At 65.9% G+C, this 50,040-nt stretch carries 47 protein-coding genes; 15 read left to right on the forward strand and 32 right to left on the reverse strand.

Annotation, left to right across the window (positions count from 1 at the left end; genetic code table 11):
- Nucleotides 1–349: hypothetical protein (locus C8261_RS15235; RefSeq protein ID WP_146161693.1), on the reverse strand; the 349-nt coding region annotated here is incomplete at its 3' end.
- Between the two features lie 212 nt (nt 350–561).
- Here C8261_RS15235 and C8261_RS15240 point away from each other — a divergent pair.
- On the forward strand, nt 562–3,090 hold the full coding sequence (locus tag C8261_RS15240; protein ID WP_107494591.1) for an EAL domain-containing protein: 2,529 nt from the start codon (nt 562–564) through the stop codon (nt 3,088–3,090).
- Here the strand turns inward: C8261_RS15240 and C8261_RS15245 are convergent.
- Both C8261_RS15245 and C8261_RS15250 read right to left on the reverse strand, forming a co-directional pair.
- Entirely contained in the window at nt 3,087–3,923 is an 837-nt protein-coding gene (locus C8261_RS15245; protein ID WP_219905223.1) for a DUF3014 domain-containing protein, read from the reverse strand. The two genes, C8261_RS15240 and C8261_RS15245, sit on opposite strands and share 4 nt — an antisense overlap.
- Before the next feature lie 394 nt (nt 3,924–4,317).
- Nucleotides 4,318–4,542: an oxidoreductase-like domain-containing protein gene (locus tag C8261_RS15250; RefSeq protein WP_107494592.1), complete on the reverse strand. Its 225-nt coding sequence runs from the start codon at nt 4,540–4,542 to the stop codon at nt 4,318–4,320.
- 112 nt (nt 4,543–4,654) lie between these two features.
- Between C8261_RS15250 and C8261_RS15255 the strand changes: the two genes are divergently transcribed.
- Entirely contained in the window at nt 4,655–5,659 is a 1,005-nt protein-coding gene (locus tag C8261_RS15255; protein ID WP_107494593.1) for an MBL fold metallo-hydrolase, read from the forward strand.
- 94 nt (nt 5,660–5,753) lie between these two features.
- Here the strand turns inward: C8261_RS15255 and C8261_RS15260 are convergent, their stop codons facing one another.
- From C8261_RS15260 to C8261_RS15290, 7 genes are all read right to left on the reverse strand, one after another.
- Nucleotides 5,754–6,089 (reverse strand): M48 metallopeptidase family protein, encoded by a 336-nt coding sequence (locus C8261_RS15260; protein ID WP_107494594.1) that lies wholly within the window; start codon nt 6,087–6,089, stop codon nt 5,754–5,756.
- Nucleotides 6,090–6,093: 4 nt separating this feature from the next.
- Complete coding sequence (locus C8261_RS15265) at nt 6,094–8,106, reverse strand: type I restriction enzyme subunit R domain-containing protein (protein WP_268987190.1); 2,013 nt, start codon at nt 8,104–8,106, stop codon at nt 6,094–6,096.
- Nucleotides 8,107–8,140: 34 nt separating this feature from the next.
- Nucleotides 8,141–11,941 carry an anti-phage defense-associated sirtuin Dsr1 gene (dsr1, locus tag C8261_RS15270; protein ID WP_107494595.1) on the reverse strand — a complete coding sequence of 1,267 codons (3,801 nt, stop codon included), beginning with the start codon at nt 11,939–11,941 and terminating at the stop codon, nt 8,141–8,143.
- A gap of 57 nt (nt 11,942–11,998) precedes the next feature.
- Nucleotides 11,999–13,054 carry a virulence RhuM family protein gene (locus C8261_RS15275; RefSeq protein WP_107494596.1) on the reverse strand — a complete coding sequence of 352 codons (1,056 nt, stop codon included), beginning with the start codon at nt 13,052–13,054 and terminating at the stop codon, nt 11,999–12,001.
- On the reverse strand, nt 13,051–14,619 hold the full coding sequence (locus C8261_RS15280; protein WP_107494597.1) for an ATP-binding protein: 1,569 nt from the start codon (nt 14,617–14,619) through the stop codon (nt 13,051–13,053). Before C8261_RS15280 ends, C8261_RS15275 begins: the two co-directional genes overlap by 4 nt.
- Nucleotides 14,616–16,181, reverse strand: a complete 1,566-nt coding sequence (locus C8261_RS15285; RefSeq protein ID WP_107494629.1) for a type I restriction-modification system subunit M — start codon at nt 16,179–16,181, stop codon at nt 14,616–14,618. Before C8261_RS15285 ends, C8261_RS15280 begins: the two co-directional genes overlap by 4 nt.
- Nucleotides 16,182–16,441: 260 nt before the next feature.
- Nucleotides 16,442–19,039: a bifunctional aconitate hydratase 2/2-methylisocitrate dehydratase gene (locus C8261_RS15290; RefSeq protein WP_107494598.1), complete on the reverse strand. Its 2,598-nt coding sequence runs from the start codon at nt 19,037–19,039 to the stop codon at nt 16,442–16,444.
- A gap of 334 nt (nt 19,040–19,373) precedes the next feature.
- On the opposite strand from C8261_RS15290, the gene acnA reads away from it, so the two are divergent.
- Nucleotides 19,374–22,082: an aconitate hydratase AcnA gene (gene acnA / locus C8261_RS15295; protein WP_107494599.1), complete on the forward strand. Its 2,709-nt coding sequence runs from the start codon at nt 19,374–19,376 to the stop codon at nt 22,080–22,082.
- 49 nt (nt 22,083–22,131) lie between these two features.
- On the opposite strand, the gene C8261_RS15300 is transcribed toward acnA, so the two are convergent.
- Nucleotides 22,132–22,875: a DUF502 domain-containing protein gene (locus C8261_RS15300; RefSeq protein WP_107494600.1), complete on the reverse strand. Its 744-nt coding sequence runs from the start codon at nt 22,873–22,875 to the stop codon at nt 22,132–22,134.
- Between the two features lie 111 nt (nt 22,876–22,986).
- On the opposite strand from C8261_RS15300, the gene C8261_RS15305 reads away from it, so the two are divergent.
- Genes C8261_RS15305 through C8261_RS15315 form a run of 3 tightly spaced genes read left to right on the forward strand, consistent with a single transcriptional unit; the run spans nt 22,987 to nt 25,579 of the window.
- Nucleotides 22,987–23,391: a YchJ family protein gene (locus C8261_RS15305; RefSeq protein ID WP_408003227.1), complete on the forward strand. Its 405-nt coding sequence runs from the start codon at nt 22,987–22,989 to the stop codon at nt 23,389–23,391.
- A gap of 45 nt (nt 23,392–23,436) precedes the next feature.
- Nucleotides 23,437–23,820: a DUF6394 family protein gene (locus C8261_RS15310; protein WP_107494601.1), complete on the forward strand. Its 384-nt coding sequence runs from the start codon at nt 23,437–23,439 to the stop codon at nt 23,818–23,820.
- 19 nt (nt 23,821–23,839) lie between these two features.
- Nucleotides 23,840–25,579 carry a potassium channel family protein gene (locus C8261_RS15315; protein WP_107494602.1) on the forward strand — a complete coding sequence of 580 codons (1,740 nt, stop codon included), beginning with the start codon at nt 23,840–23,842 and terminating at the stop codon, nt 25,577–25,579.
- An 18-nt stretch (nt 25,580–25,597) separates the two neighbouring features.
- Here the strand turns inward: C8261_RS15315 and C8261_RS15320 are convergent, their stop codons facing one another.
- On the reverse strand, nt 25,598–25,810 hold the full coding sequence (locus C8261_RS15320) for an RNA-binding S4 domain-containing protein (RefSeq protein WP_107494631.1): 213 nt from the start codon (nt 25,808–25,810) through the stop codon (nt 25,598–25,600).
- An 86-nt stretch (nt 25,811–25,896) separates the two neighbouring features.
- On the opposite strand from C8261_RS15320, the gene C8261_RS15325 reads away from it, so the two are divergent.
- Entirely contained in the window at nt 25,897–26,757 is an 861-nt protein-coding gene (locus C8261_RS15325; RefSeq protein ID WP_107494632.1) for an ATP adenylyltransferase family protein, read from the forward strand.
- Between the two features lie 100 nt (nt 26,758–26,857).
- Here the strand turns inward: C8261_RS15325 and C8261_RS15330 are convergent, their stop codons facing one another.
- The 5 genes from C8261_RS15330 to C8261_RS15350 form a co-directional block, all read right to left on the reverse strand.
- Complete coding sequence (locus tag C8261_RS15330; protein ID WP_107494603.1) at nt 26,858–27,247, reverse strand: YkgJ family cysteine cluster protein; 390 nt, start codon at nt 27,245–27,247, stop codon at nt 26,858–26,860.
- Nucleotides 27,248–27,479: 232 nt separating this feature from the next.
- Nucleotides 27,480–27,821 carry a YkgJ family cysteine cluster protein gene (locus C8261_RS15335; RefSeq protein ID WP_235864945.1) on the reverse strand — a complete coding sequence of 114 codons (342 nt, stop codon included), beginning with the start codon at nt 27,819–27,821 and terminating at the stop codon, nt 27,480–27,482.
- Nucleotides 27,818–28,525 carry a UPF0149 family protein gene (locus C8261_RS15340; RefSeq protein ID WP_181358966.1) on the reverse strand — a complete coding sequence of 236 codons (708 nt, stop codon included), beginning with the start codon at nt 28,523–28,525 and terminating at the stop codon, nt 27,818–27,820. The genes C8261_RS15335 and C8261_RS15340 overlap by 4 nt, the downstream gene beginning before the upstream one ends.
- The gene (trmB, locus tag C8261_RS15345; protein WP_107494606.1) at nt 28,518–29,255 is read right to left on the reverse strand and encodes a tRNA (guanine(46)-N(7))-methyltransferase TrmB; all 738 of its coding nucleotides are present in this window, start codon (nt 29,253–29,255) and stop codon (nt 28,518–28,520) included. Before trmB ends, C8261_RS15340 begins: the two co-directional genes overlap by 8 nt.
- Nucleotides 29,256–29,271: 16 nt before the next feature.
- A complete protein-coding gene (locus C8261_RS15350) occupies nt 29,272–30,264 on the reverse strand; it encodes a tRNA dihydrouridine synthase (RefSeq protein ID WP_181358967.1) in 993 nt (330 codons plus the stop codon).
- Nucleotides 30,265–30,425: 161 nt separating this feature from the next.
- On the opposite strand from C8261_RS15350, the gene rpmE reads away from it, so the two are divergent.
- Both rpmE and C8261_RS15360 read left to right on the forward strand, forming a co-directional pair.
- Nucleotides 30,426–30,644 carry a 50S ribosomal protein L31 gene (gene rpmE / locus C8261_RS15355; RefSeq protein WP_107494608.1) on the forward strand — a complete coding sequence of 73 codons (219 nt, stop codon included), beginning with the start codon at nt 30,426–30,428 and terminating at the stop codon, nt 30,642–30,644.
- 137 nt (nt 30,645–30,781) lie between these two features.
- The gene (locus tag C8261_RS15360) at nt 30,782–32,422 is read left to right on the forward strand and encodes a hypothetical protein (RefSeq protein WP_107494609.1); all 1,641 of its coding nucleotides are present in this window, start codon (nt 30,782–30,784) and stop codon (nt 32,420–32,422) included.
- Here the strand turns inward: C8261_RS15360 and C8261_RS17360 are convergent.
- On the reverse strand, nt 32,413–32,574 hold the full coding sequence (locus C8261_RS17360; RefSeq protein ID WP_181358968.1) for a hypothetical protein: 162 nt from the start codon (nt 32,572–32,574) through the stop codon (nt 32,413–32,415). The two genes, C8261_RS15360 and C8261_RS17360, sit on opposite strands and share 10 nt — an antisense overlap.
- Before the next feature lies 1 nt (nt 32,575).
- Complete coding sequence (gene orn / locus C8261_RS15365; protein WP_107494610.1) at nt 32,576–33,124, reverse strand: oligoribonuclease; 549 nt, start codon at nt 33,122–33,124, stop codon at nt 32,576–32,578.
- Nucleotides 33,125–33,206: 82 nt separating this feature from the next.
- Between orn and C8261_RS15370 the strand changes: the two genes are divergently transcribed.
- The 3 genes from C8261_RS15370 to rsgA are packed head-to-tail and all read left to right on the forward strand — an operon-like array spanning nt 33,207 to nt 35,724.
- Nucleotides 33,207–34,457: a M48 family metallopeptidase gene (locus C8261_RS15370; protein ID WP_107494611.1), complete on the forward strand. Its 1,251-nt coding sequence runs from the start codon at nt 33,207–33,209 to the stop codon at nt 34,455–34,457.
- A 32-nt stretch (nt 34,458–34,489) separates the two neighbouring features.
- Nucleotides 34,490–34,813 carry a hypothetical protein gene (locus C8261_RS15375; protein ID WP_107494612.1) on the forward strand — a complete coding sequence of 108 codons (324 nt, stop codon included), beginning with the start codon at nt 34,490–34,492 and terminating at the stop codon, nt 34,811–34,813.
- Nucleotides 34,814–34,836: 23 nt separating this feature from the next.
- Nucleotides 34,837–35,724 (forward strand): ribosome small subunit-dependent GTPase A, encoded by an 888-nt coding sequence (gene rsgA / locus C8261_RS15380; protein ID WP_181358969.1) that lies wholly within the window; start codon nt 34,837–34,839, stop codon nt 35,722–35,724.
- 6 nt (nt 35,725–35,730) lie between these two features.
- On the opposite strand, the gene C8261_RS15385 is transcribed toward rsgA, so the two are convergent.
- From C8261_RS15385 to C8261_RS15400, 4 genes are all read right to left on the reverse strand, one after another.
- Complete coding sequence (locus tag C8261_RS15385; RefSeq protein WP_107494613.1) at nt 35,731–36,675, reverse strand: alpha-E domain-containing protein; 945 nt, start codon at nt 36,673–36,675, stop codon at nt 35,731–35,733.
- Between the two features lie 34 nt (nt 36,676–36,709).
- Nucleotides 36,710–38,128, reverse strand: a complete 1,419-nt coding sequence (locus tag C8261_RS15390; protein ID WP_107494614.1) for a circularly permuted type 2 ATP-grasp protein — start codon at nt 38,126–38,128, stop codon at nt 36,710–36,712.
- Nucleotides 38,129–38,543: 415 nt separating this feature from the next.
- A complete protein-coding gene (locus C8261_RS15395; RefSeq protein ID WP_107494615.1) occupies nt 38,544–39,725 on the reverse strand; it encodes an acetyl-CoA C-acyltransferase family protein in 1,182 nt (393 codons plus the stop codon).
- Between the two features lie 26 nt (nt 39,726–39,751).
- On the reverse strand, nt 39,752–40,678 hold the full coding sequence (locus C8261_RS15400) for a CobD/CbiB family protein (RefSeq protein WP_107494616.1): 927 nt from the start codon (nt 40,676–40,678) through the stop codon (nt 39,752–39,754).
- A gap of 288 nt (nt 40,679–40,966) precedes the next feature.
- Between C8261_RS15400 and C8261_RS15405 the strand changes: the two genes are divergently transcribed.
- Together C8261_RS15405 and C8261_RS15410 are read left to right on the forward strand one after the other, a co-directional pair.
- Complete coding sequence (locus tag C8261_RS15405) at nt 40,967–41,992, forward strand: diiron oxygenase (RefSeq protein ID WP_107494617.1); 1,026 nt, start codon at nt 40,967–40,969, stop codon at nt 41,990–41,992.
- 89 nt (nt 41,993–42,081) lie between these two features.
- Nucleotides 42,082–43,131 carry a 2Fe-2S iron-sulfur cluster-binding protein gene (locus C8261_RS15410; RefSeq protein WP_107494618.1) on the forward strand — a complete coding sequence of 350 codons (1,050 nt, stop codon included), beginning with the start codon at nt 42,082–42,084 and terminating at the stop codon, nt 43,129–43,131.
- Nucleotides 43,132–43,182: 51 nt separating this feature from the next.
- Here the strand turns inward: C8261_RS15410 and C8261_RS15415 are convergent, their stop codons facing one another.
- The 6 genes from C8261_RS15415 to C8261_RS15440 form a co-directional block, all read right to left on the reverse strand.
- Nucleotides 43,183–43,668, reverse strand: coding sequence for a YajQ family cyclic di-GMP-binding protein (locus C8261_RS15415; RefSeq protein WP_107494619.1), 486 nt, complete (start codon nt 43,666–43,668; stop codon nt 43,183–43,185).
- Between the two features lie 18 nt (nt 43,669–43,686).
- Nucleotides 43,687–44,010, reverse strand: a complete 324-nt coding sequence (ppnP, locus tag C8261_RS15420) for a pyrimidine/purine nucleoside phosphorylase (RefSeq protein ID WP_107494620.1) — start codon at nt 44,008–44,010, stop codon at nt 43,687–43,689.
- A gap of 14 nt (nt 44,011–44,024) precedes the next feature.
- Nucleotides 44,025–44,255, reverse strand: coding sequence for a DUF2788 domain-containing protein (locus C8261_RS15425; protein WP_107494621.1), 231 nt, complete (start codon nt 44,253–44,255; stop codon nt 44,025–44,027).
- Nucleotides 44,256–44,265: 10 nt separating this feature from the next.
- Nucleotides 44,266–45,495, reverse strand: a complete 1,230-nt coding sequence (locus C8261_RS15430; protein WP_107494622.1) for an argininosuccinate synthase — start codon at nt 45,493–45,495, stop codon at nt 44,266–44,268.
- A gap of 113 nt (nt 45,496–45,608) precedes the next feature.
- Nucleotides 45,609–46,535 (reverse strand): ornithine carbamoyltransferase, encoded by a 927-nt coding sequence (gene argF / locus C8261_RS15435; RefSeq protein WP_107494623.1) that lies wholly within the window; start codon nt 46,533–46,535, stop codon nt 45,609–45,611.
- Nucleotides 46,536–46,551: 16 nt separating this feature from the next.
- Complete coding sequence (locus C8261_RS15440) at nt 46,552–47,724, reverse strand: aspartate aminotransferase family protein (protein ID WP_107494624.1); 1,173 nt, start codon at nt 47,722–47,724, stop codon at nt 46,552–46,554.
- A 271-nt stretch (nt 47,725–47,995) separates the two neighbouring features.
- On the opposite strand from C8261_RS15440, the gene C8261_RS15445 reads away from it, so the two are divergent.
- Nucleotides 47,996–48,292, forward strand: a complete 297-nt coding sequence (locus C8261_RS15445) for a DUF3579 domain-containing protein (RefSeq protein WP_107494625.1) — start codon at nt 47,996–47,998, stop codon at nt 48,290–48,292.
- Nucleotides 48,293–48,379: 87 nt separating this feature from the next.
- Here the strand turns inward: C8261_RS15445 and rpsT are convergent, their stop codons facing one another.
- From rpsT to C8261_RS17365, 3 genes are all read right to left on the reverse strand, one after another.
- Complete coding sequence (rpsT, locus tag C8261_RS15450) at nt 48,380–48,646, reverse strand: 30S ribosomal protein S20 (RefSeq protein ID WP_107494626.1); 267 nt, start codon at nt 48,644–48,646, stop codon at nt 48,380–48,382.
- Nucleotides 48,647–48,920: 274 nt separating this feature from the next.
- A complete protein-coding gene (locus C8261_RS15455) occupies nt 48,921–49,220 on the reverse strand; it encodes a DUF2345 domain-containing protein (protein ID WP_235864946.1) in 300 nt (99 codons plus the stop codon).
- Between the two features lie 5 nt (nt 49,221–49,225).
- On the reverse strand, nt 49,226–50,040 hold an 815-nt coding region (locus C8261_RS17365; RefSeq protein WP_181358970.1), incomplete at its 5' end, for an SEL1-like repeat protein.

Below are 50,040 nucleotides of genomic sequence, written 5' to 3' on the forward strand. Positions count from 1 at the left end.
CAGGCTTGGCCGCTGCAGGCTTGCGCGCCGCCGCTGTACCAGCGTCGGCGCGCGGCTTGTCCACGGACACGGGCGCCTTGCTCACCGCCTCCGCCTCGACCTGCAGCCAGGGCAGGAAGAACTCGATCGCCGGCGGCTGGTCGCTGCGGTTTTCCGCCAGCGCAGGCAGCCAAGGCGTGGGCGTGCGCGCGAGCAGTTGCAGCCACTGCTCCCACTGCCCGCCAACCACCCGGTTCCACTCCTGCCAGGCCGACAGGGGGCGCAGGCAGGCCGCAAACCAGGCCTCGGAAAACTCACGCATGGGCAGGCCCAGCGTGCTCGGTCCGTCGGTGGAATCCTTCGCTTTCATCGCAGTGCTCCTCGACACGCTTCAAGAAATATGCCTCGGCGATAACGCCAGCGGCTTTCCAGCATACCCCAGCGACGCCCCGCTTGCCATCCCGCGCGCAAGACAATGCCTATATCCAAAAGCATAGCGTCTGGCGAGCTTTCCGAAGCGGTGCTAAGGTAGGCACCTGACTGCGCATGCCCCGCGCGCCGTCGCCTCAGTAGAGTCCGCAGATGACCCCCCTTTTTCCCATCGCCGATGATGCGCTGCTGCATACCCTCAGCTCGCACGCCATCACGGTCGGCGAAGTCGTCCACCCGAGCATACTCGAATGCCCGCCTCACACCCCGCTGAGCGAAGCGGCGCGGCTGATGAGCGAGCTGCGGGTAAGTTCCATCCTCGTCGTCGACGGCGATGCGGTGCTCGGCATCTGGACCGAACGCGACGCCCTGGCGGTGGACTTCGACGACCCCGAGTCCTTCAACCGCCCGGTGGCAACGGTGATGAGCGCGCCGGTGCGCACCGTCACCCGCGACATCAACCTGCACCAGCTGGCGATCCGCTTCCGCGACGAACGCATGCGCCACTATCTGGTGGTGGACGCCAGCGGCCAGCGTTGCGGCATCGTCTCGCAGACCGACGTGGTGCTCAACCAGGGCATCGAGCACTATCTCAAGCTGCGCACGCTCGACACCGTGGTCAAGAGCCGCCTCCACGCCCTGCCCGCCGACGCCACGCTCGGCGATGCCGCGCGCTACATGCGCCAGGCGGGCACCGATGCCGCGGTGGTGCGCTTTGCCGACGGTGACTACGGCATCATCACCGAACGCGACCTGACCCGCCTGGTGGCCAGCCGCAGCGCCAACCTGCAGGTTGGCGAGGTGGCCAGCCGGCCGCTGATCACGGTCACCGAGAACGCCAGCCTCTACCACGCCCGCTGCCTGCTCGCCGAACGCCGGGTGCGCCACATCGGCGTGCTCCGCGACGACGGCAGCCTTGCCGATCTGGTCAGCTTCTCCGACATCCTCTCCGGCATGGAGCTGGCCTACGTCCATGAGCTGCAGCATGCCCTGCACGAGCGCGACCAGGCCCTCAACACCTCGCAGCGCAACCTCCACCTCGCCGAGCGGGTCATCGAGACCTCGCTGGAAGGGATCGTCATCACCGACGCCGAGGCCCGCATCGTCTCGGTCAACCCCGCCTTCACCCGCCTCACCGGCTACAGCGCCGCCGAAGTGCTCGGGCGCAACCCCTCGCTGCTCAATTCCGGCCGCCAGGACAAGGCCTTCTACGCAGAAATGTGGCAACGCCTGAAAACCGAAGGGCAATGGCAGGGAGAAATCTGGAACCGCCGCAAGAACGGCGAGCTCTACCCCGAGCTGCTCACCATCACCGCGATCACCGACCGCAACGGCCGCCTCACCAACTACGCCGCGGTGTTCAGCGACATCAGCGAACTGAAGGCCAACGAGGCGCACATCCGCCACCTCGCCTACTACGACCCCCTCACCGGCCTGCCCAACCGCCGCCTCCTCGACGACCGCCTGCAGATGGCCATCGCCCACGCCCAGCGCGCACGCGGGCGCGGCGCGGTGCTGTTCATCGATCTCGACCGCTTCAAGCGCATCAACGACACCCTCGGCCACGAAGTCGGCGACGAGGTGCTCGCCGAAGTCGCCCGCCGCCTGTGCAAATGCCTGCGCGAGGATGACACCGTGGCGCGCATGGGCGGCGACGAGTTCATCGCCATCCTCGGCGACCTCACCGACCCCGACGACGCCGCCCACAGCGCGGCGCGCATCATCGGCGCCCTGCGCCGCCCCATCATCGCCGGCGAACACGAACTGGTGATCACCACCAGCATCGGCATCAGCATCTTCCCCGAAGACGGGCGCGACCCCGCGACCCTGATCAAGAACGCCGATGTCGCCATGTACCGCGCCAAGGACGAAGGCCGCGACAGCTTTCAGCTCTACCAGGCAACCATGAACGCGCGCTCGCTCGAACATCTGGCGCTGGAAACCGCACTCCACCGCGCCATTTCGCGCGCCGAACTGCTGCTGCACTTCCAGCCCCTGGTCGAGGTGGGCAGCGGCCAGATCATGGCCGCCGAAGCACTGCTGCGCTGGCAGCATCCTCAGCTCGGCGTCGTCGCGCCGGCCGACTTCATCCCGCTGGCCGAGGAAACCGGGCTCATCGTGCCGATCGGCGAATGGGTGCTGCGTCAGGCCTGCGAACAGCACCGCGCCTGGCGCGCCAGCGGCCACAGCCGCCTGCGCATGATGGTCAACCTGTCCGCACGCCAGTTGCGCGACGAAGGCTTCGTGGACATGGTCAGCCGCGTGCTCGCCGACACCGCCATGCCGGCCGCCCAGCTCACACTCGAACTCACCGAAAGCATGCTGATGGAAGGCAGCGGCTGCACCGTCGAAGTGCTCGAACGCCTGCGCACCCTCGGCGTGCGCCTGGCCATCGACGACTTCGGCACCGGCTACTCCTCGCTCGCCTACCTGAAGCGCTTCCCCATCGACGAACTGAAGATCGACCGCCTGTTCATCCGCGACATCGAGCGCAACAGCGGCGACGCCGCCATCGCCGAGGCCATCGTCAAGCTCGGCCACAGCCTCGGCCTGCGGGTGGTTGCCGAAGGGGTGGAAAGCGCCGCCCAGTTCGCCATCCTCTCCGCCCACGGCTGCGACTTCGCCCAGGGCTACCACTTCGGCCGCCCCGTGGCCGCGGCCGAATTCCCCTTGCCGGACTAACCCGGCCGGCCGCCGGCTGCCAGCAAGGCGCGGATCTCGCGCAAACGGGCCTTCACCCGCGTGGCGTTGTCCGTGCCCATGCGGATCATCACCTTCTGCCCCGCAGAAAGCCCCTCCAGGCGCGCATCGGCGAACAGGTAGCGCACCTTGGGCTGCACCAGCGCAACCGGACCGCTGATCTCCGGCGCCGCCAGCAGATGGTCGATCACCGCCACCAGGCGGTCGTTGAACTGCGCCGCAGGCCCGTAGCCAAGCTCCTCGTAGGCGGCCTGGAAGAGCGGATAGAAGCGCGCATAGAGAGCCACCACGCGCTCCGCCGGCAGCGCCTCGGCAAGGCGCACATAGCGCGTGTAGCGCGCCGCGTTGTCGGCGGCAATGCTCATCTCCGCGCCCTCGCCGGCGACGCGGAAACTGCCTTCCGGCGGCCGCAACGGCGAGCGCGCCTGCGGCAGGCTCTCGCCCGGCAGGTTATCCACCGCAACCACGATGCGGCGCACCAGATGGTTGATCACCACCAGGCCGCCATGCTCGCCCAGCAGGCCGGAAACCGCCTCGCCAAAGGCCGCATCGCTGTCGTCCAGCTCCGGCAGCACCTCGCCGGCAAACTCCACCGGCGGCTCCGGCGGCGGCAGGCTCACCGGCGGCTCGATGACCCCACCCGCAACATTGCCCGGCTCAACGGGCATCGCCGGCGCCACCGCCAGCGGCTGCTGCACCGCCGGCTCTGCCCCTTGCCGCAGCCACAGGTAGCCCGCAACAACCGCCGCCGCCAGCACCAAGCCCAGAACCGGCAGCCATTTCCCGCCGCTGCGGCGGAGTTCCTTCCTCGCCATGTCGCCCCCCTTGATGGTGGATGAGATACCGCGTTATCAACCCGGCAATGAAACAGGCGCCACCGTTCGCCCGGAGCCCTTCGGCTGCGCCCAGGGAGCCTCGTCGAAGGGCATTGGCGTCGACCGGGTTTCGACGGGCTCTCAAGAAACAGCTTTCGATCGTCATTGCCCGGAAGCCCCCACTCCCGTTCGGGCTGAGCCTGTCGAAGCCCGTTCGAAGGTACTGCCATCAACTGCCCTTCGACAAGCTCAGGGCGAACGGAGTACCGGTTTCTGCGTCCGCTTTGCCACGCCCGCGGCGGGGCTTGCTTCGCTCAGCCCGAACGGTACTTGATTGCCGGGCTAATAGGAGTCGTGCACGCCGCATGGTGTTCCCCCTGCCCTGGCACCCCGCTCAGGCGAGCAGCCGCGCCGCGTCCTCACGCCACCAGGACAAAGCATCGAAGTAGCCCGTCCATACGCAACCGTTACAGCCGCGCCCGCAACAACTGGTCGGCACCGGCGGCGGTGGGCGATGCGCCAGCCCGCGCGCGGCCAGCCGCAACTGCACGGCGGCGATGAGGCATTCGGCCTCGCGCAGATCAGCGGGGCGGTGGCGGAAAGGATCAACGACATCCATCTGCCGCAGCGTAGCAGAAGCACGCCCGCCCCCGCCGTCGATACTGTAAGCACGCGTGAATCATGGGATACTCGAAATCGATACCGCCCCAACAACACCAACGGAGAGCCCCATGCCAGCCAGTTACCCCCTCGCACTCCTCCGCCACCCGCTCCTTCACCTCCCGTTCCGCGCCCTCCTCGCCGCCGCCCTCCTCGTCTGCGCAGGGCTCGCCGCCGCCGCGGCGCCGCAGCAGATGACCCAGGTGCCCGGCTACTACCGCATGGCCCTCGGCAGCTACGAGATCACCGCGCTCTACGACGGCACCATCGAGCTCGACAGCGCCCTGCTGAAGAACATCGACGACAGCGAAATCCCGCCCCTGCTCGCCCGCCAGTTCCTCAAGGGCCCGGCGGTGCAGACCGCAGTCAACGCCTACCTGATCAACACCGGCGACAAGCTGGTGCTGGTCGACGCCGGCGCCGCCAGCCTCTTCGGACCCACCCTCGGCCACGTCATCGACAACCTCCGCGCCGCCGGCTACCAGCCCGAACAGGTCGACCTGGTGCTCCTCACCCACCTCCACGGCGACCACGTAAACGGCCTCGTCAGCGCAGACGGCAAGGCCGTGTTCGCCAACGCCGAAGTGTGGTCAGCCGAAGCCGACAACGAACACTGGCTGAGCGAGGCAATCGCCGCCGCCGCACCCGCCGACGCCCAGCCCTTCTTCAAGATGGCCCGCGACGCCGCCGCCCCCTACCTTGCCGCAGGCAAGTGGAAAACCTTCGCCAGCGACGGCGAAATCCTCCCCGGCATCGCCTCCGTCGCCGCCCCCGGCCACACCCCGGGCCACACCGCCTTCCTGGTCAGCGACGGCGACGCCCGGCTGCTGATCTGGGGCGACGTAGTGCACAACCACGCCGTCCAGTTCGCACGCCCCGAGGTCACCATCGAGTTCGACACAGACCCCGCAAAGGCCGTCTCCACCCGCCTGACGATGTTCACCTGGGCAGCCGAAGAACGGCTGCTGGTCGCCGGCATGCACCTGCCCTTCCCCGGCATCGGCCACGTACGGCGTGAGCGCGAAGGCTATGCCTGGGTGCCGGTGGAGTTTGCGCCCTTGCCGGCGAAGCCGTGAGGACCGCTGACCGCTTATTCGGCCGAAGCTACCGTCTGGAATTCGCGCCAGGAACGGCTGGCGCTGAATCCCAATGCCGCCAATACTCAGCGGGTCAGCGCGCCCGCTGTTGCGAAACGTCCTGCGCTATACGCTTTAGCTCGCGTTCATGTTCCTCATACTCACCCAAGTGGGCGCGCATCAGGCTTTTCCAGAGTTTTCCGTGGTTGGGAACAGAGAAATGGAGCAGCTCGTGGACGATCACGTAGTCCCAAAGATCGGGTTTCAGGGCGGGCAGTTCGTCGCTGAAATTCAAATGGCCCGATGTCGAACACGAAGCCCATTTGTTGCGCATCGGCCGCACACCCAGCCAGACAATCTTTACTTCCAGCTTGCCGGCCCAGTGCCGGACGCGCTGTTTGAACCGGTCCTTGTGATCGATGGCCGTCATCGCGCTAAATCCGGTCCGCCTTTTCCAGCAGCGTAAACAGCTCATCCACCAGCGCCGTCACCCGGTCCAGGTCCTCCGTTTCGGCGAAGATGGCGAAGGTGACTTTCTTGCGGAGTTCACGGAGTTCGTTCTCGCTGCGCTTCCAGTTCGGGAACTCGGTGAAGGCGTGGCGAATCTTGCGGCTGACCACCTCGGCGTTCTCAATCTTCGCGTCCAGCAGGCTGCGGTAGACAAAATACGTCAGGCCATCGAAAGACTTTTCGGCCTGTTCCTTCTTCCGCGTTTCGTTGCCTTCCACTTCTCGCAGCAATTCGGCCAGGGCCTCGGCCGTGCTGGTCTGGCGCTGCTCGAAGCTCTCCTGCACCGCCCGCGCGCGTTCCGCCATGGCGATGAGCCAAGGGTCACCGCTGCCTTCCTCAGCCAGCTTTTCAATGCTCTTGATCAGGTTGATGACCTTGGTGCCATCCCCGCCGGGCTTGTTCTTGATCAGCTCGATGGTATTGCCGTCGATCGCGACGATCTCGCCCAGACCGCCCACGCCATAACTGCCGACCTGCTCCTGCACCAGATGGTGGGTCTTGGCCTGGAACTCGCGGTCCACCATCACGGTGCGGGTGTAGGCCTTGCGGACGACCTGATAGATCGCCGACAAGGTGCCATAGTCATCCATGAACGGGCGCAGGAAGGCATCGGGCGAGATGATCTCGTAGAGCATCTCGATCTCTTTGTATTCCTTGAAGAACGCCTTGCGCCGCTCGGGGTCGCGGAAGTGCTCGATGAGCGTGTCCACATCCTTGTCGTTGAAGTTGCGCTCGATCAGGCCGAGGTAGTCCGGGGCCCTGGACTCCATCTTGTTCTTGAACAGCACCTTGAGCAGCTTCAGATCCTTGACGATGGCGTTGATCTCGTCGCTGTCGAAGGCCAGCGCCTTTTCCAGCTTGTCGAAGATGCCGACAAAATCCAGCACGAAGCCATGCGGCTTCACCATCTCCTGCGCCTCGTTCTCGTAGGGGCGATTCACCCGGGCGATAGCCTGCAGCAGCGTGTGGTCGCGCATCGGCTTGTCGAGATACATGGCGTAGAGCACCGGCGCATCGAAACCGGTGAGCAGCTTCTCGGTGACGATCAGGATCTTCGGCATCTGGTCGAGCTTGCCGAAGCTCTTGCGAATCTGCCGTTCCCTCTTCGGGTCGAGGTGGAATTCCTTCAAGAGCTTGGAATCGTTGTTGCTGCCGGTGTAGACCACTTCGGAATACTCCGGTGGCAAGAACTGGTCGAGCGCATGTTTGTAATGGGCGCAGGTCTCGCGGTCGACGCCGACCAGGAAGGCCTTGTAGCCCAGCGGCTCGACGTTCTGGCGGTAGTGCTCGGCGACGAATTGCGCCACTTGCTGAATCCGCTCCTTGCCCTTGAGGAAGTTCTTCAGGTTCACCGCCCGTTCGAGAATCTTGTTCAGCTCCTCGATGTCGGCCACGCCTTCGGCCTCGGCCAGCGACAGGAACTCCTTGTCCAGGGTCTCGTGCGGCACCAGCATTTCGTTGGGGGCAAGCTGGTAGTAGAGCGGCAGCGTGGTGCCGTCCTCGATGCTGTCGGCGATGGAATACTTGTGCAGGTAGCCCTGGTCGTCCTCGCAGCCGAAGGTCTTGAAGGTGCCCTTGCCGTACACCGTCTTGTCCACCGGCGTGCCGGTGAAGCCGAGGAAGCTCGCGTTCGGCAGGCCGGCCATGAGGAAGTTGCCAAGGTCGCCGCCGGTGGTGCGGTGGGCCTCGTCGATCAGCACGTAGATGTTTGCGCGCGTGTTCAAGTCGGCCGGCATGTCGCGGAACTTGTGGATCATCGTCACGATGATGCCCCGGTATCCATGGAGGTGAGAACCAACGAGGGCACGGATGCGTGAACCCGTGCCTGCACAGGCGTTTCGGCCAAATGCGAAAAAGGCCAGAGCAACGTCTGGCCTTGATGTCTTGGTGGCGGACGGTTGACCAGGTGCAGACTGGCCTCCCGAGCTTATGAGCACTGGTGCGGGTTACTGCGGGGTGCTGCAAACAACATCAAATTCCGCGTCTTCGGGAATACTCGCGCAGTCGCAAGTAACGGGCATCCTGCGCAAGGTTTGGCGCGGCCTGAACGATTTGATCCAGGCATTGCCCCAACTCCCGAGGCCCCCACTGTTGGTCGGCAATCACGGCATTCAGCAGGATCAGTGCATCCGCTGGATATCTGCTGCACAAACCCGATTCGTGTAGCAGATGTACGACATAGTGCGGGTGTTCAATCGGTTGCAGCCAGTCCTGCACCGCAGCCAAGGCAGCCGGGAATTCACCCCGGGCGGCAATTACCATACGAGTCAAAGACTCGGCGATTCGTCGGGTGGCCAAGTCGCGGGATTTTGGCCAGATCTGTTGCCAGAACGGTTGGGCGCGGTTATTCCAGTAGTCCTCACGCTGATCGGCTGCGCCTTCCAGTGCTTGGGAGAGTGCCTGCGCGGATTCCTCCAACCCTTCTTGTGGAAGCGCGCCAATTGCAGATCGGAATTCCTCTACGGAGAATCCCTCGGTCGGGCCCAATGCTGCGTAGGTGAGGAAGGTCGCGAATTGCTGGCGGTGCTCGCCAAGATCGGCATAGTGCTTTGCACTGTCCAGAAACTGTGACTTGAAGGCTGTCAGCAATGGCTGGTACAAGCGCGGCGACCAGAGGAATCCTTCCCACACGGCCTTGGCTTCAACGGGATTGCTCCAGCCGAACAACGGCAGCAGGTGCTGCTCGGTCCAAGGGCGATCCACACGGAAAAATGCGATCAGCCGAGACCCCATCAGCACCCGACCGTGGCGGAATCGATCTACCTGCACGTCGCACAGTGTGGTGAAGATGGGCTTCAATTCAGCAGGAAGCAGATCGTTGTCGTTCGGGTTCTGCTTGAACCACAAGTTGATCAGTGCCTGTGTGGCGTGTCCGATGGGATGATTGATTGCCGAGCCGACAGGGTCGTAGGTTTCGACGCCGTTTCGAATAATGCGAGAACCTGAGCCTGCCTCTAGCGGCAAGGCCAGAACACGGCGGCACAGGTTCAGCAGGATGTCCTCATGGCGGCTGATAGCCTTGGAGGCTGCCTCCATCCACCAAGTCACGGCGTGATCAATTTCCAGCAGCACAGCATCCGGCATGGTCTGTACCAGCGGTGCGGCGTACCGCCAGGATCGCAACACCATTCCTTCTTCGGCCCATGCCTGCAGAGCTTCGCGCCATCGGCCAGCGGGCCACACGCCATCTCGTGCGAGATCACCTAGCGCGGACAAGCTGTGAAAGAAACGAGTGCGGCAAACGTCGCGCCACGTGTCTTCGTAGAAAGGTCGCCGCTCCGGTGTAGGCTTGGTGAGCCATTGCACAAGCTCCTGCCGTTTGCGGGGAGCAATGTCGACATCCCGGCTGTCCTCGTAATCCGGATCACCGGTGCCGCTCATCCAGTGTGAGAACTCGTCACGCTCGTTGGTCGCCAACTGCCATTGCGGGTAGGCAGTAGATATTTCCGCCAAGCGTGCCGCCGCAGACGCACCCAAAACGAGGCCCGATGTGTTGAGCTTGGCCAGATGCAGCCAGACGGTACGGGCCACCAAGTCTTGCCAATGTTCTGCTTCCAAGTCGTCCCGGTACATCTCTCGCGGCGGGCCTGCCAAAATGGCCGCCTCCAGGCTTTGCTCTGCGACTCCTGCCAAATGCTGTCCCTGCAGGACCAACAGCCTGAATACCTCCCGCCCGGTATCTGTGGACCACAGCCACCACGCGTCGTCGGCCAGCAACCAATCCACCCACTGCTCGGGCTGGATGCAATCGTCGTGGCTCGCGGCAAACAGGGCCAGACGTTTAAAGGTGGGGTAAGGCAACTCGAACCAGTTCTGCGCGATGCGTGTTGCACGCGCACTGTCGTTGACACGAATCGCCAGCCAGGCATCGCGCAGCAATTCGATCAGGCTACTCCAGTCGCGGAAACCCCGGTTCTGCCAGTGGGGCGTGATGGATGGCAGATCCCAATGCGAGCGGTCGCTACGGTCGTCGGCCTCGCCCAATTCGCGCAGCAGGTCCAGTGCATCACGCAACAACTGCTGGAAATCTTCCAACAGATGCGGCAAAGCAGATTTCCATGGCTCGTCGGCAAGGTCGCACAGGGTTGAATGCACGTGATCGGCGGCCAGCGCGAGCTCCCAGTCCACCAATTGCTTGATCCGCGCGGGCTCGTCAGCGCTGCTCGAATCATCGTCGCCCCAGCGAAACGGCTTCTTCAAGACTACCTTCGGGGCAAGCAACTCCCGCAATTCCAGACGCAATGTGGCGGTCAGTCCTTCGCGCTTGAGACGACCTTGCCAGCGATATAAGTCGGGATCACGCCATGGCGATTTCACCCGGCCACAGAGCAGTAGACGCCACAAGGTGCGCATCAGTGGGCCAGGAATGGCCTTGGGTGCGTGTAAGCGGATTTCATCGAGCTCGGAGGTTTTTCCTTCGCGTTCCAGTGAAGCAAATTGATCCAGCTCGTGTTCGATCAGCCACGGCCAACGGTCGTGCAACTGCCCCCCGCGTTCTGCGATCCAGACGACTAGTCTGGGGTCATCCAGGTGGCGCACCAGCCAGCGGGCCAGATGGAACATCACGTCATCCCATTGAGTTTCGGGGCTCACTCCGGAAACCAATCGCATTGGCTGCGCGCGGTCGTAAGGGGCAGGTCTACGAATCAGACTGAAGCGGAGATTGCCATCAATCTTTTTGCGTGCAGGAACATCAAAACGTGCCAGATCACTGTAACGATAGCGTTCGTCAGAAAATGCGTCCAACAACCAATCCAGCGACGGAGCAGGACTGCAATCGGCAAAGCGTTTAGCCGGCAAGCCCGCTTGATCTGACAATGCCCACAGCATCCTTCCTACAAAGTCGTTTTGTGGCTTGCTTTCCTTGGGTAGGCGATGCGCATAGCGTGCGACAAGGCGTTCTTTGCCACCAACTCCATCGCGATACACGGACGCCCAAACGTGCAGGGTCCGGTGCAGGCTCCGATGAAAGGCTGCATCGTCGTACAAGATAGGACTTACATGCTTATCCTTCCATGCCTGTAATGCAGACTCCGCCTTACCGGTTTCGTAAGATGCGAAGGCGAACATTTTCTGTGCCCCATCCAGCGCATGGGCCGCAGTCATGTATCTCAACACAGGGTCGTCGATGCTGTATCCAACGAAACACAGCGTGTAGTCCCGAAATAAGCCAGCGACAAATCGAGCCGCCCAGCCTTGGGTCAAGTATGCCTGACCAAAATCTCCATCTGACAAGACGAGCTGATCGAGGTCATCCGCCGATGGTTGGACAGGCATTCTCCCGTGCAGATGCACAACACCATCCCAGCGCAGGCGGGTCGGTGGATCGTGATAAACGGTCGGGGCTGGCAAGCGATAGCAGCTTGCCGCATCTTCGAACAAGGTATCGAAATTTGTTGTTACCAGCTTGAGACCATCGTCACGAGACCTACCGAGAGTCAGCAATGCGAAATGGGTTGTCAGTGCGCGCCGCTTGGTCAGATCAGCAGTGAGTATGGAAGGCAGCCCTCGACGAGTGGTCGTCCGTCCCCCTTGAATCCGCCGCTCATAGTGGCCAATCGCGCGATCAAATTGGCTTTGCTCGATCAAATCACCTTCAACTCTATCCGCCGGTTCTCCAGCTTGCTGGAACAATCTCTGTACCAAGCCGCCAAAGTCTGGCAACCCTGCAGGACGTGAAATGCCTGCCCCACAGAAAAACACCAAGCGACCTTCCTCGTGCGCTTGCAAGAGCGCATCCGGAATGTCGGGGCCGTTGGTGACGAACTGCACAGTCAGCGCGCCTTCTGAGAGACACGCAAGGTGCGAGGATTCGCTGTGTGAACTTGATTACGCATCGTCATTCCCCTGCTTATTGCCAGACTCGATTTGTTTCAGCAGCCGGTCGAAGTCGCTTTCAAACAAGCGATCCTGGACGATGCGGTATTTCTCGAACTCGGATTCGGCGTGGGCTTTGGCGATTTCTGCGGTGACTTTGCCGGCGTCCTGCAGGATTTCCCGGTCGGTGGCTTCGATGAAGCGGTTGAGGCGTGTTTCCCAGTCCTGCATGGTCATGGGGATGTGCCGCTGGGCCATGTCTTCGGCGACATCGAGGTAGGCGTTCACGAGGCGGGAGAGCTGCGCCATTTCCGGTTCGGTGAGATAGTTCTTGTCGACGCTGACATCGAATTTCTGGATTTTTCCATGGGGCGCGTCTTTCCATGTGGTCAGGCCCATGTGCTGTTTCCCGGCATCGGCCCGGTCCACGATGACCTCGGCGGCGGTGTGGCCGTGGATGGCCCAGTGGAGCTTGTTCTGCACGGTGGCGAAGAAGCGCTGGGTGGCGGTGGCGCTGCGGTCGTAGTCGATGGCGGTGGCGTAGATGTCGGTGATCTTCTGGTAGAACTTGCGCTCGCTGAGGCGGATTTCGCGGACGCGCTGGAGTTGTTCTTCGAAGTACTGTTTGGTCAGGACGGTGCCGCCGGCCTTGAGGCGTTCGTCGTCCATCGCGAAGCCCTTGATGGTGAACTCCTTGACCACGGTGGTCGCCCATTTGCGGAACTGGACGGCCCGCTCGGAGTTGACCTTGTAGCCGACGGCGATGATGGCGGAGAGGTTGTAGTGGCCGGTGTCGTAGGTTTTGCCGTCGGCGGCAGTTATTCGAAATTTTCGAATAACTGAATCCTCCGTGAGTTCGTTGTCGGCGAAGAGGGTTTTGAGGTGGTAGTTGATGGTGGGGGTCTTCACGTCGTAGAGGACGCCCATCTTTTTTTGAGACAGCCAGATGTCCTCGTCGGCATAAACCGCCTCGACGCCACCTTGACCCTGCGCGGCGACGAAGGTGAGGTATTCCACCGCGGAGGAACGCGTGATGGTGGTTTCCTTGTTGTCGGGCTTCTTTTTCATGTGTTGCCCCCTGGCTTTTCCAACTCCACCAGCAATGCCTGGCCCTTGGCGGTGAGCCGGTATTTCTGGAGGCGACTGCTGGGCTTTTCGGGGATGGTGGGCTCGATGAGGCCGCCTTCCACCATGCGCTTGATCTGCTTATGGAGTTCGCCGGAGACCGTTTTGTGACCGAGGATCGGCGCAATGACGGCTTTGCCGAGGGGCTGTGGTCGGATGGCCAGCATGACTTTGGCGGCCAAGGCCGACTCTAGCCGTGACTCTAGCCGTGACTCTAGCCGTGACTCTAGCCGTGACTCTAGCCGTGACTCTAGCTGTCCGTCTGGGTCCTGACCTGCTCCCGACGGGGTCGCCGAGCCAGTGGCCGGTCTGCGGATCGTCAGGACGAAGGAGCCGCCATCCAGCCGGATTTCGGGTTCCGGGAGACCGGCCTCCCGGCAGCGGTGGATCATGTCGCGGATGCCGGTGCCCATGCGCTCGATGTATTTGGTGAGATACATGGGCTCGGCAAGCAGCGGGTTGTGCGGGACGGAGGCGTGCGGGCCGCGCAGTTTTTCGAGGGTCAGGGTGGGCGGCAGGGAACCAGGGTTCCAGATTTCCAGCCGGTCCTTGAAGAGCATGACCTGCACGCTGGCGTTGCTGGTGTAGTCGCGATGCACGACGGCGTTGACGATGGCCTCGGCAACAACCTCCTGCGGGATTTCGTATTTCGTGGGCACCTGGGTGCCGTGCTCGCGGGTGCCGACCCAGAGATCGATTTTGGAGAGCACAAAGTCCTTGGCCTGGTCCACGAGGTCGAAGACCGTGCCCTTGTACACCTGATAGGAAGGGATGGGCTTGGCCACTTCATAGCCGTGGAAGTGGGCGCATTTCACCTCGGATGTGATCAGGAAGCGTTGCGGCTGTTTGCCGAACAGCAGGATGGCGGCATGGGTCGGCCGACCCTTGTCGAGCAGGTTGAGGTGGGCCAGCACCTCATGGGGCGGCGTGTCCTCCGGCAACGGGAAATTGCGCCCCCGGCGGGCCAGCCCAAGAAAGCGGGTGATCTTGTCCGGGTCCAGGTCGTCGAGCGCGGCGTTTCGGCAGAACGTGGCATCGAAGGGCCCCAAACGGATCAGCTCGCGCTCTTCAAGTATCCGGACCAGGCTGGCGTAGACGGCGGAGACAAGTTCTTCGGAGGAATTGAAACGCCGCCGAACAAGGTTGTCCCCGACGCTGCGGATCAAGGCGCGCATTTTCGGATGCTTGGCATCATCGGCCGCACCCTTGACGAAGATCAGGCGGGTCTTGCCCTGCCGGGTGGCCTCGTTCAGTTCGAGGTGGGTGGGCGAGAGGCCGTCCTTGCTTTCCCAACCGTAGTCGTCTCCAAAGAGACCGAGGTAGAGGTCACAGTTCCGGACTTCATCGAGATAGACGGCATCGGGCCGACGGTCGGAAGAAGGGACGTCGCGCTCGAAGAGAAACGTCGCGAAGAAACGCCGCAGCAACGGGTCGCCGGAAAGGTATTCGCCCAGCGCCTTGCGCTCGGCGGCAAATTCCTTCTGCACGCTGCTGATGAAGATCCTCATGCGCCGATTCCGAGTTGTTTGAGAATTCTGCCAAGGGCCTGGTCGGTTTCCTTGGCCTCGGCCTCGATGACCTTGAGCTCCTCGACGATCTCCGCGATGGGCCGGTAGGTTTGCGCATCGCTGGTGTGGATATAGCGGCTGGGCGAGATGTTGTAGTCGTTCTTCTTCAGCTCGGCGTGATCGACGATGCGGCTGAGTTTTTCTTCTTCCTTCCACCCGATGAGGGTGTCGGCAATGCGCTGGATGCCGGCTTCGGGGATGAAGTTCTTGGGGTCGCCCTTTTCGAAGACCTGCGAGGCATTGACGAGGAAGACCTTGCCCTGGCGCGCCGGCTGCTTGGCCTTGTTGAGGAACAGCACGATGCCCGGCGCGGTGGTGTTGTAGAAGAGATTTTCGGGCAGGTAGAGGACGCTCTCGATGAGATCGTGGTCGACGAACCACTGGCGGACGGCCTTTTCCTTGTTGGTGCCGGCATTGCCCGAGCCGCGCGAGGCAGCGCCGGTGTCGAGGACGACGGCGGCGCGGCCGGTGGCGTTCAGGCTGGCGTGGATGTGCTGCACCCAGCCCCAGTCGGCGGAAGATTTGCCGGGAAAGCCGGCCCCGGCGGGGAAGCGGTCGAGTTCGTCGTTGTCGTAATCGGCCTCGGTGAACCAGTCCTGGTTCCACATGGGATTGGCGACGACGCGGTCGAAGCTGCGGAGCTTGCCCTGCCTGTTGCGGAATTTGGGGTTCTTGAAGGTGTCGCCGATCTCGATCTGGCCTTCCATGTCGTGGATGATCATGTTCATGTTGGCCATGGCCCAGGTTTCGGCGGTGTATTCCTGGCCGTAGAGCTTGAGGGGGGCGACGGTGCGTTTCTTGCCCTTGGCCGCCGCTTCCATCGCGATCTCACATTTGATCAACAGGCCACCGGAGCCACACGTAGGATCGTAGATTTCCATTCCCGGCTCTGGCTGGAGCACGCGGGACATGATGGAGCCGACCTCGGGCGGGGTGTAGAACTCGCCGGCGCTCTGGCCGCCGCCTTCGGCGAACTTGCGGATCAGGTATTCGTAGCTCTTGCCAATGATGTCGGCCTCGACGTCGTCGAGCCCGAGGCGCTTGGTGCTGATGGCCTCGATAAGGTTGGAGAGGCGGTCGTCGTCGAGATCGCGCTGGCCGTGGGTGGTGGCGTTGAAGTCAACGCGGTCGATGATGCCCTGTAGCAGCGGATTCTCCCGGGCGATGGCCCGCATGTGGGTGGTAACGCCTTCGCCGATCTTGTCGGCGAGCTTGCGGATGACCGACCACACCGGCTGCTCGGGATCGTCCGGCACGAGCGGAAGGTAGAAGCGGACGAGCTTGTGGTCGGCCCTGGCGAGCTGGAAGGCTCTCTTGCGCGAACCGACTTCCTCGGCAATGCGGTTCAGTTCATCGTCGAAGACGTCGCACAGGCGCTTGGTGAAGATGAGGGGGAGGATGTAGTCCTTGTATTTCGGCGCATCCTTGGCCCCGCGGATGGAACAGGCTGCATCCCAGATCCAGGATTCGAGGGATTTGGCGCTACCGTTATTGCTTGCCATCGGCATTAAGCCCTTTGGTGTTTGGGTTCTTATTGGAACGGAGTCAGCGTTCGAAACATTCTGCGATTATGCAAATTAAAGTGACCATCCGAAGGACGGCTTCATGCAGATTGCAGACTATATCAAAGCGGGAACCGATAGGCTGCTGAGGCCGACCACCCGCCCCCTCCAAAAACAACGCCCCCGCCCGGTTTCCCGGACGGGGGCGTCTTGCTACGGGTGGGTGGCGCTACGTCGGCGCCTCGCCCTGTCTCCCTACCTCAAACTTCAACCGTGTCGGCGACGCTCTTGAACTCTTCGATCTGGTCGAAGTTCATGTAGCGGTAGATGTCGCCGGCCTTCTTGTTGACCACCTCGACCTGCTCCATGTACTCGGCCACGGAGGGGATCTTGCCCATCAGCGCGCACACGGCGGCCAGTTCGGCAGAGCCGAGGTACACGCGGGTGTCGATGCCCAGGCGGTTCGGGAAGTTGCGGGTGGAGGTGGACATGGCGGTGCTGCCCTTGCGGATCTGCGCCTGGTTGCCCATGCACAGCGAGCAACCGGGCATTTCCATGCGGGCGCCGGACTTGCCGAGCACGCCGTAGTAGCCTTCCTCGTTGAGGATCATCGCGTCCATCTTGGTGGGCGGGGCGATCCACAGGCGGGTCGGGATGTCGGACTTGCCGTCCAGCACCTTGCCGGCAGCGCGGAAGTGGCCGATGTTGGTCATGCACGAGCCGATGAAGACTTCGTCGATCTTGTCGCCGGCGACTTCGGAGAGCAGCTTGACGTCGTCCGGGTCGTTCGGGCAGGCGACGATGGGTTCCTTGACGTCGGCCAGATCGATTTCGATCACGGCGGCGTATTCGGCATCGGCGTCGGCCTTCAGCAGCTTGGGATCGGCGATCCAGGCTTCCATGGCCTTGATACGGCGGCCCAGGGTGCGCTTGTCTTCGTAGCCGTTGGCGATCATCCACTTCATCAGGGTGATGTTCGAGCGCATGTACTCGATGATCGGCTCTTTATCCAGGTGCACCGAGCAGGCGGCGGCGGAACGTTCGGCGGCGGCGTCGGAGAGTTCGAAGGCTTGTTCCACCTTCAGGTCCGGCAGGCCTTCGATTTCCAGCACGCGGCCGGAGAAGATGTTCTTCTTGCCCTTCTTCTCGACGGTGAGCAGGCCCTGCTTGATGGCGTAGTAGGGGATGGCGTTGACCAGGTCACGCAGGGTGACGCCGGGCTGCAGCTTGCCCTTGAAACGCACCAGCACGGATTCCGGCATGTCCAGCGGCATCACGCCGGTGGCGGCGGCAAAGGCGACCAGGCCGGAGCCGGCCGGGAAGGAGATGCCGATCGGGAAGCGGGTGTGGCTGTCGCCGCCGGTGCCGACGGTGTCGGGCAGCAGCAGGCGGTTGAGCCAGGAGTGGATGACGCCGTCGCCCGGGCGCAGGCTGACGCCGCCGCGGGTGGAGATGAAGGACGGCAGCTCGCGGTGCATGCGCACGTCGACCAGCTTCGGGTAGGCCGCGGTGTGGCAGAAGGACTGCATCACCAGGTCGGCGGAGAAGCCGAGGCAGGCGAGGTCCTTGAGTTCGTCGCGGGTCATCGGGCCGGTGGTGTCCTGGCTGCCGACGGTGGTCATCTTGGGTTCGCAGTAGGTGCCCGGACGGATGCCCTGACCTTCCGGCAGACCGCAGGCGCGGCCGACCATCTTCTGCGCCAGCGAGAAGCCCTTGCCGGTGTCGGCGGGGTTTTGCGGCAGGCGGAACAGCGTGGAGGGCGGCAGGCCCAGCGCTTCACGCGCCTTGGCGGTGAGGCCGCGGCCGATGATCAGCGGAATGCGGCCACCGGCGCGCACTTCGTCGAGGATCACCAGGGTCTTGAGCTGGCTCTCGGCGATCACGGCGCCGTTCTTCAGCGCGCTGACCTTGCCGGAGGCGGCGTCGACCTTGAGCTCGATCTCGTCGCCCATGTCCATCTGGCCGGCGTCGATCTCGATCGGCAGCGCGCCGGCGTCTTCCATGGTGTTGAAGAAGATCGGGGCGATCTTGGAGCCCAGGCACACGCCGCCGAAGCGCTTGTTCGGCACGAAGGGGATGTCTTCGCCGGTGAACCACAGCACCGAGTTGGTGGCGGACTTGCGCGAGGAACCGGTACCGACCACGTCACCGACGTAGGCCACCAGGTTGCCCTTGGCGCGCAGTTCTTCGAGGAACTTGACCGGGCCACGCACGCCCGGCTCTTCCGGGGTGATGCCCGGACGCGGGTTCTTCAGCATGGCCAGCGCATGCAGCGGGATGTCCGGGCGGGACCAGGCGTCCGGCGCGGGGGAGAGGTCGTCGGTGTTGGTTTCGCCAGTGACCTTGAACACGGTCAGCTTCTGCGAAGCCGGCACTTCCGGGCGGCTGGTGAACCACTCGGCGTCGGCCCAGGACTGCATCACGGCCTTGGCGTTGGCGTTGCCCTTCTCGGCCAGTTCCTTGACGTCGTGGAAGTAGTCGAACATCAGCAGGGTCTTTTTCAGGCCCTCGGCGGCGATGGCGCCCACTTCGGCGTCACCGAGCAGGTCGATCATCGGCTTGATGTTGAAGCCACCCAGCATGGTGCCGAGCAGTTCGGTGGCCTTGGCACGCGACACCAGGCCACAGGCTTCTTCGCCCTTGGCGACCTTGGCGAGGAACTCGGCCTTGACCTTGGCGGCGTCGTCCACGCCGGCGGGCACGCGGTGGGTGAGCAGTTCGACCAGGAAGGCTTCTTCGCCGGCGGGCGGGTTCTTCAGCAGTTCGACCAGGTCGAGGGTCTGCTGCTTGTTGAGCGGGAGGGCGGGGATGCCGAGGGCGGCACGCTCGGCTGCATGGGCACGGTAGGCTTCAAGCACGGCGACTTCCTTCCTTTTTCGTGACGGTGACAGGGAATGATCCGGGCAGACCCGGAGGCTGCTGACTTGGATTATATGTCTTTTATAAGACTTGCGGTGCAACGCAGCAACACGGGTACGATCAGGGTCGGATTCTACGCGCCGGACAGCCCGCGCGCATCAGCGAGCAGCCTCTTTTTTCTGTCGCCGATGTCGCCAAAGCGCCCGTCATGCACTACAAATCCAAGTACCGCCCCGAAGCTGCGCGCCCCGCCAGGGAACACCCCGCCACGGCGCGCTGTCGGAACCTGCACCGGCGCAGATGCCTTGCGCCAGCACGGACAGGAGGATCGCCATGGCTGCTCATCCGTTCGACTCGCTGAAGTCCTTCGCCACGCCCTCCGGGCGTCAGCTGCTGTTCCATGACCTGGCGGTGCTTGAGGCGGCAGGCCTGGGCCGCGTCTCCCGCCTGCCGGTGTCGCTGCGCATCGTCCTTGAAGCGGTGCTGCGCCACTGTGACGGGCGCAAGATCACCACCGAACATGTGCGCGAGCTCGCCGCCTGGCAGCCCGATGCGCCGCGCACGGCGGAGATTCCCTTCGTGGTGGCGCGCGTGGTGCTGCAGGATTTCACCGGCGTGCCGCTGCTCGCCGATCTGGCGGCGATGCGCAACGTTGCCGCCGAGATGGGACACGACCCGAAGAAGATCGAACCGCTGGTGCCGGTGGATCTGGTGGTCGACCACTCCGTACAGGTGGACCACTACGGCACGCCACTGGCGCTGCGCCAGAACATGGAACTGGAGTTCCAGCGCAACCGCGAGCGCTACCAGTTCATGAAGTGGGGCATGCAGGCCTTCGACACCTTCAGGGTGGTGCCGCCGGGCATCGGCATCGTGCACCAGGTGAACCTGGAATACCTGTTCCGCGGCGTACGCCGCGAAAGCACGCCGGCGGGCGAGCTGTGCTACCCGGATACCCTGGTCGGCACCGATTCGCACACCACCATGATCAACGGCGTCGGCGTGGTGGGCTGGGGGGTGGGTGGCATCGAGGCGGAAGCGGCGATGCTCGGCCAGCCGGTGTATTTCCTCACCCCGGACGTGATCGGAGTGGAACTCAAGGGCGCACTGCGCGAAGGCGTCACCGCCACCGATCTGGTGCTCACCGTCACCGAGATGCTGCGCCGCGAGAAGGTGGTGGGCAAGTTCGTCGAGTTCTGCGGAGAAGGCACCGCCAGCCTGTCGGTGACCGACCGCGCCACGCTGGCCAACATGGCCCCGGAGTACGGCGCGACGATGGGCTTCTTCCCGGTGGATGAGAAGACGGTGGCCTACATGCGCAACACCGGGCGCAGCGAGGAGGACTGCGAGCTCTTCGAAGCCTGGTTCCGCGCCCAGGGGCTGTTCGGCATCCCGCGCGCCGGGGAGATCGACTACACGCGCACGCTCACCCTGGATCTCGACAGCGTGACGCCCTCGCTCGCCGGCCCGAAGCGCCCGCAGGACCGCATCGCCCTCGACGACATGGAAGCCACCTTCAACCGCCTGCTGGAGACCCCCGAGGTGGACGACGGTTTCGGCGTCCCCGAGGCTTCGCTGTGCACGCGCTTTCCCACCGCCCTGCCGGGCGTCACCCTGGGGCATGGCGACGTGCTGATCGCGGCGATCACCTCATGCACCAACACCAGCAACCCGGCGGTGCTGATCGCCGCCGGCCTGCTGGCGAAAAAGGCAGTGGCGCGCGGCCTGAAGGTGGCGCCGCACATCAAGACCTCGCTGGCGCCCGGTTCGCGCGTGGTCACCGATTACCTGGAACGCGCCGGACTGCTCGAACCGCTGGCCCGGCTCGGCTTTGCGCTGGCGGGCTACGGCTGCACCACCTGTATCGGCAACGCCGGCGACCTCGCCCCCGAACTCAACGCGGCGATTGCCGAAAACAAGGTGGTCGCCGCCGCGGTGCTCTCCGGCAACCGCAACTTCGAGGCCCGCATCCACCCCAACCTGCGCGCCAACTTCCTCGCCTCGCCACCGCTGGTGGTGGCTTTCGCCATCGTCGGGCGGGCCAACGCGGACCTGGCCAACGAACCGCTCGGCCTCGGGGACGACGGCCATCACGTCTATCTGCGCGACATCTGGCCGAGTTCGGAGGAGATCGAGGCGCTGATGCCCTTTGCCACCGATCCGGCCACCTACCGCCGCCTGTATGCCGATTTCACCCGCGACCACGACCTGTGGAACGCGATTCCGGCGCCAGCAGGCCAGGTCTATGACTGGCCGGCCTCCACCTACATCGCCCGCCCGCCCTTCTTCGACGGCTTTGCCATGCAGCCCGGCGGCATCGGCGACATCAGGGGCGCCCGCACCCTGCTGCTGCTCGGCGATTCGGTGACCACCGACCACATCTCCCCCGCGGGCTCCTTCGGCGAAGCCACGCCCGCCGGCAAGTGGTTGAAGTCGCACGACGTGGCGCGCGCCGACTTCAACTCCTACGGTTCGCGGCGCGGCCACCACGACGTGATGGTGCGCGGCACCTTCGCCAACGTGCGGGTGAAGAACCTGATGATCCCGCCGCGTGCGGACGGCTCACGCGTGGAGGGCGGCTACACCCTGATGGATGGCAGGCAGCTCACCGTGCATGAGGCGGCAATGGCCTGGCAGAAGCACGGCACCCCGACCATCGTCTTCGCCGGCGAGGAATACGGCACCGGCTCCAGCCGCGACTGGGCGGCCAAGGGCACGGCACTGCTCGGCGTGCGCGCGGTGGTGGCGAAGAGCTTCGAGCGCATCCACCGCTCCAACCTGGTCGGCATGGGCGTGCTGCCGCTGCAGTTCAAGGGCGAGGACAGCTGGCAGAAGCTGGGGCTGGACGGCAGCGAGCGCTTCGACGTGCTCGGCGTTTCGGCCGACCTGCAGCCGCAGCAGGACCTCACCCTGGTGATCCACGGCAGCGACGGCAAGCGGCGCGAAGTGGCGGTGCTGTGCCGCATCGACACCCCGATCGAGGTCGATTACTACCGCCACGGCGGCATCCTGCCCTACGTGCTGCGCGAGATCCTGGGGTGAGGCTGCCCCCCGCGCCGGGCGAAGCTTGAGCCTGGGCGCCCCCTCCCCTTCAAGGGGAGGGCTGGGGTGGGGATGGGTCTGCGGCGGGCTGCCCCCCCGGTTCAACGCCAGCCACCGGCGCAAAGGGCGCCGGGGGGTTGCTGAAGCGGATGCGGTCGGGCGAGGTGGCGCCGCCGGTCATCACGAAGCTCATCGCCTCGTCCATCGTCCAGTCGGTGGACACCACCTGCGACACCGGCACGATCTCGATGTAGCCGGAGGTCGGGTTGGGCGAGGTGGGTACGTATACGGCGGCCAGTTCCTGCCCGCTGACCTCGTCGCGGATGACCTTGGTGACGAAACCCACGGCCTTCATCTCCGCGGTCGGGAAGCTGATCAGCACGACGCGCTGCACGCCCGAGGGCTTCTCCTTTACCGCGGCAAGAAAGCGCTTGGTGCCGCCGTAGATGGCGGCCACCAGCGGGATGTTCTGCACCACCCGCTCCAGCCAGCTGATGATGCGCTGGCCGATCACCTGGGTGGCCATCCAGCCCAGCGCGTAGATCACCAGCACGGTGACGATGAGGCCCAGGAAGGACTGGAACAGCGGCTGCAGCAGGATGTCGGCGAGCGAGGGCGAGACCCCGCGCACCGCGCGCGCGAAGGCCACCACCCAGGGGGTGCCCATCTTGGAGAGCTGCGAGAAGATGAAGTCGAAAACCAGCCAGGTCACCCACAGCGGTGCGGCGGTAAGCAGACCGACAAGGAGATAGCGGCGGACGTGTTTGAGGCGGTCTTGGGTCTGCGGGGTCATGGAACACTGGCACAGGTGGAGACAGCCGCCCGCGCCGGGTGGCTGTGGAAAGCGCAAGTGTAACAAGGGCGCCAGCGTTTAAGATGTGCACAAGCGCAACAAACTGCTGCCATGCCGATGCCCCGCCCTGCCGCCCTGCCCTGCCCCTGCCAGTCCGACCACCCCTATTCCGCCTGCTGCCAGCCCGCCCACACCGGCGAACGCCCGCCGGCCAGCGCCGAGGCGCTGATGCGCAGCCGCTACAGCGCCTTTGCCCTTGGCCTGGGCGACTGGCTGCTGGCGAGCTGGCACCCTTCCACGCGGCCGGCGACACTGGAAGCCGACGAAGGCGCGGCGCCGAAGTGGATCGGCCTGCAGGTTGTTGACCACCGCCAGATCGACGCCGATCATGCCATCGTGGAGTTCGTTGCGCGCTGCCGCATCGGCGGGCGCGCCAGCCGCCTGCACGAGACCAGCCGCTTCGTGCGCGAGGACGGCCAGTGGCTGTATGTCGATGGCGAACTGCACGAACGCTGAATCCGCCACCGGCACTCTCCATCAATCGCCAGCAGAGACATCATCGTGAATCTGGAAAAGGTCATCTTCGGTTTCTTCATCGTCCTCGCCGCGACGCTGAACTTCGGTTTCTTCATCGGCGACATCGACAACCCCGCCCATCACGACATCTACGAGCTCTTCGCCGCCATCGTGGTCAGCCTGATCGCCACCGTGCTGAAGTTCGGCGACCGCACGCAGATCGGCGCGGTGCATCTGTCCACCAGCCTGGTCGCCGACCTGCAGCTGATCGCCGCGGCCATGGTGTGGGGCTACGCCGCCCACATCTCGGCCGCCGGCCTGACCCCCGAGATGACCGCCAAGGTGGTCTCGCTGTCCGGCGGGGCGCTGCTCGCCAACGGCATTTCGGTGATCATCCTGATCGCCGAGACCATCATGCAGCGCCGCTGAGACGCGCGCGGAGAGGGCGATGACGCCGCTGGCGCGCCACCACAGCATCTTCTTCCTGATCATGCGGCGCCTGCGCGCGCCGCTGATCCTGCTGATCAGCATCATCGCGGTGTCGGTGCTGGGGCTGACCCTGGCACCCGGCGTCGATGCCGAGGGCAATGTCCATTACCTGAGCTTCTTCCACGCCTTCTACTTCATCAGCTACACCGCCACCACCATCGGCTTCGGCGAGATCCTCTACGACTTCTCCGACCAGCAGCGCCTGTGGGTGACCATCTCGATCTACATGTCGGTGATCGGCTGGACCTACACCCTCGGCACGCTGTTCGCCCTCCTCGGCGACCGCAGCCTGCAGCAGGCCATCCACACCCAGCGCTTCGTGCGTGCAGTGCGCCGCCTGCGCGAACCCTTCTACCTGGTCTGCGGCTACGGCGAGACCGGCCGCCTGATCTGCAGCGCGCTCGACCGCATGGGCCACCGTGCGGTGGTGGTGGAAATCGACGAGATCAAGGTCGGCGACATCGACCTGCACAGCTTCATCGCCGACGTTCCGGCGCTTGCCGCCGATGCCTCGAACCCCGAAACCCTGCGCTTTGCCGGCCTCACCAGCCCGCACTGCGCCGGCGTCATCGCGCTCACCAACGACGACAGCGTCAATCTCGCCATCGCCATCGCCGCCCGCCTGCTGGCTCCCCGCCTGCCCGCCCTGTGCCGTGCGGAAACCCCGGAGACGGCGGCCAACATGGCCTCCTTCGGCACCCGCCACATCATCAACCCCTTCGAGAAGTTCGGCGACTATCTGCGCCTGGCACTGCAGCTGCCCGCCGGCTGGCAGTTGCTCGCCTGGCTCACCGGCCTGCCCGGCACCACCCTCGAACACCACCGCGAGCCGCCGCGCGGGGCGTGGATCCTGTGCGGCCACGGACGCCTCGGCCGCCTGCTGGTGCAGGCCATGGACGACGAATCGGTGCCGGTCACGATCATCGACCGCCACCCCCCGGAGGACTTCACCCACCGCTGGGTCCAGGGCGACGCCACCGGCGCCGGGGTGCTCGGCGAGGCGGGCGTGGAGCGCGCCGCGGGCATCGTCGCGGGCACCAGCTCGGACGTCGACAACCTCTCCATCGCGGTCACCGCGCGGGAGCTGAACCCGAAGCTGTTCGTCGTGCTGCGCCAGAACCAGTACAGCAATCACGCCCTCTTCGACGCCTTCGAGTCCGATTTCAACATGGTGCCGAGCGAGATCATCGCCCACGAGTGCCTGGCCATCCTGTCCACGCCGCTGCTGGTGCCCTTCCTTGAACAGATGAAGGAGCGCGATGGCGAATGGTGCACATGGCTGCTGAAACGTCTCACCGGGCGCTTCGGCTGGGAGGTGCCGACGGTGTGGAGCGAGCGCATCAACCTTGCCCGCGCGCCGGCGCTGTACCGCCACCTGATGCGCAACGGCGAAGTCCGCCTGGACGCCCTGCTGCGCTCGCCGCACAACCGCAACGAGTATGTCGCCGGCGAGGTGCTCTACCTGCGCCGCGACGACGACGACCACCTGCTGATGCCGCGCGGCGACGTTACCGTGCGTGCCGGCGACGAACTGCTGCTGGTCGGCCGCGCTGGCGCACGCAGCGATCTCGCCCTCACCCTCGCCAACGAGCACACCCTGGCCTACGTGCTCACCGGCACCGAGCTGCCTGGCGGCTGGATCTGGGAGCGCCTCGCCGGCCGTCGCCAGGCGCGCGCCAGCCGGCGCCTGCCGGGCTGAGCAACGCGCGGCGCGCCGTCAGCGCACCAGCAGCACTGCCTCGGCGCCCATTTCCACGCGCTGCCCGGGGCGCAGCTTGGCGCGCTTGCGCGTCTCCACCTGGCCGTCGACACGCACCAGACCGGCCTCCACCGCGGCATGCGCGGCGCCGCCGGAATCGACCCATGCGAGGGTCTTGAGCAGTTGATCAAGCTGGATGTGATCGCCGCGCACGGCAAGGGTCTGGGACATGCTTCGCTCCGGCACCGCCAGCAGGCGGCGCACACGTACAATGACAAAGTTGCCGCGCATTGTCGCTCACCCGCCCGCCTACCGCCATGCCCGTCACCACCGCCAGCCCCACGCCCGCCCTGCTCGACCGCATCCGCCAGTGCCGCGAGGCGGCGCTGCGCAGCGGCGCGCTGCAGCCCATTGCCACCGAGCGGGCGGAGATCGACGACCACGGCCTGCACTTCAGCGTGCGCTGGATCTCCTCCCTGGAGCGCAAGCATGCCCAGCGCGAGCAGGCCGCGGGGCGGCGCGACCCCGGCTTCAACCCCTTCCTGCCCCCGGAGGCCGGACTCACCGTCGGCGAACTGGGGGCGGACCACCTCGCCGTGCTGAACAAGTTTCCGGTCATCGACGATCACCTGCTGGTGATCGCCCGCCACTTCGTGGAGCAGAGCGCGCCGCTCGACGCCGGTGATTTCACCGCCCTCGCCCGCGTGCTCGGCCCGCTCGGCGGCCTCGGCTTCTACAACGGCGGCACGGCCGCCGGTGCCAGCCAGCGCCACAAGCATCTGCAGTGGATTCCCCGCGCCGCGGACGACACCTGCCTGGGGCCGTTCGCGCCCGGCGCTGCCGGCTCTCTGCCCTTTCGTCACGCCACCGTCGCCCTCGGCGAAGTGGACTGGTCACAACCCGCCGCGGCCGGCGCACGCCTCCACACCGCCTTTGCGGGCGCCTGCGCCAGCCTGGGGATGGATGCCGGAGCGGACCCGATGCCGCCCTACAACCTGCTCATCGACCGCCAGCGCATGCTGGTGGTGCCGCGCTGCGCCGAGCACTGGCAGGACATTTCGGTGAACGCGCTGGGCTTTGCCGGATCCTTGTTCGTGCGCCGGCCGGCGCAACTCGACAGCATCCGTGCCTGTGGCCCACTGCAGGTGCTGACGGCGGTGGGCTGCGCACTGCCCTAACGCGGATTTCTCACACTGACACGTCACGAGGGAGTACGGCGTGCCACGGCGGGCGCATCGGCACCCGCAGTGGGACAGCGTGAGAAATGCGGACCAGGACTCAGGCAGCCTGCGGCAACGGATAGAAAGGCGGCAGCGGCGGCAGGCCGATGGTGGCGCGCAGTTCGTCGCAGCGCGGGTTGGCGCTGCCGTCTTCGAGATACACCGGAAACTCCCGGCATGGCGTCGGGCGATTGGCGTAGATGGTGCAGGCGACGGCTTCGCCGACGGTACCGGAGAGGCCGACGCAGCGCCGCGGCAGGCTGTTGCTGCCCTGCATGCAGCGCAGGTGGGGGGTCAGCTTCTCGGTCAGATGCGCGGGAACGAAGCCGCCGGGGGCATCATCGGCCTCGGCCCAGTAGAAGGAGATGCGGAAGTGGGTGCAGCAGATGCCGCAGCTGATGCAGGGATTGAAGCCGCCGTCGGCGGGGATGGAATCGGCCTGGGACATGGAAGGCGCCACGAGGAGGTTTTCGGCCCGAAGCAGCCTCTTCCCCGCGCACGCCTCCGGCACCTGCGTGCTCCGGAGGCACGGCTGGATGCCGCCCCACCGGCGCAACAGACGATGAGCGTCACGCCCGGCGCGCGGATTGTAGCGTTTCCATGCGCCGAATCAAGCATCTAAACTACTGATTAAAAAGTACTTTTACGGGAATAAATTTTGCCGGAAGATATTCCCGCAGCTACAGCGCTGGCAGCCCGTGGCGACGGCGCGCGCGTTCACAGCCGCTGTCGCCGATGCCGAGCGCGGCATAAGGGGCAAAATCGCGACAGGGCGGCGGGCGGCGCTCGTAGATGGTGCACGCCACGGCCTCGCCGATCACCCCGGCGAGGGCCACGCAGCGCGGCGACTCGGCATCGGTGCCAAGCATGCGCACCAGGCGCGGGGTCAGCGCCACGGTGAGTTCATCGGGCACCCCGGCGGCATCGCGGCTGGCCAGCATGGCGGGGTGGAAATCCACCCGGAAGGCCGCGCAGCACGCGCCGCAGCGCGTGCACGGATCGGAACCGGCAGCGTTGCTCAAGCGTCCTCGGCGCCGCAGCACTTCTTGAACTTCTTGCCGCTGCCGCATGGGCAGGGCTCGTTGCGCCCCGGCCCGGCAGTCGACCCCTGCGGCGCCTCGATCACTGCCAGCGCAGGACCTTCGATGCCGGCGGCCTGCCAGCGTGCGCGCAGGTCGGCAACCACCGCGGCGGCATCCTCCAGCCATTGCAGGCGGGTTTCGCCATCGGCCTGGTCGGCGTCGGGGGCTTCCCACAGCGTCGCCATGCGGGCGATCTCGTCGCGCGCGGCATCGGCATCCGCGGCCGGCACACGGCTTTCCCAGTCCGCCGGCCACAGCTCCAGGCCCTGGGTGAAACCGGCCATCCATTCCTCGCCGAGCGCCAGCCCGTCACCATCGGTGCTGGCATAGCAGAACGGCTCCCAGCCATCGTCGATGCCGACGGTGGCGACCAGCTCGTTGTAGTAGCGCAGCACCAGGGTGATGGCCTGCTGCATCTGGCGCCCGGATCCGAAACTGACCGCCTCGTCGTGGGCACTCCACACCGCTGGCAGCCATTGCGCCGGGACCAGCGCCTGCGGGCAGGCGACCACGGCGGCGAGATAGCCGTCGAGCATTTCGAGGTTCATGCAATCCTCGGGCACCGCATCCGATACCAACAAGGCTTCGAGTTCGTCGAAAGCCTCGTCGTCGAGGATGTGGGCCTGGATTTCGTCGTCAGTCATCGCTGTACTCCCTAGTGTCATCCGTGCACCGTGCCCCAGCCTCACGCCCAGCGCAAGCGCCTTGGTCAACATCCCAGCGGAGGCGGTACAGGGGCTGGCCGGAATCGCGGTACTTGCGCTCGAAGGGGGTCAGCGCCACCTCGGCCTCGAAACGCTCCCAGCCCACCTCGCGCCCACTGGCGATGCGCAGCGCCAGGGCCAGTTCCTCGATATAGACCTGCCAGTTGCTGCGGCACTCCAGCACCCCGCCAAGGCGCAGCAGCCAGGGGAAGACAGGGTGCGCGTGCCAGCGCCGTGCGAGGTGGCCGATCTTCGGCCACGGATTGGGATAGAGCAGGTAGTGGCGCGCCAGTCGCACGCCGCGTTCGTCGAGCAGGCGCCAGAAATCGACCAGGTCGGCACGCACGAACACCATGTTGCGTGGCATCAGGGCGTCCGGATAGGGCTTGCGGCGGTTCAGGCGGTCGGCGGACTGGTCGACGCCGATGACCCAGTGGTCGGGGTGGGCGCGGGCGAGCTGGATGGTGCTGTGCCCGACTCCGCAGCCGGCGTCGAGGATCAGCGGGGCGTGACCGTCCCAGCCTTCGAGGGCCTGCGCGCAGGCGGCACGGTTGTAGTCGGTGCAGGGCTTGCGGAAGGGATGCTGGAGGTGGCGTTCGACCAGGCGCGCGAGGTGTTCATGAACCCCTTGCTGGGCGCTGGTGGGAATACTCGAATTGGCGTAACTCAATGTTCTTGGCCTGCAATCAGGCGGCCAGCAGGCCGCGCTCGGGGTGGATGCCGTGGGCACGCAGCACGGCCTCGCTTTCGGCCAGCCCGCGCACGGTGCGCAGGGCGGCAAAGAGGGCTTCGGCCTGTGCGTAGTTGCGCCGCAGCAGACCCACCCACTGCTTGAGGCGGCCGGGCGCATGGCGGGCTTCGACGCGGCTCAGCACGCGCACCCAGAACTGCGCCAGCAAGGGCTGCAGCTGCGCCCATTCGGCCGCCCGCGCGGCGTCGAGGTCGCGTCCGCCAAGGGCATCGCCGGCGCGGATGCGGCGGGCGAGGAAGGGGTCGGCGACCGCGCCGCGGCCAAGCATGACGTCGGCGACGCCACTGACCTCGCGGCAGCGCCGCCAGTCGGCTTCGCTCCAGACCTCACCGTTGGCGACCACGGGGATGTCGACAACGTCGGCGATGCGTCCCACCCACTCCCAGTGCGCCGGGGGGCGATAGCCTTCGGCGCGGGTGCGGGCATGCACCACCAGTTCGGCGACGCCGCCAGCGGCAAGCGCGCGTGCGCAATCCAGCGCCCGCCCGCAGTCGTCGATGCCGAGACGCATCTTGGCGGTGAGCGGCAGGCCCTGCGGCATCGCTGCGCGCACGGCCACGGCGATGCGGTGCAGCAGTTCGGGCTCGCCGAGCAGCGCCGCGCCGCCGCGATGGCGGTTGACGGTGGGCGCCGGGCAGCCGAAGTTGAGGTCGATGCCGGCCGGCCCCAGCGTTGCCAGACGCGCCGCGCTGGCGGCCATCAGCGCCGCATCGCTGCCGAGCAGCTGCACGCGCACCGGCGTACCGGCGAGGGTGCGCCCGCCGGCGTCGAGCTCGGGGCTGATGCGGCGGAAGAAACGCGCCGGCAAGGCCGTTGCAGAGACGCGGGCAAACTCGGTGACGGCGAGATCGTAGCCCCCGGCGCAGCTCAGCACCTCACGCAGGGCGTGATCGAGCAGACCTTCCATGGGGGCAAGCAAGAGGCGCACGGATGGGAACAGGGCGGATGGATGGGCGCGCATTGTAACGCGCCCGCCGCCGCTGGCATACGAAACGCCTTGCCTTGGGCGCGGGTGTAGGGGATAATCCCGCGTTTCCCACCGTACCCAGGGCGGCCACATTCACCGCCCGCCTGCATCAAGGACCTGCCATGAAAGCGGACATCCATCCCAACTACAAAGCCGTTCAGGTGACCTGCTCCTGCGGCAACACCTTCGAGACCCGCTCCACCCTGGGCAAGCCCGCCCTGCACGTGGAAGTGTGTTCCGCCTGCCACCCGTTCTACACCGGCAAGCAGAAGATCGTCGATACCGCCGGTCGCGTCGAGCGCTTCCGTCAGAAGTACGGCAACGTCCAGCGCCTGGGCTGATTTGCCCGCGCAGGGTCAAAAAAGGCAGCTCCGGCTGCCTTTTTTGTTGTCCTGCGCGCCGGCAAGGCTCACCGCAGGCGCGGCATCGCGCTGCAGGCTGCTAAAATCCGCCCTCCAGACATCCGGCCCCCTGGCCCATGATTCCGTCCACCGCTCCACAGACCACCCTGTCCCGCATGCTCTTCGGCGCCCCCGGCCTGGTGGCGCTGGCGGCGCTGTACCTGCTGGTCGGGCTGATCGGCCACGACCCCTGGCGCGGTGACGATGCCCGCCACCTCGGCCCGGTATTCGCCATGCTGCAGGGCGAAGGCCTGTTGCTGCCGCATCTGGCCGGCGAGGCAGTGGGCGAGTATCCGCCGCTCTACTACTGGACCGCGGCAGTGCTGGCGACGCTGTTCTCGTGGGCGCTGCCGGCACACGACGGCGCCCGCCTGGCGACCGCACTGTACGCCGCCCTCACCCTGTACTGGATCTCCCAGGCCGCCGCCGCCCTGCATGGCCGCGAGGCACGGGCGGCGGCGGTGCTGCTCACCCTCGGCACCCTCGGTCTGGTCATCCACGCCCACCAGGCCCAGCCGCTGATCGCCCTGATGGCGATGCAGGCGCTCACCCTTGCCGGCCTCGCCCGGCTCGGCCAGGCCCCGCTCGGCGGCGCCCTGCAGGCTGCCGCGGGCGCGGCACTGGCCTTCCTCGCCGCCGGCCTGGGCGGCGCCCTGCTCACTTTGCCGCTGCTCTTCGGGGTCATCGCGCTCAGCCCGGAGTGCCGCACCCCGCGCATCAGCGGCGCGCTGCTGCTCGCCCTGTGCTGCGCGCTGGGTGCAGCGGCGCTGTGGCCACTGGCGCTGCACTACCAGCAGCCGGAGCTTTTTGCACTGTGGTGGGAGAGCGACTGGGGCAGCTTCGGCGGCGCCCTGCCCGCCGACCGCCTGCGCCCCTTCGTGGAGGACATCGGCTGGTTCACCTGGCCGCTGTGGCCAATCGCGCTGTGGTCGCTGTGGCTCGCCCGCCGGCGCCTGTTCAGCCTGCCCGTGCAACTGCCGCTGGCCGCCACAGTGCTGGCGGTGATCTGGCTGGTGACCGACTATGAACCCGAGGTCAGCACCCTGCTCGCCCTCGTCGCGCCGCTGGCCCTGCTCGCCGCCGGTGGCGTGACCCGCCTGCGCCGCGGCGCCGCCAACGCTTTCGACTGGTTCGGGGTGATGACCTTCGCGGTGTTCGCGCTGCTGGTGTGGCTGGGATGGACCGCGCAGGTGTTTTCCTGGCCCCCCGGGCTGGCGCGTCACGTTGCCCGCTACGGCCCCGATTTCGTCCTCCAGGGCGAGGCCCGTCAGGCCGTGCTCGGCGCCCTGGCCTGCGCGCTGTGGCTGCTGCTGGCGTGGAAGCTGCCGCGTTCGCCGCAACGCGGCCCGGCAAACTGGGCGATGGGCATGACCATGCTGTGGTGCCTGGCGGTGATCCTGCTGATGCCGTGGTTCCAGCACGGGCGCAGCTACCGCCCGGCGGTGGAAGCCCTGCAGGTGGCCCTGGCCGAGTACAGCGAGGAGTGTGTCGCCAGCACCGGGCTGTCGCCCAGCGTGCGCGCTTCGCTGGATTACTACGCCGGCCTGCGGCCGCTCGCCGTCGGCCCCCAGGGCAGCCCGTGCCGGCTGCTGCTGGTGCATGAGGACCGCCGCAGCAAGCCGCCTTCACTGTCGCCGGAATGGCTGTCGGTGTGGGAGCACAGCCGCGGCGGCGACAAGCAGCGCGAGACCTTCCGCCTGTACCACCGTCAGCCGTAGATCAGGCACATCCCCGGCGTCGAGCCCTGCTGCGGGGCGAAGTAGCCCAGCAGGTAGAAGAACAGGATCACCCCTGCGATGATCAGCAGGCGTCGCCGCCGGGCGCGGGCCCAGGCGACGACAGCTGCGAGCAGCACGCCCAGTCTTGCCATCTCAGGACAGGCGCAGGAAGGTGTCGCGGTAGTGGCGCAGTTCGGCGATGGATTCGTGGATGTCGGCCAGGGCCTCATGCTTGCCCTTCTTCTCCACGCCCTTGTACACCTCCGGGCGCCAGCGCCTGGCGAGTTCCTTGAGGGTGGACACGTCGAGGTTGCGGTAGTGGAACCACGCTTCCAGCTGCGGCATGTAGCGCGCCATGAAGCGGCGATCCTGGCACACCGAGTTGCCGCACATCGGCGAGGTGCGCGCCGGCACCCATTCCTTGAGGAAGGCCAGCATCTGCGCTTCGGCCTCCACCTCGCCCACCGTGGACGCCTGCACACGGGCGGTCAGTCCGGACTTGCCATGGGTGTTGCGGTTCCATTCGTCCATGCCGTCGAGCACGCTGTCGGGCTGGTGGACGGCAATCACCGGGGCTTCGGCGACGACGTTGAGCTGGCTGTCGGTGATGACGACGGCAATTTCGATGATGCGGTCGCGATCCGGTTCGAGCCCGGTCATCTCCATGTCCAGCCAGATGAGGTGGTTCTGATCCTGTGCCATAATCGTTCGGCCAATAATGAAACGAGAAGGCGCTGATTGTGTCACAGAAAGCGTCCTGCCTCCCGCCCCCCGACCGCCCCCGATGACCGCCACCGCCTTTGCCGCCCTCTTCGTCTGCGTGCTGCTCGCCGGCAGCGCCCTGCGCGCCGTGCTGATGCTGCGCCAGATGCGCCATGTTGCCGCCCACCGCGAGAGCGTGCCGGCGGCCTTCGCCGCCACCATCGGCCTCGCCTCGCACCGCAAGGCGGCGGACTACACCGCGGCACGGATGCGCATCGGCCTGGTCGAACTGGCGGTCTCGGTGCTCTTCGTCCTCGCCCTCACCCTCGGCGGCGGCCTGCAGGCGGTGAGCGGGCTGTGGCTGGCGGCCTTCGCGCACGACAGTCTCGCCCACGGCATCGCCATGCTCGCCACCCTGGCGGTGCTGAGCTGGCTGGTGGATCTGCCCTTCGCGCTGCTGCGCACCTTCGGCATCGAGAAGCGCTTCGGCTTCAACCGCATGACACCGCGGCTGTATGCCGCCGACACTGCCCGCGAAGCCCTCCTCGGCGTCCTCATCGGCCTGCCGGTGCTGGCCGCGGTGCTGTGGCTGATGGGCGCGATGGGAGAACTGTGGTGGCTGTGGGTATGGGCCTTCTGGCTGGGGGTGAACCTGCTCGCCCTGCTCATCTGGCCGACCTTCATCGCCCCGCTGTTCAACACTTTCACGCCGCTGGCCGACGACAGCCTGCGCAGCCGCGTCAACGCGCTGCTGGAGCGCTGCGGTTTCCGCGCCCGCGGCCTGTTCGTGATGGACGGCTCGAAGCGCTCGGCGCACGGCAACGCCTACTTCACCGGCTTCGGTGCCGCCAAGCGCATCGTCTTCTTCGACACCCTGCTCGACAAGCTCGCCCCGGAAGAGGTCGAGGCGGTACTTGCCCACGAGCTCGGCCATTTCCACCACCGCCACATCGTCAAGCGCATCGCCGTGCTGGGCGCCACCAGCCTGGCGCTGTTCGCCGTGCTGGGCTGGCTGATCGCGCAGCCGTGGTTCTACGCCGGCCTCGGTGTCGACACCCCGGGCACCGCTGCGGCACTGGCGCTGTTCGCCCTCGCCCTGCCCGCCTTCAGCTTTCCGCTCTCGCCGCTGCTCAGCCACTGGTCGCGCAAGCACGAGTTCGAGGCCGACCGCTATGCCGCGCGCCAGACCCGCGCCGCCGATCTGGTCAGCGCGCTGGTGAAGCTCTACCGCGACAACGCTGCCACGCTTACCCCCGATCCCCTGTATTCGCGCTTCTTCGATTCCCATCCGCCGGCCGCCGTGCGCGTTGCACGTCTGCAGGCGGCGCCGTGAGCCACCGCCCCGCACCCAGGAGGAGACGACCCATGATGCGCACCACAACCCTCGCCCTGCTCAGCCCGCTGGCCCTGCTGCTGCCCGCCACGGCCGCCGCCGACCCCTTCCCCGCCGCGGACCGCGCCGCCGGCCAGCGCATGCACGCAGAGATGTGCATCGAGTGCCACGCACGCCGTTTCGGCGGCGAGGACGGCGCCGAGATCTACACCCGCTTCGACCGCCGCGTGAGCACCCCCGGCGCGCTGGAGCAGCAGCTCACCGCCTGTACGGCAATGCTCGACCTCGACCTTTTCCCCGAGGACGAACACCACATCGCCGGCTATCTCAACGACCGCTATTACAAGTTCAAGTGAAACATCGCCCTGCCGGCGGCCGCATGTTGCGCGGCCTGATCACCGCGGCCTTCGGCCGCCACTACGAGATCCTCACCGACGAGGGCCGCCTGCAGGGCTATCCGCGGGGCAAGAAGAGCGTCTTTGCCTGCGGTGACGAGGTTGACCTGGCGCCGCGCGGCGACGACCAGGGCGCCATCGAATACCTTCATCCGCGGCGCAGCCTGCTGTGGCGCTCCGACGCCTTCCGCGAAAAGCTCATCGCCGCCAACATCGACCAGGTGGTGATCGTCGTCGCCACCGAGCCGGGCTTCTCCGACCTGCTGGTGTCGCGCTGCCTGTGCGCGGCCGAGGCGCAGGACGTCGCCGCGCTGATCGTCCTCAACAAGGCCGACCTCGGCGAGCGCCTGCCGGCGGCGCGCGCATCCCTCGAACTGTTCACCGCGCTCGGCTACCGCGTCGTCGAACTGGCGGCGATCGATGGCGCCGATGCCCTGCGCGCGCATCTGCACGGGCGCCGCAGCATCTTCGTCGGCCAGTCCGGGATGGGCAAATCGACCCTCACCAATGCGCTGATCCCCGAGGCCCGCGCGGCCACGCGGGAGATCTCCACTGCCCTCGATGCGGGCAAGCACACCACCACCTTTGCGCGCCTGTACGCCCTCGGCGACCACGGCTGGCTGGTCGACAGCCCCGGGCTGCAGGCCTTCGGCCTTGCCCACCTGGCACCCGAGGAACTCGCCGAGTGTTTCGTCGAGTTCCGCCCCCACCTTGGCAATTGCCGCTTCCGCGACTGCCAGCACGATGCCGAGCCGGGCTGCGCGCTGCAGGCAGCGCTGAGCGCCGGCGCCATCCACCCGCGGCGCTTCGAGCACTACCGCGCGATCCGCGAAGAGATCCTCGCCGCCCGCCGCCTCAACCCGGGCTGGTAAGCCCTCTCAGGACACCGGCACGAGGAAGTCGTCGGCGATGCGGTTGCCGAGGTCCTGCACGCGGCTGAGCAGGCGCACGACGTAGTTGTGCAGGCCGTCGCGGACGATGTCGTCGATGCGGCCGAAGCGCAGTTGCGCCTCCAGTTCGCCGGCACGGCGCTCGGTTTCCGCGGAGTGGTCGTTGGCCACCGCCTGCAGGTTGGAATAGACCTCTTTCAGGCAGCGCGCGATGGAGCGCGGCATGTCCACCCGCAGCAGCAGCAGCTCGGCCACCCGCGACGGCGTGATGAGGTCGCGGTAGACCTTGCGATACACCTCGAAGGCCGACACCGAGCGCAGCAGTGCGCTCCACTGGTGATAGTCGGCGGCGCCGCCCTCGACCTCGCCGGCGGGCAGCAGCAACTGGTATTTGACGTCGAGGATGCGGGCGGTGTTGTCGGCGCGTTCGAGGAAGGTACCGAGGCGGATGAAGCGCAGTGATTCATCCTGCAGCATGGTGCCGATGGTGACCCCGCGCGACAGGTGAGAGCGGTACTTGACCCACTCGAAGAACTCGCCGGCCCCGGAGTCGGCCAGCATCTCGGGGGTGAAGTCGCGCATCTTCAGCCAGGTGCCGTTGGTGGTCTCCCACAGCTCGGAGGTCAGCGTGCCGCGCACCGCGTGGGCGTTCTCGCGCGCCGCGCGCAGGCAGTTGCGCACGCTGGAAGGATTCTCGGCATCGAAGACCATGAAGGCCAGTACGTTGTCGGCGGACAGTTCGCCGTGGCTGCGGTAATAGGCGCCTTCCAGCCCCATGATGCGCAGCGTCGCGCCCCAGGCCTGCTCCTGCTGCACGGCGGACTGCGGCATCATCGACATGCGGTGATTGACGTCGAGGATGCGGGCGATGTTCTCGGCGCGCTCCATGTAGCGTGCCATCCAGTAGAGGTGATCGGCGGTACGGCTCAGCATCGTGTTTCTCCCAGTGTTCTCGCGTGCACCGCGCTCAGGCTTCCAGCACCCAGGTATCCTTGGTCCCGCCGCCCTGCGACGAGTTGACCACCAGCGAACCCTCGCGCAGCGCCACCCGGGTGAGGCCGCCGGCAACCAGCTGCACCTCCTCGCCGGAAAGCACGAAGGGCCGCAGGTCGATGTGACGCGGCGCGATGCCGGCATCGACGAAGGTCGGGCAGGTCGACAGCGCCAGCGTGGGCTGGGCGATGTAGCGCTCGGGATGGGCGACGAGGATCTGCCGGAAGGCCTCGACCTCGGCCTTGGTGGCGGCGGGGCCGACCAGCATGCCGTAGCCGCCGGCGCCGTGCACTTCCTTCACCACCAGTTTGGCGAGGTTGTCGAGCACGTAGGCGAGGTCATCGGCCTTGCGGCACATGTAGGTCGGCACGTTGTGCAGGATGGGCTCTTCGTCGAGGTAGAAGCGCACCATGTCGGGGACGTAGGGGTAGATCGACTTGTCGTCGGCAACGCCGGTGCCGATGGCGTTCGACAGCGTCACCCGCCCGGCGCGGTAGGCCTGCAGCAGCCCGGGCACGCCGAGCACGGAATCCTTGCGGAAGGCGGTGGGATCGAGAAAATCGTCGTCGATGCGGCGGTAGATCACATCCACACGCTGAGGCCCGCGCGTGGTGCGCATGAAGACCTGGTCATCCTGTACGAACATGTCCTGCCCCTCGACCAGTTCCACGCCCATCTGCTGGGCGAGGAAGGCGTGCTCGAAGTAGGCGCTGTTGTAGGCGCCCGGCGTCATCACCACCACAGTCGGGTCGGCCACCCCGGTGGGGGCGACGCTGCGCAGGGTATTGAGCAGGATGTCGGGATAGCGGTCCACCGGCGCGACGCGGTAGCGCGAGAACAGGCGCGGGAAGAGCCGCATCATCATCTTGCGGTTCTCCAGCATGTAGGACACCCCCGAGGGCACCCGCAGGTTGTCCTCCAGAACGTAGTACTCGCCCTTGCCGGCACGCACGATGTCTACCCCGGCGATGTGGGCGTAGAGGTCGCGGGCAACATCCACCCCCTGCATCTCCTTGCGGTACTGGGCGTTGTTAAGCACCTGCTCGGCGGGAATGCGCCCGGCCTTGAGGATGTTCTGGTCGTGGTAGACATCGTGGATGAAGAGGTTCAGTGCCTTCACGCGCTGGCGCAGGCCGGCCTGCAGCATGGCCCACTCGTCGGCGGGGATGATGCGCGGCACGATGTCGAAGGGAATCAGGCGCTCGGTGCCGGCGTTTTCGCCATAGACGGCGAAGGTGATGCCATGGCGGTGGAACAGCGCGTCGGCCTCGGCACGCTTCTGGCTGATGCGCTCCTCGGGCATCTCCGACAGCCAGCTGGCAAAGGAGGCGTAGTGCGGACGCACCCGCCCGGCCTCGTCGATCATTTCGTTGTAGAAGGTCTTGTTGCTCATGACGCCGGGCCCGCCTCTTGGTTGGTGAAACTGACAGGGTAATGACAGCGAGAAACGTGCCAGGGTTCTGTCCGCGGCGCGCCGGGGTTTTGCGGTCTGGCGGCGAGCAGGCGCACCAAAGCGGTGCATCGTCACGCCGCAAGGACGGTGGCGTGGTGCATGGACAACCCCTGGCCCGCATTTCTCACACCATCCCTGCTGCGGGTGCCGATGCACTCGCCGTGGCACGCCGTACTCCCTCACGCCGCCTCGACGTAGTGTCAGCTACGCCTTCGGCGCCGCTCAGTCCGTGCGGCGCACCACGGCGGCGCCTCGACCCCCTCGCGACGTGAGGGTGTGAGAAATGCGGACTAACACCGGGCAGGGCGAAAAAAAACCCGCCGTAGCGGGTTTTTCTGGCTGAGATCAACGGCGCTCAGATGCGCTCGAAGATCGCCGCAATACCCTGGCCGCCGCCGATGCACATGGTGACCAGCGCGTAACGCCCGTTGGTGCGCTGCAGCTCATACACCGCCTTGGTGGCAATGAAGGCGCCGGAGCAGCCCACCGGGTGACCCAGGGCGATGGCACCGCCGTTGGGGTTGGTCTTGGCCATGTCGAGTTCCAGGCCCTTGGCCACGGCCAGCGCCTGCGCGGCGAAGGCTTCGTTGGACTCGATCACGTCCATCTGGTCAAGGCTCAGGCCGGCACGCTTGAGCGCCAGCTTGGAGGCCGGGATGGGGCCTTCGCCCATGACGTCGTTGGGCACGCCGGCGACGGCGTAGGACACCAGACGGGCCATCGGCTTGTAGCCGGCACTGGCCGCCGCGGCAGCGTCGGCGAGCACGAAGAAGGCCGCACCGTCGTTGATCCCGGAGGCGTTGCCGGCGGTCACGCTGCCGTCCTTCTTGAAGGCGGGCTTCATCTTCGCCAGCGCTTCCAGGGTGGTCATGCGCGGATGCTCGTCGGTGTCGAACACCGTCTCGCCCTTGCGGGTCTGCTGCACGATGGGGACGATCTGCGACTTGAAGTAGCCGGCGGCGATGGCGCGCGCGGCACGCTCCTGGGATTCCAGCGCGAAGGCATCCTGCTCTTCACGGCTGATGCCCCACTTGGTGGCCAGGTTCTCGGCGGTGATGCCCATGTGGCCAACGCCGAAGGGGTCGGTGAGCACGGAAACCATCATGTCGATGGCCTTGGCGTCGCCCATGCGCGCACCGGAGCGCAGCGCCGGCATCATGTAGCCGCCGCGCGACATCACTTCGACGCCGCCGCCGACGCCGAATTCGCAGTCGCCGAGCATGATCGACTGGGCGGTGGAGACGATGGCCTGCAGGCCGGAGGAGCACAGGCGGTTGACCTGCATGGCCACCGAGTCCATCGGCAGGCCGGCCTGGATGGAAGCGACGCGCGGCACATAGGCGTAGCGCGAATCGGTGGGGATGCAGTTGCCCACGGTGACGTAGTTGATCTGCTGGGGGTCGACGCCGGAGCGGGAGACCGCCTCGCGCATCACGGTACCGGCAAGCTCGGCGGGCTCGATGCTGCTCAGCGAACCACCGAAAGCACCGATTGCGGAGCGCACTGCGCTCAGGACTACGACTTCACGATTTGCCATCTGAAACTCCCACTCCTTGATGTCAATCAACCGCCAACCCAGCCGGCAACGCCGACCAGGGCCAGCAACAGCAGGCAGAGCAGCAGGGCCCGCCATACCAGGCCCACCGTACTCTGCATGTAATCGGCATCGGCTTCATCGCCGAGGCCCAGTTCCGGTCTTTCCATGACTTCGCCGGATTCATGCACGGGCATGCCCAGACGCACGCCCATCGCACCGGCACCGCTGGCAAGCAGTATACCGGAGGCCTTGTCGGCCCACAGGACGGCCTGGGTACGCCAGCAGAATATCGCCCCTTCGAAGTCGCCGACCACCGAGAACGACGCCGAAGTCAGGCGGATCGGTACGTAGTCGATGATCTCGAAGGCCTTGCGCGCAAAGGCGCCGAACTGGCCGAACTCGGCATCGCGGCGGCTGCCCCAGTCCTCCGCCAGGTAGCGCGCGACGCGATACAGCACCGCGCCGAGCGGGCCGGGCAGGATGATGAACCAGAACACTACACCGAAGACGTTACGATGTGCCGACAGCAGGGCCTGCTCGATGGCCAGGCGGGCAACCTCCGAGGAACTCGCCTCGCGGTACTGGTGACCACGCCACTCGCCAAGCAACGCGCGCGCGCGGTCGAGTTCGCCCATGCGCAGGGCCAGGTGGATGTCGGTGAAGAAGTGGCTTTCGTGGCGGAAGCCCATGGTGAGGTAGAGCACGCCGACGTTGAAGGCGAAGGCCAGCAGCGGGTGGATGGCGCACAGCAGGTAGAACAGCGCCGCGGTGAGCGCCACCGCCGCGAGCACCAGCAGCCACCAGGCGAGCTGGCCGTGACGCGCGCTGCCGTCGTTGAAACGCTCCACCAGCAGGCCCGAAAGGCGGGCCAGCGGCGCGCCGACGACCTGCTGCGCGGCCAGGGGACGAACCTGCTCGATGAGCAGGGCAACGATCAGCGAAAAAAGCGTCATGCGGTCGGTCTGGAAGATTCTGGCCGGCGGCACGCCCGCCCGGGCCTGTGTGTGACGATACCACAAGTGAACGACGGTTGATGCGCGCAAACGCCCACGGGCCAAGGCTTGCCGCGCCAGCGGGAGCGACGCCGGGGATGTCCGGCAGGAGGCCCGGCCAATAATTACTATTGACCGACCGGTCAATCAATTCTATATTTTCTTGACCCAGATCATTTTTTGCTCTGGCGAACTTGCGGCGAGGCACTGCACCGCCCCGCCGCCCCATACCAAGATGAGGAGACACACATGGCCCGTAACGAAAAGCTTGCTCAGCAGATGGAGTTTCCGCCGGCGACCGAGCAGCCCAACGTCTATCCGCTCTCCTGGCACGCCCAGACCGCGAAGATGGAGGAGGTCTGGGACGCCGCCCAGCGCGAGAACTGGGATCCGAAGAAGCTGCCCTGGGACACGCTGGACGTCGAGTCCTACTCCTGGGAGGAGCGTGAGGCCATCGCCTACTGGTGGACGCTGCTGTCGGTGTTCGACGCCTCCGCTCCCCCGGTGTTTGCCGAAGCCTTCATCAAGACCTATGAAGTGCATGAGGAAGACCCGGTGCGCCGCTGCTTCTTCTCGGTGACCCGCGACGAGCAGAACCACGAACAGATGTGCGGCCTGGCGATCACCAGGTTCCTGGAGCACCCGGACCCGCTGACCTACGAACCGAAGACCGAACTCGGCAAGCGTCTGCAGAAGAACGCCAAGTGGCTGTACTACAACGGCGGGCGTTACTGGAGCGGCTACAAGCAGGCGGTGCCGAAGTACTCGCTGGCGGTGCTGTTCAGCTCCTTCCTGATGGGCGAGATCGCTGCGGCGACGATCTTCAAGCAGATGCACGACAACTCCCGCGAACTGGTGTTCAAGGAAGCCTTCCGCAACATCGGCCGCGACGAAGGCCGCCACATGGCCATCTGTATGGCACTGATGGAGCGCGACTACCCGAAAATGCCGGCCGAGGACAAGGCTCTGGTGACCAAGCAGATCCGCGCCGGCTACCTTTTCCTCTCCGCCGTGCTGTTCGAACCGCCGATGGAATTCTGGGATCTGCCCAACGACTTCATCGACAACCAGCGCGAGGCCGAGGAAGTGGCGCGCGGCGCGGGCTTCGGCGTGCCCAGCTATGAGGCCAAGAAGGAGAACTGGAAGAACGCCATGCTCAACCTGAAGGGCGTGCTCGACCGCTACGGCATTCCCTTCCCGGCGATTCCGGAAGTCGGCATCACCGGCCAGGAAGTGTCGGACATCGACATGCAGGACATCATCCCGGTGTTCTGAGCCCTCGCAGCACGCACGACAACGGGCCGCGGGCAATGCACCCGCGGCCCTTTTGCACCTCCTCGATACCCCCTGAGCGGGAGACAACAATGCAGAAGATCCGCCTCCATCCCTCCGGCCGCGAGGTCGAATGCGCCGCCGGCGACACCGTGCTCGGCGCGCTGGAAAAGGCCGGCTACGCGCTGCCCAACAACTGCCGCGCCGGCGCCTGTGGCGAATGCAAGGTGAAGGTACTGTCCGGCCAGTTCGACCAGGGCATGGTGCTCGACATGGCGCTCTCGCAGGACGAGCGCAAGCAGGGCTACGGGCTGATGTGCATGGCCAAGCCGCTGTCGCCGGAACTGGTCATCGAATGGGGCACCGAAGACGCCAAGCCCAAGCTCTTTCCGCCGCGCGAGGACCAGCGCTTCGTGCTCACCGACCGCATCGCGCGCACCCCGCGCATCCTCGAACTGCACTTCCGCCCGGTGGGCCAGCCGATGCGCTACTGGCCCGGGCAGTACGTCACCCTCGGCGACGAACGCGCCGGGGCGCCGGCGCGCTGCTACTCGATTGCCAACGCGCCGCGCCCGGACGGCGAGATCGTGCTGCAGATCACCCGTGTCGACGACGGCCAGACCAGCCGCTGGGTGCATGACAGCCTGAAGCCCGGCGACCTGGTGAAGATCTCCGGCCCCTACGGCACCTTCATCGGCGACCCCTCGGTGGACACCCCGGTGCTGTGCATGGCCGCCGGTTCGGGCCTGGCCCCCATCCTCTCGCTCACCGAAGCAGCGCTGCGGCGCTCCTACCGCAAGCCGGTCACGCTGCTGTTCTCGGCACGCGCGGAGGCCGACCTCTACGACTCCGGGCTGATGAAGTACTGGGAGACGCGCCACCGCAACTTCACCTACCGCCCCACGCTCACCGGCGAGGCCTGTGAGGGCATGCTGCACGGACGCATCCCGGCGGTGCTGCCGGGCTTGTTCCCGGACCTCTCCAAGCACAGCGTATTCGTTGCCGGCAGCCCGGAATTCGTCGCTGCCTGCGTGGACGCCGCCAAGGCGCTGGGCGCGCAGGATGAGCTGATCCACACCGAGGGCTACTTCGGCCAGGCGGTGCCGCAGACCGCGCCCGCCAGCCATCTGGTGACGGCGTAAACGGCAGCGGGGGCAGCACAGCGGCTGCCCCCGCGCGCCCATCCCATTCGCTCAGTCGCGGAAGTTGCCGAACTGCAGCGGGAAGTCGGTGATGTCCTTCTTCACCAGTGCGATGGCGTCCTGCAGCACGTCGCGCTTGGCGCCGGAGACGCGCACTGCATCGCCCTGGATGGCGGCCTGCACCTTCATCTTGCTGTCCTTGAGGAGCTTGACGATCTTCTTCGCCAGTTCCTGCTCGACGCCGACGCGCACCTTCACTTCCTGCTTGACCTTGTTGCCGGAGATCTTCTGCACGTCGCCGTAGTCGAGGCAGCGCACGTCGACCTTCTTCTTGGTCATCTCGGGAAGCAGGATGGCCTTCATCTGGTCGAGCTGGAAGTCACTGTCACCGAACAGGGTAATCAGCTTGTCGCCCAGTTCGAGCTTGGCGCTGGTGCCCTTGAAGTCGTGACGGCCGGCGATCTTGCTGTTGGACACCTCCACTGCATTGCGCAGCGAGGGCTGGTCCACCTCGGACATGATGTCGAATGACGGCATGGTGTGCCCTCCTCCGCCTCAGCCGAAGTGGCAGATGTAGTGGTAGGGCTCGCCAGCGACTTCGATGTCGAAGCTGGAATTGCCCGGCACGTCGAAGGACTCGCCGGCGCCGTAGGTCTTCCACTCGCTCTCGCCCTTGAGACGCACGCGGCAGCTGCCGGCCACGCCTTCCATGATCTCCGGCGCGCCAGTGTTGAAGGTCAGGCTGGCGGGCAGGATCACCCCCACCGACTTCTTCGTGCCGTCGGCCAGGACGATGGAGTGGCTGACGCACTTGCCGTCGAAATAGACGTTGGCCTTGGTGGTGACGGCCACGCCGTCGAACTTTTCAGTCACGCTCATTGCTCGTTCCGTAGTCATTCGATGCCCATCAGCTTCTGGATCAGGGCCTTCGAGACAAAGCCCACGAAGCCCAGACCGAGGCCGATGAACATCCACATCGCGCCGTACTTGCCGGCCTTGGATTCCTTGGCGAGATTGCCGATGATGAACAGCATGTAAAGGATGAGCACGGTAAAGCCAACCTTCAGGGCCAGCGACTCGAACTCCTCCAGGGTGAGGCCGAACATCACCACTTCATTGCCCATCGTGCGCGCCTCAGCCCCGCTTGCCCTTCGCGTTGGCGGCGATGCGCATGCGCAGCGCGTTCAGGCGGATGAAGCCGTGGGCGTCCTTCTGGTTGTAGGCGCCGGCGTCGTCCTCGAAGGTGGCGATGGTCGGATCGAAGAGCGAATCGGTCTTCGAGTCGCGCCCGGTGACGATGACGTTGCCCTTGTAGAGCTTGACGCGCACCCAGCCATTGACGGTCTGCTGAGTGTGGTCGATGAGCGCCTGGATGGCCTGGCGCTCGGGGCTCCACCAGTAGCCGTTGTAGATCATGCTGGCGTAGCGCGGCATCAGGTCGTCCTTGAGGTGGGCGACTTCGCGGTCGAGGGTGATCGACTCGATGGCGCGGTGCGCCTTGAGCAGGATGGTGCCGCCCGGGGTTTCGTAGCAGCCACGGCTCTTCATGCCGACGTAGCGGTTTTCCACCAGGTCAAGGCGGCCGATGCCGTGCTTGCCGCCCAGTTCATTGAGCTTGGCGAGCAGTTCGTGGGCCTTCATGCGGGTGCCGTTGATCGCCACCAGATCGCCCTTCTCGAACTCCAGGTCGATGTATTCGGCGGCGTCCGGTGCGGCTTCCGGCGACACCGTCCAGCGCCACATGTCTTCCTCGGCCTCGGCGGCGGGGTTTTCCAGGTGGCGGCCTTCGAAGGAGATGTGCAGCAGGTTGGCGTCCATCGAGTAGGGCGAACCGCCCTGCTTGTGCTTCATCTCGATCGGGATGCCTGCCTTCTCGGCGTAGGCGAGCAGCTTTTCACGCGACAGCAAGTCCCACTCGCGCCACGGGGCGATCACCTTCACGCCCGGCATCAGCGCGTAGTAGCCCAGTTCGAAGCGCACCTGGTCGTTGCCCTTGCCGGTGGCGCCGTGCGACACGGCCTCGGCGCCGGTGGCGCGCGCGATCTCGATCTGGCGCTTGGCGATCAGCGGACGGGCGATGGAGGTGCCGAGCAGGTACTCGCCTTCATAGATGGTGTTGGCGCGGAACATCGGGAAGACGAAGTCGCGCACGAACTCTTCGCGCAGGTCGTCGATGAAGATGTTCTCCGGCTTGATGCCGAACTTCAGCGCCTTGGCACGCGCCGGTTCGAGCTCCTCGCCCTGGCCGAGGTCGGCGGTGAAGGTCACCACCTCGCACTGGTAGGTGTCCTGCAGCCACTTCAGGATCACCGAGGTATCCAGCCCGCCCGAATAGGCAAGCACCACTTTCTTCACGTCGCTCATCTTCTCGTCCAGTCCAATGCCAGGGGGCTTCGTGGGCTCCCCGCGCGGTTAGCAGCCATTCGCGTCATCACTTGCAGGTCCCGCCGCCGACGCGAGCCGCGGCGGAATCCTCGTCACTTGGGCTCGACCCTGCCGAGCACCAGGTATTCCATCAGCGCCTTCTGCGCGTGCAGGCGGTTCTCGGCCTCGTCCCACACCACCGACTGCGGACCGTCGATCACCTCGGCGGTCACTTCCTCGCCGCGGTGCGCGGGCAGGCAGTGCATGAACACCGCGTCCGGCGCGGCGACCGACATCATTTCGGCATCCACGCACCAATCGGCAAAGGCCTTCATGCGTTCCTCGTTCTCCGCCTCGAAGCCCATCGAGGTCCACACGTCGGTGGTCACCAGATGGGCGCCCTTGCAGGCCTCCAGCGGGTCGGCGAACTGCTCGAAGTGATCAGTGCCGTAGAGGCCGGCGCGCTCCGGCTCGACCTCGTAGCCCGGCGGTGTGGACACGTGGACGTTGAAGTCCAGCACTTCGGCCGCCTGCAGCCAGGTGTTGCACATGTTGTTGGAGTCGCCCACCCAGGCCACGGTCTTGCCCTGAATCGGGCCGCGATGCTCGATGAAGGTGAAGATGTCGGCGAGGATCTGGCAGGGGTGGTATTCGTTGGTGAGGCCATTGATCACCGGCACGCGCGAGTTGGCGGCGAAGCGCTCGATGATGTCCTGCTCGAAGGTGCGGATCATCACCACGTCGCTCATGCGCGAGATCACCTGCGCGGCATCCTCCACCGGCTCGCCGCGGCCCAGCTGCGAGTCGCGGGTGTTGAGGTAGATCGCCGAGCCGCCGAGCTGGTGCATGCCGGCCTCGAAGGACAGCCGCGTACGCGTGCTGGCCTTCTCGAAGATCATCACCAGGGTGCGGTCGAACAGCGGATGGTAGGGCTCGTAGCGCTTGTACTTGTCCTTGATCCAGCGCGTGCGCTCGAAGAGGTAGTCGAACTCCTCGCGGGTGAAGTCCTTGAACTGCAGGAAATGCTTGTTTGCCGTCATCGGATCGCTGCCTTACTCATTGCGCGAGGAAGTCGCGCACCAGCGGAGCCAGGCGTTCGACCAGCGTCGCCGCTTCGGCCTCGGTGAAGGTCAGCGGCGGCAGCAGGCGGATCACCCGCTCGGCGGTGACGTTGAGGAGCACGCCGGCCTCCAGCGCTTGCCCGACCAGGGCACCGCACGGGCGGTCGAGCTCGATGCCGAGCATCAGGCCGCGGCCGCGGATGTCCACGACCCCGGCAACGCCTTCCAGTGCACGGCGCATGCCCTGGCGGATGGCCTCGCCAACCTCGACGGCGTTGGACATCAGGCCTTCGGTCTCGATCACCTCCAGCGTGGTCAGCCCGGCGGCGCAGGCGAGCGGATTGCCTCCGAAGGTGGAGCCGTGATTGCCGGGACCGAACAGCCCGGCCGCGCGCCCGGCGGTCACGCAGGCGCCGATGGGCACCCCGGAGCCGAGGCCCTTGGCCAGGGTCATCACATCGGGCGTCACCCCGGCGTGCTGCCAGCCGAACCAGCGCCCGGTGCGGCCGACGCCGCACTGCACCTCGTCGCAGATCAGCAGCCAGCCGCGCTGGTCGCAGATCTCGCGCAGTTCGCGCTGGAACTGTTCGTCGGCCACATTGATGCCGCCCTCGCCCTGGATCATCTCCAGCATCACCGCCACCACACTGTGGTTGTGCTCGGCAACGGCGCGGATCGCAGCGATGTCCTTGTACGGCACGCGCACGAAACCGCTTACCAGGGGCTCGAAACCGGCCTGAGCCTTGCGGTTGCCGGTGGCCGAGAGGGTTGCCATGGTACGGCCGTGGAAGGCGTTCTCCATGACGATGATGGTAGGCAGCTCGATACCCTTGCGGTGGCCGTAGAAACGCGCCAGCTTGATCGCTGCCTCGTTGGCCTCGCAACCGGAGTTGCAGAAGAACACCTCTTCCATCCCCGACAGCGCCGCCAGGCGATCGGCGAGCTTTTCCTGCAGGGGAATGCGGTAGAGGTTGGAGGTGTGCAGCACGCTGGCGGCCTGCTCGGCGATCGCCCGCACCAGACGCGGGTGATTGTGCCCGAGGGTGGATACCGCGATACCGGACAGCGCATCCAGATAGGCCTTGCCAGCCTCATCGTAGATCCACGCGCCTTCGCCGCGAGCAAAGGCCACCGGCAGTCTGGCGTAGGTGTTCATGAGATGGGACATGGATAACCCCGAAATGAATGAAGCACAAAACGCTCACGGCGGCACAGGCCGCCGTGAGATTGGCAAAGAGGGGATGGTAAGGGAAAGTCTCAGGGTTGTATATATCGCCACCGTGACGGGCCGGCACCGTCCGCCATGGCATCCCGTGACATGGCATTCCGCATCGCGAATCAGGGTTTTCCGTTATAATCCGCCCCGCTTTGCGAGGCGCACCGGCAGCGACAAGACTGCCGCGCCGGAGACGGACTCCCCAGCCCACAGGGCGTGACACATGAACCAGAACATACAAAGCTTTGTCATCATCGGGGTCACGACAGAGGGAAAGAAGTTCCGCCCCAGCGACTGGGCGGACCGCCTGTGCGGGATCATGTCGGCCTTCGGCGCCGACCACCGCATGATGTACTCCCCCTACGTGCGCCCCGGGTGCACCCTCAAGGGTGACAAGACGGTCGTCGTCGACGCCCGCCTCTACGACATCGAGCCGCTGGCCTACAAGTTCCTGATCAACTTCGCCAACGACAACGACCTGCAGATGGAGCCGATCGACGACGCACACAGCGCCGTCTGACCCCCGCCCACGACACGCAGAACCGCAGCACAAAAGCAAAACGGCGACCCGAGGGTCGCCGTTTCAATGCTGCCGGAAGGGCGCCGCTCAGGCAGCCATGCCCTTGATGGCGGCAGACAGGCGGCTCTTGTGACGGGCGGCCTTGTTCTTGTGGATGATCTTCTTGTCGGCGATGCTGTCGATGGTGCTCTCGGAGCTGCGGAAAACCGCCTGAGCCGCCGCTTTGTCGCCACCCACGATGGCCTTGCGAACGGCCTTGATCGCGGTACGCAGACGCGAGCGCAGGCTGGCGTTGTGAGCGCGAGCTACAACAGCTTGGCGGGCACGCTTGCGGGCTTGTGCGGAGTTGGCCATGTGATTGACTTCCGTTGTTCAGGTTTGGAAAACCCGTGATTCTACCGGCGACACCCCCCTTCCGCAAGACTTTTGTTCCAGTTGGCGCTTGTGTTCCAACACCGGGACAAGCCTACTTGCCAAGCGATCCATCAATCTTCCTCTTCATCTGCCATCCCCCTGCACTTCTGGCTCACGGATCTCGGTGCCGTAGCCTCTGCATGGGCGGCGAAGTGCTCGATCATGCACACCGCCTGCACTGAACCCCGGGCGTTCTCCAAGGTTGCACACTATCTCAACCCACATGGATGGTGAGGTTGCCTGGGCAGCGCACGGTGATGCTGCCGTCGAGGGTGATGCTGGCGCCGCCGTCGACGGCGATGACGATGCGCCGGGCGGCGGCGAAGTCGATGTGTTCGGCGAGGCTGGCCAGATCGAGGGTGTCGCGCGCCTGCAGGGCAAAGGTGCTGCTGTGGGCGGCCAGATCGATGTCGTCGTGGGCGGCGATCAGGGCCAGGCCGGTGTTGCCTTCGCCGGGGGCGATGGCGCCGGCCACCAGGCCGATCGCCTGGCCGGCGTGACCACCAGCCCGCACGCCGCTCAGTCCGGCTGTCCGGCGGGCCGGCCGGTGCGCGGGTCGAGCCCCTTGGTGCGGGCCATGTCATCGATCACTGCGGCTTCGGGCAGTGGTGGGGGGACGTTGGCGTCGAACTCGACCTTCCAGCGCAGGGTGCCATCCCAGGGCGGCAGGGGCGCGGGGGGCAGGGGTACGATGTCGTCGACATCGGGCACCTTGGGGTCGAGGTAGGAGTAGTCGGAGAGAAAACGCTGGATGAGGCCGTAGCGGCGCACGCGCTCGGGGTCCTTTTGCTGGGCAAGGTAGTCGAGCTGATTGTCAGGGGTGGGGCCATCAAACCCATCCCGAAGAGCAAGCGCGGCAGTAGGGATCCCGGCCTGAATACCCCACTGGAAGGCTTGAATTGCTTCCGTGTAGGAGCCTCCCGCACCGTGAAAAGTGTCCGTGGCGAGATCGATGCCAAGAGCCTCCGCAGCTCTTCCGTGCCCCTGCATTGCGGCGCATCTACGCATTTGGCGCGCTACTTCAGGAGCCCGATCAATTGGTGCAAGATAGCCCGCCACCAGATACTGTGCCTCAGGGCTACCCAGGTCGGCGGCCTTGCGGTAGTAGCGCAGGGCGAGGACGGGGTCGCGGGCGACGGTGGAGCCGGTTTCGAGCATGCGGGCCATGTCGTAGTAGCCGCCGGGGATGCCGCGGGCGATGAGTGCCTCGGTGAGGGCGAGGCGCTCGCCCAGGGGGTTGGCGCTGCGCGCCTGGCCGCGCTCGATCATGCGGCGTAGCTCGAGGTTGGCGAGGTCGTGGTCCCAGGCGGCGGCGATGCGCAGCAGGCGTTCGA

It is taken from the genome of Pseudothauera lacus (genome assembly GCF_003034845.1).
GTDB classification, from domain to species: domain Bacteria; phylum Pseudomonadota; class Gammaproteobacteria; order Burkholderiales; family Rhodocyclaceae; genus Pseudothauera; species Pseudothauera lacus.

What these genes read in the sequence shown, in the direction of transcription:
- C8261_RS15300 (WP_107494600.1), bottom strand. Translation starts at nt 22,875, where the DNA reads ATGACCCCGCAGACCCAAGACCGCCTCAAACACGTCCGCCGCTATCTC.
- C8261_RS15360 (WP_107494609.1), top strand. Translation starts at nt 30,782, where the DNA reads ATGATTCCGTCCACCGCTCCACAGACCACCCTGTCCCGCATGCTCTTC.
- rpmE (WP_107494608.1), top strand. Translation starts at nt 30,426, where the DNA reads ATGAAAGCGGACATCCATCCCAACTACAAAGCCGTTCAGGTGACCTGC.
- C8261_RS15330 (WP_107494603.1), bottom strand. Translation starts at nt 27,247, where the DNA reads ATGTCCCAGGCCGATTCCATCCCCGCCGACGGCGGCTTCAATCCCTGC.
- C8261_RS15400 (WP_107494616.1), bottom strand. Translation starts at nt 40,678, where the DNA reads ATGACGCTTTTTTCGCTGATCGTTGCCCTGCTCATCGAGCAGGTTCGT.
- ppnP (WP_107494620.1), bottom strand. Translation starts at nt 44,010, where the DNA reads ATGAGCGTGACTGAAAAGTTCGACGGCGTGGCCGTCACCACCAAGGCC.
- C8261_RS15275 (WP_107494596.1), bottom strand. Translation starts at nt 13,054, where the DNA reads ATGAAAAAGAAGCCCGACAACAAGGAAACCACCATCACGCGTTCCTCC.
- C8261_RS15250 (WP_107494592.1), bottom strand. Translation starts at nt 4,542, where the DNA reads ATGGATGTCGTTGATCCTTTCCGCCACCGCCCCGCTGATCTGCGCGAG.
- C8261_RS15410 (WP_107494618.1), top strand. Translation starts at nt 42,082, where the DNA reads ATGCAGAAGATCCGCCTCCATCCCTCCGGCCGCGAGGTCGAATGCGCC.
- C8261_RS15415 (WP_107494619.1), bottom strand. Translation starts at nt 43,668, where the DNA reads ATGCCGTCATTCGACATCATGTCCGAGGTGGACCAGCCCTCGCTGCGC.
- C8261_RS15395 (WP_107494615.1), bottom strand. Translation starts at nt 39,725, where the DNA reads ATGGCAAATCGTGAAGTCGTAGTCCTGAGCGCAGTGCGCTCCGCAATC.
- C8261_RS15390 (WP_107494614.1), bottom strand. Translation starts at nt 38,128, where the DNA reads ATGAGCAACAAGACCTTCTACAACGAAATGATCGACGAGGCCGGGCGG.
- C8261_RS15245 (WP_219905223.1), bottom strand. Translation starts at nt 3,923, where the DNA reads ATGGCGAGGAAGGAACTCCGCCGCAGCGGCGGGAAATGGCTGCCGGTT.
- C8261_RS17360 (WP_181358968.1), bottom strand. Translation starts at nt 32,574, where the DNA reads ATGGCAAGACTGGGCGTGCTGCTCGCAGCTGTCGTCGCCTGGGCCCGC.
- C8261_RS15340 (WP_181358966.1), bottom strand. Translation starts at nt 28,525, where the DNA reads ATGACTGACGACGAAATCCAGGCCCACATCCTCGACGACGAGGCTTTC.
- C8261_RS15445 (WP_107494625.1), top strand. Translation starts at nt 47,996, where the DNA reads ATGAACCAGAACATACAAAGCTTTGTCATCATCGGGGTCACGACAGAG.
- C8261_RS15315 (WP_107494602.1), top strand. Translation starts at nt 23,840, where the DNA reads ATGACGCCGCTGGCGCGCCACCACAGCATCTTCTTCCTGATCATGCGG.
- acnA (WP_107494599.1), top strand. Translation starts at nt 19,374, where the DNA reads ATGGCTGCTCATCCGTTCGACTCGCTGAAGTCCTTCGCCACGCCCTCC.
- C8261_RS15240 (WP_107494591.1), top strand. Translation starts at nt 562, where the DNA reads ATGACCCCCCTTTTTCCCATCGCCGATGATGCGCTGCTGCATACCCTC.
- rpsT (WP_107494626.1), bottom strand. Translation starts at nt 48,646, where the DNA reads ATGGCCAACTCCGCACAAGCCCGCAAGCGTGCCCGCCAAGCTGTTGTA.
- C8261_RS15405 (WP_107494617.1), top strand. Translation starts at nt 40,967, where the DNA reads ATGGCCCGTAACGAAAAGCTTGCTCAGCAGATGGAGTTTCCGCCGGCG.
- C8261_RS15430 (WP_107494622.1), bottom strand. Translation starts at nt 45,495, where the DNA reads ATGAGCGACGTGAAGAAAGTGGTGCTTGCCTATTCGGGCGGGCTGGAT.
- C8261_RS15370 (WP_107494611.1), top strand. Translation starts at nt 33,207, where the DNA reads ATGACCGCCACCGCCTTTGCCGCCCTCTTCGTCTGCGTGCTGCTCGCC.
- C8261_RS15280 (WP_107494597.1), bottom strand. Translation starts at nt 14,619, where the DNA reads ATGAGGATCTTCATCAGCAGCGTGCAGAAGGAATTTGCCGCCGAGCGC.
- rsgA (WP_181358969.1), top strand. Translation starts at nt 34,837, where the DNA reads ATGTTGCGCGGCCTGATCACCGCGGCCTTCGGCCGCCACTACGAGATC.
- argF (WP_107494623.1), bottom strand. Translation starts at nt 46,535, where the DNA reads ATGACGGCAAACAAGCATTTCCTGCAGTTCAAGGACTTCACCCGCGAG.
- C8261_RS15425 (WP_107494621.1), bottom strand. Translation starts at nt 44,255, where the DNA reads ATGGGCAATGAAGTGGTGATGTTCGGCCTCACCCTGGAGGAGTTCGAG.
- C8261_RS15285 (WP_107494629.1), bottom strand. Translation starts at nt 16,181, where the DNA reads ATGGCAAGCAATAACGGTAGCGCCAAATCCCTCGAATCCTGGATCTGG.
- C8261_RS15385 (WP_107494613.1), bottom strand. Translation starts at nt 36,675, where the DNA reads ATGCTGAGCCGTACCGCCGATCACCTCTACTGGATGGCACGCTACATG.
- C8261_RS15320 (WP_107494631.1), bottom strand. Translation starts at nt 25,810, where the DNA reads ATGTCCCAGACCCTTGCCGTGCGCGGCGATCACATCCAGCTTGATCAA.
- C8261_RS15440 (WP_107494624.1), bottom strand. Translation starts at nt 47,724, where the DNA reads ATGTCCCATCTCATGAACACCTACGCCAGACTGCCGGTGGCCTTTGCT.
- C8261_RS15325 (WP_107494632.1), top strand. Translation starts at nt 25,897, where the DNA reads ATGCCCGTCACCACCGCCAGCCCCACGCCCGCCCTGCTCGACCGCATC.
- C8261_RS15305 (WP_408003227.1), top strand. Translation starts at nt 22,987, where the DNA reads ATGCCGATGCCCCGCCCTGCCGCCCTGCCCTGCCCCTGCCAGTCCGAC.
- C8261_RS15375 (WP_107494612.1), top strand. Translation starts at nt 34,490, where the DNA reads ATGATGCGCACCACAACCCTCGCCCTGCTCAGCCCGCTGGCCCTGCTG.
- C8261_RS15260 (WP_107494594.1), bottom strand. Translation starts at nt 6,089, where the DNA reads ATGACGGCCATCGATCACAAGGACCGGTTCAAACAGCGCGTCCGGCAC.
- C8261_RS15255 (WP_107494593.1), top strand. Translation starts at nt 4,655, where the DNA reads ATGCCAGCCAGTTACCCCCTCGCACTCCTCCGCCACCCGCTCCTTCAC.
- orn (WP_107494610.1), bottom strand. Translation starts at nt 33,124, where the DNA reads ATGGCACAGGATCAGAACCACCTCATCTGGCTGGACATGGAGATGACC.